Source organism: Marinobacter sp. UBA5687 (assembly GCF_002420325.1).
GTDB classification, from domain to species: Bacteria; Pseudomonadota; Gammaproteobacteria; order Pseudomonadales; family Oleiphilaceae; genus Marinobacter; species Marinobacter nauticus.
The window spans coordinates 6,310-47,778 of record NZ_DIHV01000162.1 but is presented as its reverse complement, the minus strand read 5'-3'; the positions used below and the strand labels follow the sequence as shown (position 1 = coordinate 47,778).

Here is a 41,469-nt window from a genome sequence, read left to right as displayed (position 1 = left end):
AATGTCAATTTCGTAACCCAGGCCGGAACATTCCACCAGCGCCTGCCCGGGAGACTTTTCAATCAGCATTCCTCGGATTCGACCAATCAAACGGGCTCTCCTGTCGCGGCAAACCGCCGCTTATGGTTGGCGTACGCGGCCGCTTCTGACCTTACCTCCGGTCCTGGCCATACGTAATACACTCTGGTTCATATGGGCATGGCAGAGGGCAATGGCCAGGGCATCGGCGGCATCCGCCTGTGGTTTTCGGGACAGCCCCAGAAGCGCCTGCACCATGTGCTGCACCTGGGATTTATCCGCTCCACCAGTACCCACCACCGCCTGCTTCACCTGTCGGGCAGAATACTCATGGACCGCCAGGCCGCTGTTGGCGGCACTGACGATTGCAGCTCCCCTCGCCTGACCGAGCTTCAGGGCCGAGTCCGGATTCCGCGCCATGAACACCTGCTCGATAGCGAACTCCTCCGGGCGATATTCGCCAATCAGCACGGCGAGACTGTGGAAAATGGTCTGCAGCCTCTCCGCCATTGGCTTTTCACCTACGCGAATGCAGCCACTGTCGAGGTACTCAAGAACCCGGCCTTCAGAACGAATAAGACCGTAACCAGTGATTCGGGAGCCGGGGTCTACCCCCAGGATGATTGCCATCCGTCTGCCCTCGGAAGTGGGAGAGTTTGGCCAGGCCGGAGGTGGCGCACCACCTCCGGCATTGTGCCCTTACTCTTTGTCTTCTGCCTTGTTGCCTTCAACGGCCTTGGCAGAGCGGCGCAGGCGAATGTGCAGTTCTTTCAGCTGCTTTTCATCAACCTCGCCCGGCGCCTGGGTCATCAGACAGGTGGCGCTCTGGGTTTTCGGGAAGGCGATGACATCGCGGATAGACGAAGAACCGGTCATCAGCATCACCAGGCGATCCAGGCCAAAGGCCAGGCCACCGTGCGGCGGGCAACCGAACTTCAGTGCATCCAGCAGGAAGCCGAACTTGGCGCGGGCTTCTTCCTCACCAATGCCGAGGATGCGGAATACGGCTTCCTGCATCTTGCCATCGTGGATACGGATGGAACCACCACCCAGCTCGGTACCGTTCAGAACCATGTCATAGGCACGGGACAAGGCGTTCGCCGGGTCTGCTGCCAGATCTTCCGGACTGCAGGACGGCGCCGTGAACGGGTGGTGAATGGCGGTCAGATTGCCATCCGGCAGCTCCTCGAACATCGGGAAGTCTACAACCCACATTGGTGCCCACTCGCAGGTAAGCATATTGAGGTCGTGTCCTACCTTGATACGCAGGGCGCCCAGGGCTTCATTCACGACGGTAGCCTTATCAGCGCCGAAGAAGACGATATCGCCATCTTCCGCACCTACGCGCTCCATGATGGCCAGCGCAACGTCGTCACCCAGGAATTTCACGATTGGCGACTGCAGGCCTTCGGCACCCTTGGCCAGTTCGTTTACCTTGATGTAGGCCAGGCCCTTGGCACCGTAGATACCAACAAACTTGGTGTAGTCATCAATCTGTTTACGGGTCAGCTCGGCACCCTTGGGCACGCGAAGGGCGGCGACACGGCCTTTCGGATCTTTGGCGGGACCAGCGAACACCTTGAAGTCCACGCTTTCCACCAGATCACCCACATCCTGAAGTTCCAGAGGGATACGAAGGTCCGGCTTGTCGCTGCCGTAACGCTGCATGGCTTCAGAATACGGCATGCGCGGAAACTCCGGCAGCTCAACATCCAGCACATCCTTGAACAGGGAACGAATCATTTCCTCGTTCAGGCCCATCAGGGTTTCTTCATCAATGAAAGAAGCCTCGATGTCCACCTGGGTAAACTCGGGCTGACGATCGGCACGCAGATCTTCATCGCGGAAACACTTGGCAATCTGGTAGTAGCGATCTACACCAGACACCATCAGCAACTGTTTGAACAGCTGCGGCGACTGTGGCAGAGCGAAGAAGGAACCTTCGTGGGTACGGCTCGGTACCAGGTAGTCACGGGCACCTTCCGGGGTGGCACGGGTCAGGATCGGGGTTTCCACATCCATGAATCCGCGGCTGTCCAGGAAGTTACGGATGTAGCTGGTCACACGGGAGCGGAACCGCAGACGGTTGATCATCTCCGGGCGACGCAGATCTACGAACCGGTAGCGCAGGCGAACATCCTCACCCACATCGACGTGCTCATCCAGCGGGAACGGCGGGGTGGCGGCTGCGTTCAGAATGACCAGCTCTTTGCCCAACAGCTCGACCTGGCCGGTGGGCATGTTGTTGTTCTCGGTACCCGCCGGACGACGACGAACGCGGCCGGTCACCTTGATAACAAATTCGCTGCGGACTTTCTCCGCCAGAGCAAAACTTTCAGGGGTGTCCGGATCGACCACAACCTGAGACATGCCATCCCGATCTCGCAGATCCAGAAAGATGACCCCACCGTGGTCACGGCGGCGGTGTACCCATCCGCAGAGTGTGACTTCCTGATCGATGTGAGATTCGTTAATCCCACCGCAATAATGGCTGCGCATATCGGTTCCCGTTCGTTCTGAATGTGTTCGCGTTGAATCAAAGAATTTGGGCGGCTATAGCCGAAAAGCCGCCCATTATAAACACAATGGCTTTGAAAATCAGGCGTCCGGAAACAGAATTGACACCGGATATCCGGCAGCGGGATGACTATCAAAAAACCGGGGGCTAGAATGCATGGTTTGACCGGACCATGGAGTAAGACGTTGGCCACCCGAGCGGAACAGAAACTGAAAACCCGTCGAGCACTGATGGACGCTGCCCTCGCCCAACTGAGCGCAGACCGGGGCTTTGGCAGCCTGAGTTTGCGGGAAGTCGCCCGGGAGGCCGGCATTGCCCCCACCTCCTTTTATCGGCACTTCGCCGAGCTGGACGAACTTGGCCTGGCCCTGGTGGACGAAGGCGGCGTGGCCCTGCGACAGCTGATGCGCCAGGCCCGTAAACGTATTGCCCGGGACGGCAGTGCGATTTCCACTTCGGTGGATACCTTCATGGAGTACCTGGGCAACAACGCCAACCTGTTCCGCCTGATGCTGCGGGAGCGCACCGGCGTATCCAAGCCGTTCCGGACGGCGGTGAAAGCAGAGATCGACCATTTCGTAACGGAGCTGGCCGACGACCTTGGCCGGTTTGCCGACGAACAGAACAAACCCCTTGCGGAAGCCAGGATTGTCGCCGAAGCCATGGTGACACTGGTCTTCAATCAGGGCGCTGAGGCGCTGGATGCAACCCCGAAAGAGCGTGAAGAACTCAAGCAGAAACTGAAAACCGAGCTGAGAATGATTCTGGTAGGTTCCCAGACCCTGGCCCAGTGGCAGCAGGGTCTGGATTGAGCTACTAAAGCTTAGGCAAGTTGCTCAAGTAGCGGCTGCAGCTTTGCTTTCACACTGGCTAGCTGCTCTTCTGTGTAAGGCACAGGAGGCTGCTTGCCCCATACCGGGCCGGGCCACGCGGCATCGCCCTCAAACCTCACAATATGATGCAGATGAAGCTGCGGCACCATATTGCCCAGCGCCGCCACATTCATTTTGTCGCCGCCAAACAGCTGCATCATCCCCTCACTCAATGCAGAGGACTCGAACAGCAGGCGTTGCTGCTGCTCGTTCGGCAACTCATAGATTTCCCGAATGCCTGATATGCGGGGTACCAGGATAACCCAGGGCCAGGTGTTGTCGTTCATCAGCAAGACATCACACAGACGGCTTTCCCCCAGCTTGTGGGTATCCGCCGCCAAACGCTCGTGAAGCTGGAACATCAACACCCCTCCCCGACCGTCAGACCGCTGAATGGAACTGGTTACGGCCGCGGCCAATGGCGTAGTAGATCAGGCCATGACGATCCAGCATTTCCGGCTCGTACAGATTGCGACCATCAAACACCACCGGCTCACTCAGGGTTGAGGCAATCACATCAAAGTCCGGTGACCGGAATTCTTTCCACTCGGTGCAGATCACCAATACGTCAGCCCCCTTCAACGCCTGTTCCTTGGTACCGCACAAAGTCAGTCCCTCGTGATCCCCGTAGATGCGCTGGGTTTCTTCCATGGCTTCCGGATCGAAAGCCTGCACCTTCGCACCGGCTTTCCAGAGATCTTCCATCAGGGTGCGGGACGACGCTTCGCGCATATCGTCGGTGTTGGGCTTGAACGCCAGCCCCCACAGCGCCACGGTCTTGCCCTTCAGGTCACCCTGGAAGTAATGCGAGACCTTGTCGAACAGCACGTGCTTCTGGGCATAGTTGACGGCTTCCACTGCATTCAGCAGCTTGGATTCGTAATCACAGTCGCGGGCGGTGCGGGCCAGGGCCTGCACATCTTTCGGGAAGCAGGAACCGCCGTAACCGCAACCCGGGTAGATAAAGTGGTAACCGATACGCGGATCTGAACCGATACCCCGGCGCACTTCTTCAATATCCGCACCCAGCCGCTCGGCCAGGTTTGCCACTTCGTTCATGAAGCTGATCTTGGTGGCCAGCATGGCGTTAGCGGCGTACTTGGTCAGCTCCGCAGAACGGATGTCCATGAAGATCATGCGATCGTGGTTGCGGTTGAACGGGTAGTACACTTCCCGCAACAGATCCGCCGCCTTTTCGCTCTCGGTGCCAACCACAATCCGGTCCGGCTTCATGAAATCGTTGATGGCAGCGCCTTCTTTCAGGAATTCCGGATTGGACACAACATCAAAATCCAGTTCCAGCCCCCGCTTGTCCAACTGGGCACGAACCGCCGCCTTGACCTTGTCGCCAGTCCCGACCGGTACGGTGGACTTGTCCACCACCACCTTGTAATCCTCCATGTGCTGGCCAATGGATTTCGCCACGGCCAGAACATACTGAAGATCCGCAGAACCATCTTCATCCGGTGGCGTGCCAACGGCAATAAACTGGAGAGTGCCGTGTTTGACCGCCTCTTCAGTGTCCGTGGTAAATGCCAGGCGACCAGCCTCAACGGTGTGCTTGACGATGTTGTCCAGGCCCGGCTCGTAAATAGGAATCTGGCCGTTCTTCAGTTTTTCGATCTTGCCCTGGTCAACGTCCATGCACAGCACGTGGTGCCCGACATCCGCCAGACAGGCGCCGGTCACAAGCCCGACATAACCGGTTCCAAAAATCGTAATCTTCATGCAACTCTTCCTGAAAATTTAGAATGAAAACTGTCAGTGGCCTGCTTTCTTTTGCTGCCAGATCTTTTCCCAGGCCAGCGCGGTCCGCACAATGGTATTCAGATCGTCGTAATCCGGCTGCCAGCCCAGCACGCTCTTGATCCGTGTATTATCGGCCATCAGCGCGGCCGGGTCGCCGGCTCGGCGTTCGGTTTCCTGTACCGGGAAATCAACGCCGGACTCGGCTTTCACCACATCGATCACTTCACGCACGGTGAAACCACGGCCATAACCGCAATTGAGTACCTGGGACTCGCCACCTTTGGCCATATAATCCAGCGCCATAACATGGGCCTTGGCCAGATCTTCCACGTGGATGTAGTCACGGATACAGGTACCGTCACGGGTCTCGTAGTCGGTGCCAAACACGCTCATACCATCTCTCTGCCCTGTCACGCACTCGCAGGCTACCTTGATCAGGTGCGTTGCCTCCGGCGTTGCCTGCCCCAACAAGCCGTCCGGATTGGCACCGGCCACGTTGAAATAGCGCAGGATCACGTAATTCAGACTGCTGGCGGCGGCGAGGTCCATCATCATGCGCTCGCTCATCATTTTCGAGGCACCGTAGGGGTTGATGGGCGCCAGCGGAAGGCCTTCCGTCAGTACGGTTTGTTCGGGCATGCCGTAAACCGCTGCGGTGGAGGAAAACACCATGTAGGGAACCTGATGGCGCTCAACCATCTTGAGAAGATTCAGGGTGTTACGGGTGTTATTGCTGTAATACTTAAGGGGGTTGGCAACCGATTCCGGCACCACAATATTGGCGGCAAAATGCAGCACCGCCTCGAATTTGTGTTCGGAGAACACCGCTTCAAGCGCCTGCTCATCGGCGAGATCACCCACCACCAACTCGCCGGCGGTCACGGCCCAGCGATAGCCGGTAGACAAATTATCAAAGACGACAATGTCGTGACCTGCGGCCGCCAGCTGACGCACAACGTGACTGCCAATGTACCCGGCACCGCCCGTTACCAGTACTTTCATGGAGCTTCGCTTCCCTTCCCTGAGTGTTGTTTGCGACGTTGCCGGATTTCACGGCGACGCCGGCTGAAAAATTCAGATATCACCTGGCCGCATTGCTCTGCCAACACCCCAGCGGAAACCTCTACCCGCCAGTTCAGGTGCGACTCTTCCAGGGTTCGCCTGGCTGATTCCACCGCTCCGGCCTTGGGCTCAAGGGCACCAAATACCAACCGGCTAACACGGCTGTGAACGATCGCACCGACACACATGGTGCAGGGCTCCAGGGTGACGTACAAGGTGGCACCGGCCAATCGATAATTGCCCACCCGGGCCGCCGCATCCCGTAACGCCCGGATTTCCGCATGGGCCGTGGGGTCACAGCCGGAAATCGGTGCATTGAAGCCCGCACCCACTTCCTTGCCGTCAAGCACAACCACGGCTCCTACCGGCACCTCACCGGCAGCATCCGCCTGGCTGGCCAGGGCCAGTGCCCGGGTCATCCAGAACTCATCCTCAGCAGCTGTCGTCACCGTCAAACAGCTCCCGGCCGCTTATTCCCACTCTATTATCAATAAGCCATTTTTGTCTTTTATTTTCAACGGCTTATTATACTGATAATCGGTAACACCATGATAAATACCATGCTCAGAAATTCCTTAAAAATAATTTCATTTTTTACTGGCAGCTCCTCTCAACAGGGTCAGAACCAGCCAAACCGGGTAAAAAGCCACCAACCCTGTGGAGACGCCCATCCCCGCTACTGTCAGAAAAAAGGTATAACGCTGACGCTAACCATTTTACCGTATCTCTCCCGACCCAACCTAAAGAGATTTCAGTCCCCCTCGAAGCCTGCCGAAATGCTCAGGGCAAGTGTCGGGAGTTCATTGCGCCCCAATGATACTATCGTGCCCTCGAAAAAACAGCGGGAACAGCCTTAAATGCGCGAACAATTGGAGCGATATCAAGTCTGGCTTTATCTCCTAGCCATCCTGGCCGGCATGACCATCGGCTGGATGTCATCAGAGCAGACCCGTCATTGGGAAGCGCTGCTTTGGCCCGCACTGGGCGTTCTCCTGTACACCACTTTCACTCAGGTACCACTGATACATCTCAGGTCGGCATTTCGTGATCGCCGCTTTCTGGCCGCTTTGCTGACGGGCAATTTTATTCTGATACCAGTGGTCGTTGGTCTTCTATTGTGGCTGTTACCGGATGATCCCGCTATTCGTCTCAGCGTGCTGCTGGTACTGCTGGTACCCTGTACGGACTGGTTTATCAGTTTTACCCATCTCGGTGGCGGGGACGGTGCCCGGGCCATCGCGGCCGCGCCGATCCTCCTGATTGTCCAGCTCATTTTGCTGCCCGTTTACATCTGGCTCTTCATGGGCAATATCGCCATTGAACTGGCGGTTGGCAGCCACTTGTTGCCAGCCTTCTTCGGACTGATTGTCACTCCGCTGATCCTGGCCTGGTTAACCGAACGGCTGACGGAAAAGCACCAGCGAGCGCAAACACTGGTGGACTGGCTTGGGTGTCTGCCCGTGCCATTGCTGGCGCTGGTGGTGTTTCTGATTGCCGGCTCCCAGGTCAGCCTGGTGATCGACAATGGCGCCCTGCTGTGGTCCGCGCTCCTAGTCTTTGTACTTTACCTGGTTGCCGCCGCCATTATCGGCAAGGGGCTCAGCGAACTATTCGGGTTCACACCCACTACCAGCTGCACCCTCACCTTCAGCTTTGGCACCCGAAACTCCTTCGTTATGCTGCCACTGGCCCTGTCACTGCCGGAACCCTGGCGGGCCGCTGTCGTTGTCATTGTTTTCCAATCCCTGGTCGAGTTGTTCGGTATGGTCGCGTATCTGCGCTGGCTGCCGCACCTGATCAGGCATTCCGACTGAGCCGGGAACGCAGCCTTACCCGGCACAACAGGACAATTGAGTCACGTCCTTGGTAAAAGTCTGGGCGCAGTGCTTGAGCCCTTCCACTGTGGTCCGGTAGGGAAACAGCTCTTCAGCCAATTTCTGCACGGTCATATTGGCCCGCATCGCCATGACCGCCGGCATGGCGCGAAGATCGAGCATAGCGTCGCCGCCGGCCATATTGATCCCGGCCCGGCTGCCCCCGGCGGCAGCCACATAGACGAACTGCGGTTGGTCGGTGCAATCGCCCGCCACTCAGGGCAGCGCACTACGGACACACGTAACGCCATGGGAGTCCAGTCCTTTCTATGTGGTTGCCTTTCTGCTAGGCTCACGATCAAATTCCGGGACCACTTGCATGATTAAACGCTGTTTCATAGTCGCAATGACGCTGTTGATTGCTTTGCAGTCAGTGGCATCTATTGCCTATGAAGCACAACCGCACAACCCCGCAATGCCACATTATGATGAGCATTCACACGAATCAGCGGATTTTTCCAGCGAAAATCAGGCAACCAAGTCGTCTCCCGACAGCCCCAGTCATTCAGCGGACCATGGCCATCACAGCCACAGCTGCTTTCACATGGTGTTGCTGGGAACCCTCACAGACATTTCCGGCTTGGCTGCGGGAATAGTACAGTCCGACTACCAAGCCAACTTCACCACCGGGGTTCAATCCTCCCTTTTCCGCCCTCCCGTTTCCTGACCCTGCGAATACCTTCCCCACCCGGGGAACAACTGTCATTTAGACTTTCGTAGGAGCAGCCTCATGCTTTTCAGAATGCCCATGAAAACTGGGCGGCGCGCAATGCCGTCCCACTCTATTATCCATGCCTTTTCCCTTCTAGCGCTGGCATTCGGTGCTGCCCTGGCACACGCCGGGGAGAAACCGCTCACTCTGTCCGAGGCCCTCTCGCGGACCATGGCGCAAAACCCCGGCCTCCAGGTCTTCGATTTTCGCCTTCAGGGCCTTGATGGCCGCCGCATTACGGCAGATCAAAATCCTGCCCTGGAGGCCGGCCTGGAAGTGGAAAACTTCCTCGGCAGCGACAATCTGCGAGGAGTTGACGGGGCAGAGTACACCCTATCCCTGTCATCGGTTCTCGAACTTGGCGGCAAGCGTCAGGCCCGCGTCAGCGTGGTTGACTCACGATACGGGCGCGTCGAGGCCGAGCGCCGGGCCGAGACCCTGGATGTGCTCGGACAGGTGACCCAGCGCTTTGTCGCCACCCTGGCCCTGCAGGAAAAACTCCAACTCGCCGCTGAAGCCGTGGCGCTGGCCGAGGCCACCCACGAGATCGTCACCCGTCGCGCCGACCGCGGCGCGGCGCCCCAGGCCGAAGTCCTGCGCGCCAGGGCCGCGCTCACCCAGAGTCGTATTGAGCAGTCCCATCTGCGAGCCGCCTACGAGAGCCGGAAAATGGCTCTGGCTTCCCTGTGGGGTGAGACCAGCCCGGACTTTCAAATGCTGGAAGGCGACCTGTTCCAGTTCGGTTCCTCCGACAACTTCGTTGCTCTGTACCAGCGGGTCAGCGACAGCCCGGCCATTCAAATCTACGCCAGCGAACAGCGTATCCGCGAAGCGGAAATTCAGCTGGCGCGCAGCCAGTCCGAGAGCGACATCCGTTGGCAGGTCGGCATCCGGCGCTTCGAAGAGACGGATGATACGGCCTTGACCGCTGGGCTCTCGGTACCGCTCTTTTCCGGACGGCGCAATCGCGGCGAGGTGCAGGCCGCCCTGGCGGCGCGGGATGAGGTCCGATTCCGCCGGGAGGATACCCTGCTGCGCCTCCATTCGCGCCTGTTCGACGCCTACCACTTGCGGCAACAAAGCATCGAGACTGTTGAGCAGATTCGCAGCCAAATGCTTCCCGACCTGACCGAGGCACTCACTCAGACCCGCGAAGCCTATGAAAACGGCCGCTACAGCTATGTGGAGTGGACCGCCGCACAGCGGGAGCTGCTCTCAGCACGGGAGGCACTGGTCGACGCCGCCACCACGGCGCTGCTCAACCAGGCGTTGATCGAACAACTTACGGCGCAGCCACTCGCGACTGTTCCGGGCGCCCCGACGCGCTAACCCACAAATTCAGGATTCACACCATGCAACTGATAAAACAACTCTGTCTGATTCTGGTGGCCACCTGCCTTGCCATCAGCCCCTTACAAGCTGCCGAGGAACAACACGACGAATCGCAGGCAGAGGCCAGGGGGCCTCACGGCGGCATACTGCTGCAACAGAACGACGCCACCGTCGAACTGCAGATCTTCGAGCAGGGGGTCCCACCGGAATACCGGGCCTGGGTCACCAGGGATGGCCGCGCCGTTACTGATGATATTGACCTCAATGTCCAGCTCACCCGCCTGGGTGGGCAAGTGGACACCTTCGACTTCGCCTACCAGGGGGACTACTGGCTGGGGGATGGCGTGGTGACCGAACCCCACTCCTTCGACGTAGAAGTGAGCCTCGCCATGGACGGCAAGAACTACCGCTGGCACTGGGAATCCCACGAAGGTCGCACCCGGATCGCCCCGGCTATCGCCCGAAAAGCGGGTATCACAACGGCCGCAGCCGGGCCGAGTGCCATCGAGCGCAGCCTCACCACCTACGGCAGCCTGACCACGGCACCGCAGCAGATTGCCCGGATCCGCGCCCGTTTCCCGGGCGTGGTCAGCCAGGTGAAGGTCAATCTGGGCGATCGGGTCGAGCGTGGTGACGTGCTCGCTCAAGTCGAGTCCAACGAAAGCCTGCAAACCTACGCACTGCGAGCGCCCATCGACGGGATCGTCATTGAGCGTCGGATCAGCAACGGAGAAATGACCGGGGAGCAACCCCTATTCGCCATTGCCGATTTGACCACTCTGTGGGCGGAATTCAAGGTCTTCCCCGGCCAACGGGCCGAGGTTGCCATTGGCCAGAAAGTCCGACTGAAGGCTGACGGCATTGACCGGGAAGGCACCATCCGCCACCTGCTGCCGGCACCCGGCAACGCGCCCTACACCCTGGCCCGGGTCGAAGTCGACAATGCCGAGGGACTGCTGACCCCCGGTTTGCTGGTGGCCGGGGATATCGTGGTGGAAACGGTGGAGGCCCCCTTGGTGGTTGACAACCGCGCCCTGCAATCCTTCCGGGACTGGACCGTGGTGTTTATTCAGGTGGATGACACCTACGAGATCCGCCCACTGGAGCTGGGCCGCAGCGACGGCAACCTGACTGAGGTGCTGGGCGGCCTGCAAGCAGGCGATCGCTATGTGGTGGAAAACAGTTATTTGATCAAGGCCGATATCGAAAAATCCGGCGCATCCCACGACCACTAACCCAGGAGGCTTTGATGATAAACGCCATCTTACGCTTCTCGGTAGAGCGGCGGTTTTTAACGTTATCCCTTATTCTGGTGCTGGTCGGCGTGGGCGTGTGGAGTTTTCAGCGCCTGCCCATCGACGCGGTGCCGGATATCACCAATGTCCAGGTACAGATCAACACCGAGGCACCGGGCTATTCGCCCCTGGAGGCAGAGCAACGCATCACCTTCCCGGTGGAAACGGCCTTGTACGGCCTGCCCAACCTGTCCTATACCCGGTCCCTGTCCCGCTACGGCCTGTCCCAGGTCACGGTGGTGTTCGAGGAAGGCACGGACATCTATTTCGCCCGCAACCTGATCAATGAGCGCTTGGGCGCCATCAAGAGCGCGCTGCCACCCGGGCTGGAGCCGGAGATGGGTCCCATCGCCACCGGTCTTGGCGAGATCTTCATGTACACCGTAGAAGCCCTGCCCGGTGCCACTCAAGCGGATGGCAGTCCGCTGGACGCTACGGCACTGCGTGAGATCCAGGACTGGATCATCAAACCCCAGTTGGCCCAGGTGCCCGGCGTGATCGAGGTCAACACCATTGGCGGCTACGACAAGCAGTACCACGTCACGCCGTCGCCCCAACGGTTGCTGGAGTTCGGCATCACGGTGGATGAACTGGTCAGCACCCTGCGGGCCAATAACACCAATCGCGGCGCCGGCTATATCGAACGCAACGGCCAACAGCTGTTGGTGCGCTCGCCCGGGCAGCTGGCCACCATTGGCGATATTGAACAGGTGGTGATTGCCAACCGGGATGGTGTGCCAGTCCGGGTAGCCGATGTAGCTGAAGTGGCCATTGGCAAGGAGCTGCGCACCGGCGCCGCCACCCGCGACGGCAAGGAAACGGTGATGGGCACCGCCATGATGCTGGTGGGGGAAAATTCCCGGGCGGTAGCACAGGCGGTGGCCGAAAAGCTGGAGGCCATTCAGCCCTCCCTGCCCGACGGCGTCAAGGTGGAGGCGGTATACGACCGCACAGCCCTGGTGGACAAGGCGATTGCCACGGTGGAGAAGAACCTGCTTGAAGGGGCACTGCTGGTGATCGTGGTGCTGTTTCTGTTGCTGGGCAACCTGCGCGCCGCCTTGATCACGGCAGCTGTCATTCCGCTTTCGATGCTCGCCACCATCACCGGTATGGTGCGGTCTGGCGTATCCGCCAATTTGATGAGTCTGGGGGCGCTGGATTTCGGCCTGATCGTCGACGGCGCGGTCATCATCGTCGAGAACTGTATCCGGCGCCTGTCCCAGGCCCAGCACCAGGGTCAGTTGGCCCTCAAGGAACGTCTGCAATTGGTGTTCGAGGCCACCAACGAAGTGATTCGTCCCAGCCTGTTTGGTGTCGCCATCATTACTGTGGTGTACCTGCCGATCTTTGCTCTCACCGGGGTCGAGGGCAAGATGTTCCACCCCATGGCGGCCACTGTCGTAATGGCACTGCTGGCGGCCATGGTGCTGTCACTGACCGTGGTGCCCGCCGCTGTTGCGGTCTTTATGGGGGGCAAGATCAGCGAAAAGGAAAGCCCGGTAATCAGCGGTGCTAAATCGCTCTACAGGCCTGCGCTGCGGGTGGCTATGAGGTTCCGCTGGCTGGTGTTGGGCGGCGCGACCACGCTGGTAGCGGTCTGTCTCTGGCTGGCGACCACCCTGGGGTCGGAATTTATTCCACAACTGGATGAAGGGGATATTGCACTCCATGCCCTGCGCATCCCGGGCACCGGGTTGGAGCAGTCCATCGAGATGCAATCGCAGCTGGAAGAACGGCTGAAGGCCTTTGGGGAGGTGGACAAGGTGTTCGCCAAGATCGGCACGCCGGAAGTGGCCACCGACCCCATGCCCCCCAGCGTAGCGGACAACTTTGTTATCTTGAAGCCCCGCAGCCAATGGCCGAACCCAGACAAAACCAAGGATGAACTGGTGGCGGAAATGGCAGCAGCGGTGGAAATGCTTCCCGGCAACAAGTATGAGTTCACCCAGCCCATAGAAATGCGCTTCAACGAACTGATCTCCGGCGTGCGCGCCGACCTCGGCATCAAGGTGTTCGGCGATGACCTGGATCAGCTGCTGGCATCGGCCAACGACGTCCTTGAGGTTGTGGAATCCATGGAGGGCGCCGCCGATGCCCGGGTCGAACAGGTGACCGGCCTGCCCATGCTGTCGGTACACCCCAAGCGCATGGCGCTATCCCGCTACGGGCTGACCGTGGATGATCTCCAGGATCTGGTGGCAGCCGGTGTCGGGGGCGAAAACGCCGGCCTGATTTACGAAGGCGACCGCCGCTTCCAGTTGGTGGTGCGTCTTCCCGAAGACATCCGCCGGGATGTGGACAGCCTCGCGGACCTACCTGTCCCCCTGCCGGACGGTGGCTATGTGCCCCTGTCGGAAGTGGCCGAGCTGGAGCTGGCTCCGGCGCCCAACCAGATCAGCCGGGAAAACGGCAAGCGTCGGGTGGTGGTCACCGCCAACGTGCGGGACCGCGACCTGGGCGGATTTGTCGAGGAAGCACAGGCGCGCATTGCGGACGACGTGGACCTACCCGCCGGATACTGGCTGGATTACGGCGGGACCTTCGAGCAACTGCAGTCCGCCAGTCAGCGGCTTGCCATCGTGGTGCCCGTGACCCTCGCCATCATCCTCGCACTCTTGGTGATGGCCTTCGGCTCCCTCAAAGATGCCTTGATCATCTTCACCGGCGTGCCACTGGCCCTCACCGGCGGGGTTCTGTCCCTGTGGCTGCGAGACATGCCCCTGTCGATCTCGGCGGGTGTTGGCTTTATCGCCCTCTCCGGGGTGGCGGTGTTAAACGGCTTGGTGATGATCGCCTTTATCCGCGATCTGTGGCACGAGCAGGGTGACCTGATGAAGGCCATTGTCGAAGGCGCCCTGATCCGCTTACGGCCGGTATTGATGACCGCCCTGGTAGCAAGCCTCGGCTTTGTACCCATGGCACTCAATACCGGCACCGGTGCCGAAGTACAGCGTCCTCTGGCGACCGTGGTGATCGGCGGGATTATCTCGTCCACCCTGTTGACGTTGTTTGTACTCCCTGTGCTCTATGCGCTGTTGCATGGCAGAAGTGCCAGTAACTCCACGCCCACAGGCGACATTAATCACGACACTGATAGTTAACCAACACTCCATCGTGGGGGGGGAATCTCCCCATGATTTTTTCAATGTTCTTTTATTGCGGTTTATATCCTGGAAAGACTATGAACGATCCACCCAAGCAACGAATAGATGACTTGAAAGAAGCCTCACCCTTTCGAACACATCGCATCCACGCCATCAACAGTGACTGGTATTTTTTAACCCGTGAAGGTCAAAATATCGGGCCATTCCCGAACAAAAAAGCGGCCGAAGACAGCCTTGCGGAACTCCTGAAAACTGTCAAAATGGATGAGTAGCCAATGGCCCAAAATCCACAAAGTCGCCAAGGTACAGGCGACCAGGCACAGAGTAAGCTGAATACAGCAGATGCCTCTTTATAAATAGCCACCAACTAGGTTAACCCAATGAGTCACGACCATGTGCATATACCCCCCGAGACCAAGGATAAACGCGTTGCCATCGCCATCTGGGCGAACGGGATCCTGACCCTGGCTCAGATTGGGGGAGGTATCTTTGCCGGCAGTCTCGCCCTTATCGCGGACGCCTTGCATAACTTCTCTGACATGGCCTCACTCGTCATCGCGTTCGCGGCGCAAAAAATTGCGCGCCGCCAGGCTGACGCAAGGATGACCTTTGGCTACGGACGCATTGAAATCGTTGCAGCTCTCATCAACTACACTACCTTGATCATTATCGGGATCTACCTGGTTTACGAAGGTGGCATGCGGATAATCGATCCTCCAGAGGTAAAGGGCTGGTGGGTCGTCTGGCTTGGTGGTATCGCTCTGGCTGTGGACGCCTTGACAGCGTTGCTCACCTATTCGATGCAGAAAGACAGCGTCAATATCCGTGCACTGTTTCTTCACAATCTGTCGGATGCACTCGCGTCGGTCGCCGTGGTCATTGGCGGGACTCTTATTTTGCTCTACGACATGCGCTGGGTTGATCCTGCCATCACCATCGGTATCGCGGGCTATATTCTCTACCTGGGCCTGACAGAAATCGGCGGCACCATCAGAACACTCATGCTGGGTAGCCCGGTGGACATCGATACCGATGCCGTCATTGTTGCCCTCTCCAACATCGAAGGCGTTATCGACCTTCACCATGTGCATTTTTGGCAGATGGGCGAACACGATGCCTCGCTGGAGGCCCATGTGATTATCGAGGAAAGTGCATGGGATCAGCTTGAGAATATCAAATACAGGATAAAACAGGCTCTGGCGCAGGAATTCAACATACGTCATTCAACACTGGAATTCGAGCACCCGGACCACATGCACAAGGATGCCCACACCTATGGGCACGGTTGACAGAAAATTCTCCATAAGCATCGGCGAGAGCGGCGACTATTTTAATAGGCCGCCCAGGCGCGGAATTTTGCCGGCATGAATCCGAGCAGCGAGAAAGAGCCAGAGACTAATAGCGCAGTTGCAGAATACGCCGGGCGCCATTCAGCACAATCAGCCCGATGATCAGACCAATGACCAGGTCGGGATGACGGGAGCCCGTCCAGGCGACCAATACACCGGCGACGATAACCCCCACATTGGCGATGACATCATTAGCCGAAAAGATCCAACTTGCTTTCATGTGTGCGCCGCCGTGCCGGTTTCTTGCGATAAGCACCAGACACCAGACGTTGGCCGCCAGGGCCACAAGACCAAAACCCATCATTAACGCGGATACAGGTTCGCTGCCGAAGACAAATCGCCGCCCGACTTCAGCCAGGACTCCCAGCGCCAGAATCAACTGAAGCCAACCGGAAAAATGCGCAGCGCGCAGCTTCATCCGTACACTGTGTCCAACGGCATACAGTGCCACGCCATAGACGGCGGCATCAGCAAACATGTCCAAAGAATCCGCGATCAAGCCAGTGGATTGCGCCAGCCAGCCTACTGTCAGTTCAACCACGAACATAACGCCGTTGATGGCCAGCAACCACTTCAGTATACCGGCTTCGACCTGGGCGGTTGCCTCTTCCTTCTCCCTGGCCAGGACTAGATCCCCTTCCCCCACCGGGGTGGTTTTTTCCAGCGTGGCACCCAGCCCCAGGGAGCGCATCCTCTCCTCGATGGCAGCCCCATTGTCGCCATGGAATACCCGCACCTTCCGATTCGGTGTATCGAACTCCAGTAAAACGCGGGGCTCAATACTGTCCAGAGCCATGCGGATCATCCCCTCTTCCGACGGGCAGTCCATTTTTGGTACCCGGTAGTCACTGACATAGCCATGCTGCAAAGCTACGTCAGTATTCGCTATCCCAGAGGTGGGGGCACTGGCAATCTTGTTGCTCTGACAGTTGTCATTGCACGGGTCAGACATCGAATAAAGCCCTTGTGGATGTACAGACAGCCACTATAAACTCTATAACAACTATAGAGTCAATCGGAATATTGAGAGATGATGAAAATCGGCGAACTGTCGAAAGTGACTGGCTGCTCCGTGCAAACCATCCGGCATTATGAAAAGGAACATTTGATTGCCTCTGTAGAACGCAGTGAAGGCAATTTTCGCCTGTACGATGAAGCTGCCGTTGAGCATTTGCTGTTCATCAAGCACTGCCGCAGCCTGGATCTCAGTTTGCCGGAGATCCGGCAGTTGTTGGCTTTAAACCGGTCACCCGGTGCGCAATGTGATGATGTGAATCGGATGATGGATAGGCATATCGAGCAGGTGGAGGCGCGTATCCAGGAACTAACCAAACTGAACGAGCAACTGAGAATGCTGCGCCGCAGCTGTTCAAACCGTCGGACAGTCGAGCAATGCGGCATATTGCGGAATTTGTCGGCTACTCCGGTTTCGAGCGGCTGACACCCGGTTCCAAAAACTCTCCTGAACGTTCTGTAACAGGGGCATTTTTCCAGCGTAGGCGCCGACCGCAATGGTGAGAGAAGAACTGCACAGCGGAAAACCGGTCAGTCTGTTGAATGACTGGTTTACCACCTATGACGGCTATTACCTGTATTACCCGAGTCGCCGTCAATCATCCCCGCTGTTTCGCTTGCTGGTGGATGCACTGAGGTTCAAATAGAAAAACCGGGTAATTCCAGGTAATTAATCAAAGTCCAAAAACAAACAACCCGGCAATGGCGCCGGGTTGAATGAACGCCTGTCATTGACAGACGGTTACCAGAGAGTGCCCGTCGTTGCCGGCTACTCCCACTCAATGGTTGCAGGCGGCTTGGAAGAGATGTCGTAGGTTACCCGCGAAACACCGGAGATTTCGTTGATAATCCGGTTTGACACGGTTTCGAGCAATTCATACGGCAGGCGCGCCCAGCGAGCCGTCATGAAGTCGACGGTTTCAACCGCGCGAATAGCGATGACATATTCATAGCGACGGGCATCACCCACTACACCCACTGATTTCACCGGCAGGAAGACGGCAAACGCCTGGCTGGTCTTGTGGTACAGATCAGCACGGTGCAACTCTTCCAGGAAGATCGCGTCGGCACGGCGGAGGATGTCCGCGTACTCTTTCTTGACCTCGCCGAGGATACGAACGCCCAGCCCCGGCCCCGGGAACGGATGGCGATACACCATGTCGTATGGCAGACCCAGCTCAAGGCCGATCCGGCGCACTTCGTCTTTAAACAGCTCGCGCAGCGGCTCTACCAGCTTCATCTTCATGGTTTCCGGCAAGCCACCCACATTATGGTGGGATTTGATGACGTGAGCTTTACCGGTTTTGGACGCCGCAGATTCGATTACGTCCGGGTAAATGGTGCCCTGGGCCAGCCAGTTCACATCTTTGATGTTGGCCGCTTCGTCGTCGAACACGTCAATGAAGGTGTTACCGATGATCTTGCGCTTCTGCTCCGGGTCGTTCACACCCTTGAGCTTGGACAGGAACAGATCTTCGGCGTCAACCCGGATAACCTTCACGCCCATGTTACTGGCAAACATGTCCATCACCTGATCGCCTTCGTGCAGACGCAGCAGGCCGTTGTCCACGAACACGCAGGTAAGCTGGTCACCGATGGCTTTATGCAACAAAGCCGCCGTAACCGAAGAATCCACCCCACCGGACAGGCCCAGCAACACTTTGTCGCTGCCGACCTGCTCCCGGATCTGCCGAACCGCGTCATCCACGATTTTCGCCGGCGTCCAGAGCGCTTCGCAGCCACAGATGGTCATCACGAAGTGTTCCAGAATTCGCTTGCCTTGCAGCGTATGCGTCACTTCCGGATGGAACTGGACACCGAACAAGCCGCGGCTCAGATCCTGCATGGCTGCAATCGGCGCACTTTCAGTGGAAGCCAGCAGTTCAAAACCTTCAGGCATGGCCACCACTTTGTCACCGTGGCTCATCCACACATCCAGCAGAGATTCACCGGCCGGCGTCAGATGGTCTGTAATGTCCGCAAGAAGTGGACCCTTGGCACGCACTTTCACCTGGGCGTAACCGAACTCCCGCTTCTCGGAACTGGCCACCCGACCACCGAGCTGCTCAGCCATGGTCTGCATGCCGTAGCAGATACCCAGGACCGGGATGCCCCGATCAAACAGACCTTCCGGCGCGCGCGGGCCACCCAGCTGGGTTACCGATTCGGGGCCGCCCGCCAGAATAATCCCCTTGGGATTGAACTCGTTGAGCTCGTCATCGGTGATATCGAATGCCTTGATCTCGCAGTAAACGCCGATTTCGCGAACGCGACGGGCGATCAACTGGGTGTACTGGGAACCGAAATCGAGAATCAGGATACGGTGGTCGTGAATGTTCTGGGCCATGGAGTCCTCGGGCTGTAAAGAAACAACGCGGCCCGGAAACCGGGCCGCGTCTGATCAGGCAAAGATTAACCGATTCGGTAGTTGGGCGCTTCTTTGGTGATGGTCACATCGTGAACGTGACTCTCACGCATACCGGCATTGGTAATGCGAACAAACTCGGGCTTGGTACGCATTTCGTCCATAGTGGCGCTACCGGTGTAGCCCATGGAGGCCCTGATACCGCCAACCAGTTGATGCACGATATTGCGCATCGGGCCTTTACAGGCCACACGGCCTTCAATGCCCTCCGGCACCAGTTTCTCGATGCCTTTGCTGGCATCCTGGAAATAACGGTCGCTGGAACCCTGGCCCATCGCGCCGATAGAGCCCATGCCACGGTACGCCTTGTAGCTGCGGCCCTGGAACAGTTCGACTTCACCCGGAGCCTCATCGGTGCCTGCCAGCAGGCTGCCGATCATGACGCAGTGAGCGCCAGCAGCAATGGCCTTGGCGATGTCTCCGGAGAAGCGGATACCGCCGTCTGCAATCAGTGGCACACCGCGGTCCTTCAGGGCAGCGGCGACATTGGAAACCGCAGAAATCTGGGGCACACCAATGCCGGCGACGATCCGGGTGGTACAGATGGAACCGGGGCCGATACCTACCTTCACAGCGTCAGCGCCAGCTTCGGCCAGCGCGATGGCAGCATCACTGGTGGCGATATTACCGCCAATGACCTGAACATCCGGGTAGTTTTGTTTCACCCAGCGAACCCGATCGATCACGCCCCTGGAATGGCCATGGGCGGTATCAACCACAATCACATCCACGCCGGCTTCTGCCAGTGCGGCAACGCGAGCTTCGGTGTCGCCGCCAGTGCTGACCGCGGCACCAACTCGCAGGCGCCCCTGCTCGTCTTTGCACGCTAGCGGGTAGTCCTTGGCTTTCTGGATGTCTTTTACCGTGATCAGGCCACGGAGCTGGAATTGGTCGTTTACCACCAGAACTTTCTCGATGCGGTGGCGATGCAGAAGCTCTTTTACCTCGTCCAGATCGGCGCCTTCCTTGACGGTAACGAGCTTGTCCTTGGGCGTCATGATGTCCCGCACCGGAGTATCCATGCGGCTTTCGAAACGGATATCACGGCCGGTCACGATACCGACAAGGTCATTGCCATCCACAACCGGGAGGCCTGAGATATTGTTGGCCATGGTGATATCGACCAGCTCGCGCACGGTGGTCTCGGGAGATACGGTGATCGGATCCTTGACCACACCACTTTCGAACTTCTTGACCTTGCGGACAGCAGCCGCCTGCTGCTCCACCGTCATGTTCTTGTGCATGATACCGATACCGCCTTCCTGGGCCATGGCAATGGCCAGCTCCGCCTCGGTTACCGTATCCATGGCCGCCGACACCAGCGGAATATTCAGGGTAATACCCTTGGTCAGCTGGGTTTTCAGGTCGACCTGGTGAGGGAGAACTTCAGAATATCCGGGCACGAGCAGAACGTCGTCAAACGTGAGGGCTTCTTCGGCAATACGCAGCATTGGGATCCGCCTTTTGAACATGCTAAGTTGGGAATTTCCGTGCCGCACCCGCGGCGGTGCGACAAAGCAAAATCCTTAATCGATCTATTATAAAGTGGTGCGTAAGGACAGTAAACCGCGCGGTTTTTGCCATTTGGTTGCATCTTTTTGAATTTCCGTTATTTTTGGCCATCTCTTTCGGCTATTGCTTATGAATAATCCTGGAGCCCGCCCTGTGAGCACCCCCTATCCGGACACCCGCCCACGAGCACTCACAGTCAGTGAGCTCAACCACCAGGCGCGCCACCTGCTGGAATCAAGCTTTATGCAGGTCTGGGTTGAGGGGGAACTCTCCGGCTTTTCCAGACCATCCTCCGGGCACTGGTATTTCTCGCTCAAAGATCAGAAATGCCAGATCCGGTGTGCCATGTTCCGTGGCGCCAACCAGCGGATCCGCACCCTGCCCCGGGAAGGAGACCAGATCCGGATTCGCGGCAAGGTGACCCTGTACGAGAACCGCGGGGATTTCCAGATCATCGTGGAACACCTCGAACCCGCCGGCCTGGGTGCGCTCCAGCAAGCTTTTGAGGCACTCAAAGCGAGACTCCAGAGTGAAGGCCTGTTTGATCCGGCCCGAAAGAAACCGATTCCCGCCACGCCCAGGCATATTGGTGTGATCACCTCACCAACTGGCGCCGCCATTCACGATATCCTGACGGTACTCAAGCGACGTTGCCCGGCTATTCCGATCACGCTCTATCCCACCGCCGTTCAGGGCCAGGCGGCCACCGCAGATATCGTCCAGGCCATTGACCGTGCTCAACGGCACGGTCTCGCTGACGTCCTGATCATCGGCCGTGGTGGCGGCTCCCTGGAAGACTTGTGGTGCTTCAACGAAGAAGCCGTCGCGCGGGCCATTGCCGCCTGCCCCATCCCGACCGTCAGCGCCGTTGGCCATGAGGTCGACGTCACTATTGCTGATTTTGTCGCGGACTTGAGAGCCCCCACGCCGTCGGCCGCCGCTGAGAAGATCTCACCCGACCAGCAGGACTGGCTCCGTCGACTGACCGAACAGCAGGGACGTCTTGGCCAGTCTGCACGCCGCTTATTGCAAAGGCTGGATAACCAGTTGGGGCACCTGTCTGCCCGGCTCCGGGATCCTCGACGGGAACTACTGGAAAAGGCGCAACGCATGGATGAGCTTGAGCTGCGACTGAACAAGGCCATCCGTAACAGACTGGACCAGCAGAAGCAGAAAACCGATTACCTGCTTCAAAGGATGAGCGCGCAATCCCCACGCCGAACCCTGAAAACCGCAAGTGAACAGACCCAACAGCTCGAGGAACGCCTGACACTCGCGGCCCGGCACCTGCTGCGCCAAAAAGACGAGCGATTGCAGCACATTGCACAAACCCTTCATGTGGTCAGCCCCCTGGCCACCCTCGGAAGAGGCTACGCCATCGTCAGGGACGACCAGGGCCGTATTGTTCGCAAGGCCGGCGACCTGGAAACCGGCGATCAGATTACCGCAAGACTTGGACGCGGCTCGGTGTCAGCCCAGGTGACGGAGATCAATTCTTCGTCGGAATAGTGCCGCAGAGCCTGGCAACTACGCCTATGGTCTACTAGCCCCGGATTTCAAAGCTCCTAAAGTTGTCAATAACAACGATAAAACAACAACACGCACAACTGAGGTGGAGCACAATGAGCTACAACTCCGAATTTCGCCGGTCCATTGACCAGCGGGATGATTTCTGGCGCGAGCAGGCGCAGCACATCGACTGGATCAAAGCACCGAATACGATCTGGCGCGCCCTCGACAATGGCCACGGCGAGTGGTTTCCAGACGGGGAACTGAACACCAGCGACGTTGCTCTGGATGCCAATATCCGTGCCGGCCGTGGCGACCAGAAAGCCCTGATTTACGACTCCCCGGTCACCAATACCAAGCAGTCATTTACCTACAACGAACTGCGTGATGAAGTCGCTCTGTTTGCCGGCGCCCTGCGCGCCCGCGGAGTCGAAAAAGGTGACCGCGTCATCATCTACATGCCGATGATTCCTCAGGCAGCCATCGCCATGCTGGCCTGCGCCCGGCTCGGCGCTATCCATTCGGTGGTCTTCGGCGGGTTTGCCGCACACGAACTGGCCGTTCGCATTGAAGATGCCAAGCCCAAGGCCCTGATTACCGCCTCCTGCGGCATCGAAGTTACCAAAGTGATCGAATACAAACCGCTGGTAGACAAGGCCATTGAGCAATCAAGCCACAAACCGGAAGCCTGCGTGGTATTCCAGCGGCCGCAGGTCAAGGCAACCATGCAGGAAGGCCGAGACTTTGACTGGAACGAGATCGTGGCCAACGCCACCCCGGCTGATCCGGTACCCGTCAAGGCCAACGACCCGCTTTATATTCTCTACACCTCCGGTACCACTGGAAAACCCAAAGGTGTTGTCCGTGACAACGGGGGCCATGCCGTTGCTCTCACGTACAGCATGAAGCTGGTTTACGATGCCAAACCCGGCGACGTTTACTGGGCGGCCTCAGATGTTGGCTGGGTGGTGGGCCACAGCTACATTGTTTATGCACCGCTCTTTACCGGCTGCACCACCATTTTTTACGAAGGCAAACCGGTAAAAACCCCGGATGCCGGCGCATTCTGGCGTGTGGTTCAGGATCACAAAGTCAACATGCTGTTTACCGCGCCCACCGCATTCCGTGCAGTGCGCAAGGAAGACCCGGAAGCAGATCAGCTGAGCCGCTACGATGTCTCCTCTCTCAAACGCATCTTCCTGGCCGGCGAGCGCCTGGATCCCCCGACCTACGAATGGCTGAAAGAGCACACCGGGCTGCCCATCCTCGATCACTGGTGGCAGACCGAAACCGGCTGGGCCATTTGCTGCAACCCGGTTGGCATTGAAATGATGACTACCAAACCCGGTTCTGCAACCGTCCCCTCACCCGGCTTCAACGTTCAGGTGGTGGACATGGAAGGCAGCCAGGTGCCGGCGGGCGAACAGGGTCAGATGGCGGTGAAACTGCCGCTGCCCCCAGGCTGCCTGATGACCGTATGGGGCGACGACAAGCGCTTTCAGAACAGCTACCTGAAGCCGATTCCTGGCTTCTACAGCTCAGGCGACGGTGGCTTTATCGATGATGACGGCTACGTCTTCATCATGGGTCGGACGGATGATGTGATCAACGTCGCCGGGCACCGGCTCTCTACCGGCGAGATGGAAGAAGTCGTTGCGTCCCATCCGGCCATCGCGGAATGCTGTGTGGTGGGCGCCCATGACGACATGAAGGGACAGATTCCGGTTGGCCTGGTGCTGATCAAAGATGGCGCCACTATCGACCAGGACGAACTGGAGGAGGAGCTGGTAGAGATGGTTCGCGAGAAGATCGGGGCCATTGCCTGCTTCCGCCGAGCCATCGTCGTTGACCGGTTGCCCAAGACCCGCTCCGGCAAGATCCTGCGCCGGATCATTCGCCAGATTGCCGATGGTGAGGAGTACACGGTACCCAGCACCATCGACGACCCGGCCATACTGGAAGAAATCAGCGAGAAATTCGGTCGCTGATCAAACCTCCATCCGCTGAGCCACACAACACCCGGGGCGCTCTTGATCAAGAGCAGCCCCGGGTTTCACTTTCATTACAACTTATTGTTTTTTATCAATTAAAAAACGCTTGCTGATCATAAAAAAAACAATTGACGCCGTTCAAAGTCGGTCTATACTGAAAATTGCTGTGTACTTCTGCAGCGTTATTTGGCGAATGCGTTACAACGTCCTGCCCTTGGCTTTTCGTTGCCCCTTCCTCAGTGCGCTCCGGATGTCCCAGCTCGAAAGAAGGTCCCGTGAGGGAAAATTATCAGTAAGACAGGAAAGATCGATGTCCGATACCAAAACCGGCCACGTGAAGTGGTTCAACGAATCCAAGGGCTTTGGCTTCATCGCCCAGGAAGGCGGCAGTGACGTTTTCGTTCACTACAGTGCAATCAATGCAAACGGGTTCCGTACGCTGGCCGAAGGTCAGCAGGTACAGTTCACCGTAACCCAGGGCCCCAAAGGCCCGCAGGCCGAAAACGTAACGCCGCTCTAAGCCGTTATGTTAACGTCCTGATGCCCCTCACGGGCAGAAACAAGAAAGGCCGGTAATCCTTGGATTACCGGCCTTTCTGTTTGTTTCAGGGATTATCCGTTCAGGCAGTCTCGGCTGCTTCTGCAGAAACAGACTCGGACCGCCTATCATCGAGCACCTGAGCGACAGCCGAGAACAGGGCCTGCAACGTTGCCGAGGTGGTATCCTCCGCCAGGGCTGCCGCACTGCAGTGCCTGCCATTAGCTGTCAGCCGGATACACGCCAGAGCATTGGCATTGGTACCTTCTCCCAGCGCGTACTCATCATAGGCTTCAACCGCCACCGAGACCCCAAACTGCCTGGACAGCGCGTCGGAAACGGCCTCAACGGCTCCCAGCCCTCGGCCTTCCAGGGTAGCCGGAGCAGCATCACCACCGACAACTACCTCGGCCCGCACACCATTATCATCCCGATGCAGGTCGTAGGAGCGAAGAGCCCAGTCGCTGTGCACTTTCAGATAACGCTCTTCAAACAGACGGTGGATAGTATGTGAATCGATCTCTCCACCATTGGTTTCAGCTTCGTGCTGGACCACCTTGCTGAATTCGATCTGCAGCCACCGCGGCAGGGTAATATCGTAGTCCCGCTCGAGTACGTAAGCGACGCCGCCTTTGCCGGACTGACTGTTGATACGAACCACTTCCTCGTACCGGCGGCCGACATCGAACGGATCGATGGGCAAATAGGCCACGTTCCAGGCATCGCCCTCTTTCCGACGAGAGAGACATTTGCGAATGGCGTCCTGGTGGCTGCCGGAGAAAGCGGTAAAGACCAGCTCACCGGCATAGGGATGACGCGGATGAGTGGAAATTTCGGTGCACGCCTCCACCACTTCGGTGATTTCGGCCATGCCGGACAGATCCAGAGCAGGGTCAATCCCCTGGGAATACAGGTTCATGGCCATGGTGACCAGGTCCATGTTACCGGTGCGCTCGCCGTTGCCCATCAAGGTACCTTCCACCCGATCTGCCCCGGCCATCACGCCGAGTTCGGCAGCGGCCACCGCGCAGCCCCGGTCATTGTGGGTATGTAGACTGATGCTGATGTGCTCCCGGTAGCGAATGTTGTCACAGATCCACTCCACCTGATCTGCGAAGACATTGGGCGTTGCCATTTCAACAGTCGCCGGCAGGTTAATGATAACCGGTTGCCCCTGGTCCGGGCGCCAGACATCGTTGACGGCATCAATCACACTGGCCGCAAAGTCCAGCTCCGTACCGGTAAAACTCTCTGGCGAATACTGGAAGGTCCACTCCGTGTCCGGATAGCGGGCGGCGATATCCCGCACGATGGTGGCGCCGTGGACCGCGATATCGCGGATACCGTCCCGGTCCAGACCGAACACCTGCTCCCTCTGCACGGTCGAGGTGGAATTGTAAACGTGAACAATCGCCCGTTTGGCGCCCTCAAGGGCCTGATAAGTCCGCTCGATCAATTCAGGGCGAGCCTGGGTCAGCACCTGGATCTTTACATCATCCGGAATCCGGTTTTCTTCGATCAGCTTGCGACAGAAATCAAAGTCTGGCTGGCTGGCTGCCGGGAAACCGATTTCGATCTCTTTGAAACCCAGCTTGACCAGCAAATCGAATAAGCGCTGCTTCTGGGCAACAGACATGGGTTTGACCAGGGCCTGGTTGCCGTCCCGAAGATCTACAGCGCACCAGGCCGGGGCTTTCTGGATAACCTGATCGGGCCAGCGACGGTCTTTCTTGGCGACCGGCTGGAAAGCAACGTATTTGCGATGGTCAAAAGCCATGATGAAAATTCCTTCCGATATCAAACAGTGATTGGAACACACACAGTGTAAAGGCTGGAGCGAGCTATTTGGTTGCCATTTTCTGGCCGCACGACCAGATAATGCCATATAATTTCATAAATTCTTAAATAAGAGACAGAAAATGCCCGATACCGAGAAAACGCTTGTCAAAATTGACAAGCTGGACCGAAAAATCCTCGAACAATTGCAAAAAGACGGCTCACTGACCAATCAGCAACTGGCCGAGAAAGTCGGGCTATCCCCTTCCCCCTGCCTTCGGCGAGTTCGCGCCCTCGAGGAGGCGGGCATTATCGTGCGAACGGTCACCATTCTGGATCACAAAAAACTGGGGCTGTCGCTCACCGCCATTATTCTCATTGGCATGGACCGGCATACACCAGAGCGATTTGCCGCGTTTGAGGAACAGGTGGGGGAATACCCGGAGGTTCAGGAGTGTTATCTGATCACTGGTCAGAGTGCGGATTACATGCTCAAAGTGGTCGTGCCGGATATGGACCACTACCACCACTTCCTGTTAAACAGGATAACCCGTATTCCCGGCGTTAGCGGTGTTCACTCCAGCTTTGTTCTCCGGCGCGTCATCGACAGCACCGCGCTGCCGCTGGGCTATTTGTCCTGAGCCACCAGGTAGTCCAGATAAGCGCGGGCCATGGTTTTCATTTCCTGTACCAACAATACGCCCTGCTCATCCGGCAGGGTGGCCGCCAGCCGAAGAATCGTGCCGGCAGAACGGGGTAACAGCAAACTGGCTGTCCAGCGACGATCTGCCGGCAAATCGGGATACTCCTCCTGCAGACGGGCATCCAGGTCCCGGGCGTTGCTGTAGAGTTCGCGAAGATCCAGCTGCCTCAGTTCCGGCATGGCTTCCACACCGCTCCAGATCGCGGAATAGGCGGGCTCGGTGCGGTAGAAGTCGTAAAACAGATCAATCAGGACATCCACCGCGTCGCTCAGGCTCAGCTGCGGGAGCTTGGCCCTCAGCGCCTGCTCCATCTTCTCAACATGTCGCTCCGCAATAGCATTGACAATCGCCGCTTTATTCGGGAAATAGCGGTAAAGCGATGCCAGAGACATGCCGGACTGCCGGGCGATGGCCGACATACTGGTGCTGTCGACGCCCTGCTCGTGAAAGATTCCGGCAGCATGCTGCAGTATGGTGTTCACCCGTTCCCGGCTGCGGGCCTGAACCGGTCGCCGGCGGGGTGACACATCGATGGATTCGTCAGTCATTATCTGTACCTTGTGATGCAGGCTCCGTACAATAACGCCCACTCTACGACAATGAAAGGCTGTGGCGGGCATCCCGCCTTGCCAATTAGTCTGACTCCCACTTTTCTGATGACAGCGGAAGACACGATGCGAGCGAGCCGTTACCTGATAGCTACCCAGAAAGAGACCCCTTCCGACGCCGAAATTATCAGCCATCAGCTGATGCTGCGGGCGGGCATGATCCGTAAACTGGCCGCCGGCCTTTACACCTGGTTGCCGTTAGGGTTGCGCACCCTGCGTAAGGTGGAGCGAATCGTCCGTGAAGAAATGGACAAGAGCGGCGCCCAGGAAGTTCTGATGCCGGCGGTACAACCCGCCGAACTGTGGCAGGAATCTGGCCGCTGGGAACAGTACGGTGGAGAACTGCTGCGCCTGAACGACCGCCATGGCCGCGATTTCTGCTTCGGCCCCACTCATGAAGAAGTTATCACCGATCTGATCCGGAACGAACTGAAAAGCTACAAAGAGCTGCCGGCCAACTTCTACCAGATCCAGACCAAGTTCCGCGATGAGCGCCGCCCGCGGTTTGGCGTGATGCGCGCCCGCGAGTTCATCATGAAGGATGCCTACTCGTTCCATCTGAACGCGGAATCCCTGGATGAAACCTATAAGGTGATGCACCAGACCTACTGCAACATTTTCGACCGGCTGGGGCTCGACTACCGCCCGGTACAGGCGGACTCCGGTTCCATTGGTGGCAGCTCATCCCATGAATTCCACGTGCTAGCCTCCTCTGGCGAAGACGCCATCGTATTCAGTACCAGCGGTGACTACGCCGCCAACATCGAAAAAGCCGAAGCGGTAGCACCTGCCGGCGAGCGCCCTGCCCCCAGCGAGGAACTGAAAGAGGTTCATACCCCGGGTCAACGAACCATCGACGCTGTTTCCGAGTTCCTGGGCATGCCGGCTGAGCGCAGTGTGAAAACACTGCTGGTAAAGGCAGAGGCGGATGAGAATGGTGAATCCGGCCTGGTGGCCCTGATTCTGCGCGGCGATCACACCCTGAATGAGATCAAGGCTGAGAACCTTCCCGGCATTGCCGAGCCGCTGACCATGGCAACCGACGAGGAAATCGAAAAAGCCATCGGCTGCAAGCCAGGCTCCATCGGCCCGGTCAAGCTGCCGGTGCCGGTTATCGTGGATCGCAGCGCAGCACACCTGGCAGATTTTGTCTGCGGCGCCAACAAGGATGATTATCACCTGACTGGCGTAAACTGGGAACGCGATGCCGAAATCAGCCGGGTGGAAGATCTTCGTAATGTGGTCGAGGGCGATGCCAGCCCGGATGGTAACGGCACACTGGAGATCCGTCGCGGTATTGAAGTTGGCCACATTTTCAAGCTGGGCAACAAGTACAGCAAGGCCATGAACGCCTCGGTTCTGGATGAACACGGCAAGACGTCGATTATGGAAATGGGCTGCTATGGTATTGGCGTTTCCCGCATCGTCGCGGCGTCCATCGAGCAGAACCACGACGAGAAGGGCATCATCTGGCCAGATGCCATCGCACCGTTCGAGGTAGCCATTGTGACCCTGAATGGTCACAAATCTCCGGTGGTGGCCGAGGCTGGCGACAAACTGTACGAACAGCTTCGCCAGGCTGGCTACGATGTCCTGCTGGACGACCGCAACGAACGCCCGGGGGTGAAATTCGCAGATATGGAGCTGATTGGCATCCCTCACCGATTCGTGGTCTCAGAACGTGGCCTGAGCGCCGGAACCCTGGAATACAAGGGTCGGCGGGACGAGGAAAAACAGGATATTCCCGTTGATGAGGCTCTGTCGTTCCTGGTGAAGGCGTCGCCCAAAGGCGGCTTGTAACCCTGAGCCAAACTCACCGGAAGGCTGCCTTCAGTCTCCCGGTGAGTTAACGACGTCTCCGCATATCAGGCGTTGCCCACGATCCCCGGCTCCATCTCCAGCTCAACGCCGAATTTCTCAAGCACAGACTGGCGCACGTCGTCAGCCAGGGATAGTACATCCTGGCCAGTTCCACCGGAATGATTGATCAGCACCAGCGCCTGGCGGTTGTGAACCCCGACCCGACTGTTGCGAAACCCTTTCCATCCGGCCTGATCAATAAGCCAGGCTGCCGCCAGTTTGATCTGACTATCAGCAGGATAGAACACAACGTCCGGAAACCGGGCCTGAAGCTCCCGGAACTGAGGCAATCCGATTACCGGGTTCTTGAAGAAACTGCCCACATTCGGCAATACCGCAGGATCCGGCAGTTTGCGATGACGGACAGCCATCACGCCCTCGGCCACCGCCAGGGGTGTTAACTCAGCCTCGTTAACGTCGCCAAAGTAATCCTCAAGATCCCGATAACCAATCTTCAAAGGCGCATTACGGGACAACCGGAGCCGGATTTCAAGGATGATGTAGAGGCCCGGCCGGTGCTTGAACAGGCTGTCGCGATAACCGAATTCGCAGGCGCTTGCAGGCAGGGTTTCAACCTTCAGAGTCTGGCGGTTCAGTACCGTGACACTGTCAAGACAGTCACCCAACTCGGTGCCATAAGCCCCGATGTTCTGTACCGGGGCGGCACCGGCGGTGCCCGGGATCAACGCCAGGTTCTCGATCCCGCGATAACCGGAACGGGCGGCGTAAAGCACAGCCTCGTGCCAGTTCTCACCGGCTTTCAACACCAGTACCGCGCCGTGATCGTCTACCTGCTCCCAGCTTCGGCCACGCAGTGCCATCCGGATGACCAGGCCGGGATAATCGCCGGCAAACACCAGATTACTGCCACCGCCCAGTACCAGAATGGACTGTTCGTGGTTACAGGCCCAGGAAAGCGCCTGTTTGAGCTGATCCGGATTTTCGACTTCCACCAGGTATCGGGCCGTTACCGGCACAGCCAGGGTATTCAATCCCTGAAGGCTGGCCCACTCCTGAATCTGCAGATCCTGACTCAAGCCAGCCGCCCCCGGATTTCATCCAGGAGACCGGCACTGGCGTCATGAATCAGATCAAGCACGTGCTCAAATCCATCCTCTCCGCCGTAGTAAGGGTCCGGCACCTCGGCCAACCGCGAGTCACCGAAATCCAGAAACAAGCGAGGCTCCGTGCCTCCATTCTGGTGCCAGACCTCACGAACATCCGCAAGATTAGCCCGATCCATCACCAGCACATAATCAAACTGATCCAGATCTTCCGCACGGAACTGGCGGGCACGAAGGTCGCTGATGTCGATACCACGGCGCGCCGCGGCGGCAGTTGCCCGCTCGTCCGGAGATTTACCGATATGCCAGTTGCCGGTGCCGCAGGAATCAATACGCAGTCTGTCGAACAGGCCTTGTTCCCGGGCGAGGTGGCGAAAAACTCCCTCAGCACTGGGAGAACGACAGATATTGCCCAGGCAGACAAACAAGACACTTACGCGATCAGCCATGGGAACCCCCTTTTTCCATCAGCGCCCGCAGACGGGCCAGATCCTCTTCGGTATCTACCCCCGGAGCCGGTGGCCGGTCCGCCACATCCACATGAATAAGAGCGCCATTATAGAGTGCTCGCAACTGTTCCAGGGATTCCACCCGTTCGGTGGGGGCCGGCAGCCAGGTAACAAACTCACTGAGCACACTGGCACGATAACCATAAATGCCAATGTGCCTGAAATAGCCTATGCCATCCGGAAGGTCCACATCCTGGGTGGCCGCCCCCGCGGGCCAGAAGTCCCTGGCCCAGGGAATCGGAGCCCGACTGAAATAATGAGCCATGCCCCGGGCATCGAACACCACTTTTACGACATTGGGGTTGAACACCTGGCGGGCATCGTGAATCCGCTCGCACAGTGTTGCGATGGCGGCCTCCTGGTACTGTTCAAGGTTATCGGCAACCTGATTAATCAATTCAGGCGGTATCAGAGGCTCGTCCCCCTGAACGTTGACCACGCGATGATCCGGATCCAGCTGCAGCTTCCTTGCCACTTCCTCAAGGCGGTCTGTGCCACTGGCATGATGGGGCGAGGTCATGATGACTTCGGCACCAAAACCAAGACACGCCTCCTCGATACGGGCATCGTCGGTCGCGACCACCACGCGGCTGGCGCGGCTCTCATTCGCCCGCTCGCAGACATGCTGGATCATCGGCTTGCCGGCAATCATGGCCAGAGGTTTGCCGGGCAAACGGCTGGAAGCGTATCGGGCGGGAATGACAACGGTAAATGACATGGTTGCGTCCTGCGGGTGACTCAGTGTTTGTCGAGGCGCTCGTCTGTGCTGAGGGTGCGGGCTTCAACCGCCAGCATAACCGGAATCCCCTCACGAATGGGGAACGCCATGGCATCCTGGTAGCAAATCAACTCGGTGCGGGCATCGTTGAGCTTGAGCTCGCCCTTACACACCGGGCAGGCCAACATGGCCAGCAATTTCTTATCCATGGTTCGTTTCCTCGCTGATATCAGGTTGCAACTGGCCAGAGCAGGCTCTGAGCCGTTCCAGAAAATGCTGTTCAAAAGGTTCCGACAACCGGGCCTGAACCGTCAAGACCCAGGCGTTATCCGGGGCAAAGCCTTGGCACTTCACCGCATCTTTGGCCGTCATTACCAACCATTCGAGAGCACCGGATGCCAGGTCTTCGGGGCGAAAATGATGATGGTCGGGAAAGGGAACTTCATTGACGTGAGCGCCAAGTGTCCGGAGGGTTTCGAAAAATCGACCGGGATTACCGATACCCGCCACCGCCCGTACCGGTTTACCTTCAAGCTGCTTCGGCGACAGGGTCTCACCAGAATTCAGATTCACCAGAGCCGAGGGCACCAGCTCCATGGCATGAATTTCCGGATGATCAACGCCGGCAAAGCTCTCGATGGCCTCGCCAGTCTCCGGAAACTCCGCTCCGTTAAGAACGACAAAGTCGACACCGTTCAACCGCTCAACCGGCTCACGCAGCGGACCGACCGGAATGATCGCACCATTTCCAGTGCCGCGCCGAGCATCAAATACTGCCAGTTCAATATCTCTGGGCAAACGGTAGTGCTGCAGGCCATCGTCACAGATCAACACATCGCCCAGGCCATTCTCCAGCGCCCAGCGAGCCCCACGACAGCGATCCGGGTCAACCACCACCGGGCATCCGGTGGCCCGTGCCAGCATCAGGGGTTCATCACCACAGATACCCGCCGGAGTCCCGTCAGCGACCAATAAGGGGTACTGAGAGCTTTTACCACCGTAGCCACGGCTGAGAATCACCGGTTTCCAGCCATGTTGGTTCATGCACTGAACCAGGCTGGCAGTAAGAGGTGACTTGCCGGTGCCGCCAGCGGTGATATTGCCCACCACCACAACCGGGACCGGCAGCAATTCGTTTCGCGCATGCCAGGCCTTTCGGCGCCTGGACTCAGACACCGCCCGATATAACCAGGCCACTGGTGTGAGCAGTGCAAGAGGCCTGCCCTGCCCGTACCAAAGCCGGTCAACCAGGCTGGTGCTCATGCGTGCTCGCTGAACTGAATCTGATGCAGCTGGGCATATGCGCCACCCGCAGCCAACAGCTCACCATGACTTCCGGATTCAACAATGCGGCCATTGTCCATGACCAGAATCCGGTCGGCCTTCTCAATGGTGGATAGCCTGTGTGCGATCACCAGAGTGGTACGGCCCTGCATAACCGTTTCCAGCGCTTCCTGAATATGGCGTTCGGATTCCGTATCCAGCGCCGATGTCGCCTCATCCAGAATGAGAATTGGGGCGTCTTTGAGGATGGCCCGCGCAATCGCAAGACGCTGGCGCTGGCCACCGGAAAGCATCACACCATTGTCGCCAATCATGGTGTCGAGCCCTTCCGGCATACGGTTGATAAACTCGAGCGCGTGGGCCTTTTCAGCCGCTTCCATAATTTCTTCCCGGCTGCAGTCGCGCAGGGAACCGTAGGCAATGTTGGCGGCGATGGTATCGTTGAACAGCACCACGTTCTGGTTCACCAGAGCAATCTGGGCACGCAGGGACTGAAGCGAAAACTCCTTCAGTTCATGGTCATCAATGCGGATAGCTCCCCCGGTGTACTCGTAGAAACGGGGTAACAGGCTAACCATGGTTGACTTACCACTGCCTGACCGGCCCACCAGTGCAACGCTCTGGCCGGCTGGAATATCGATGGTTATCCCTTCAAGCACATTGTCGAGCTGATCCCGGTATCGGAAGGACACCTGGTCAAATGTGATGTCGCCTTTGACCCGCTGCGGGTTGTAGGAGCCTGGGTCCTCTTCCGGCTTTTCATCCATGGTCTCGAACACATCAAATGCAGCCGCCACACCCTTCTGAATCTTGGCGTGCACGGAAGTGACCTGGCGAATGGGCTTGGCCATCGTCGTCGCCGCGGTGATGAACGCAATCAGCTGACCAGTCGACATCTCACCCCGAATCTCCGGCGCAAGCATGGTCCACACCAGCGCGGCGATAGCAAAAGCCACCAGCACCTGAATGACCGGGACACTGATCGCCTGAGTAGAAGCCATTTTCAGGCTCTGTTTCAGGTTACGGGCACTGACCTCACGAAACCGCTCCCGTTCATAATCTTCGCCTCCGAAGGTACGCACCACCCGGTATCCGGTGATCGACTCGGAGGCCACATGGGTGATATCGCCCATGGAACCCTGAATACGCTTACTGATTCGACGAAACCGTTTGCTGGCATAATTCACGACCAGACCAATGACCGGACCGGCAGTAAGAAAAATCAGGGTCAACTTCCAGTTGGTGTACAGCATGAAGCCGAGCAGACCCAGTATGGTCAGCCCTTCGCGAAGGGTGATAGTCACCGCATTGGTCGCAGCATCCGCGACCTGCTCGACGTTAAAGGTGAGCTTTGAGACCAGACGCCCGGATGCGTTTTCATCGTAGTACCGGGACGGTAAAGACATCAGTCGATCAAACACATCGTTGCGTAAGGCGTTGATCACGTTACGCCCAACGTAGCTGATAAAATACTGGCTGAAAAACGTACCAACGCCTCTGAAGGCAAATACACCCACGATCAGCCCGGTCAGCAACATCCGGTTCTGGTCGGACGGATTCTCGATCGCCGTGATCACATATTCCATCGCCGCGGCCATCCCGGTGGATGCAGCGGCGTAAATGATGTTTCCGAACACGGCGAGGGAGAACGCAAACCAGAAGGGCTTGACGTACTTGAGCAGGCGTTTGTAGGTGGTCCAGCTACCGGCAGGTGGCGTCTTGAGCGGCTCCGGCCTTGTCTGCATCACTGGCTTTCAGCCTCCCGCTCTGTGGTTATGCTCAGCTTGGCAAACCCCAGGCGACCGGCAACATCCATGGCCCGCACCACAAATTCATGGGGGGTTCGGGCGTCTGCAGTGATGATGAACGGCAGGCTGTTATCGCCTTCGGCCAGCTCACTGACGCCACGCTCGAGGGTTTCCCGGCGATTGTTAACCAGTGGTCGGTCGTTCAGAAAGTACTGGCCCTCGGCATTGATCACCACATCAATCTGCCGGACCTCAGACGGAGCTGCCGGCTCTGCACTGGCTTCCGGAAGCTCCACCTGCAGATGACTCTCCCGGGTAAAGGTGGTCGACACCATGAAGAAAATCAGCAGCAGAAACACCACATCAATCAGTGGCGTCAGATCTACCCCGACTTCCTGGCTTCGTTGGCGCTTGAACTTCACGGCGTTCAGGCTCCTTCAACGTCAATTTCGCGGTCTCCGTGGACCACTTCCACCAGTTTGATGGCTTCCTGCTCCATGTTGACCACCAATTCGTCTACGCGACGGATGAAATAGCGGTGACAGATCAGAGCAGGAATGGCGACACTCAGGCCAGCCGCAGTGGTGATCAATGCCTCGGAAATGCCACCGGCCAGGTTGCCGGCATTGCCGACGCCGGCCAACTGGATTTCGGCAAACACTTTGATCATGCCGATAACGGTACCCAAAAGGCCCAACAGTGGCGTGATTGTGGCGATAGTGCCCAGGGGATTCAGAAAACGCTCCAGCTCGTGGATAACCTGGCTGGCCTCGTGTTCGATGCTTTCTTTCATGATCTCGCGACCATGTTTGGCGTTGATCAGGCCGCCGGCGAGAATCCGGCCAAGTGGCGAAGATGCCTGCAAGGCTTTCAGCTTGCGACCGTTAAGCTCTTTTTTCTTGATCCAGCGCCAGAGTTCGTTAATAGACTGCGGGGGCGCGACCCGAGAGGCCCGCAAGGTCCAGATTCGTTCCAGAATGATGGCAAGTGCCAGGATGGAACAGGCAACAATGGGCACCATCAGGATGCCACCGGCTTTCAACAGCTCGAACACGCTTGATCTCCCTGATTAGTTACAAGCCGCGCTACTTTAGCATAGCTGCCGGTGCAGGCCACACCCGGATTGTCACGGTATTTTACATTCACTCCTGGCAAGCCCCGGAGACGCTATCCAGAAAGGCTGTGTCTGCCAGAGTTCACTTATAAGCAGGCCTGAATCTGCGAACCTGAGTGTGATCTGGCCGGAGCAGGCCGTGTTCAACGGCACGGCGCCACTGGCGCGGTACCGACCGCCTACTTCCGGATGCGGATGCCCGAAATGGTGCCGGTAGCCCGCCGTATAGATCACCTGATCCGGCGCCACAGCCTGTATCCAGCGTGTTGAAGATGAGGTTTTACTGCCGTGGTGTGGCGCCAGCACCACCCGGTGCACAACGCGATTCTCTATCCAGTCTGGTCCACCGGCACCCAGCATGAGCTCTTCAACCTTCCGACTGATATCCCCGGTCAATACGACGTCACTGTTGCCTGGTTGATGGTACAGGCGTATCACGCACGAAGCGTCATTTCCGTCCGCAGGCAACGGATTTTGCCACAGAGACATCACCAGACCCGGCCACCGAATATTTCCCGGGCGACAGGTTTCCACCGGTACCGGCACACGCTCATTAATCAGAGCCGGCTCACCGGAAACCACTCTTTTGATCGCGAAGTGCTCAGATAACGTCTCGAGACCGCCGGAATGGTCATTGTCGGCATGACTCAGAACCAGCAGATCAATAACCTCGACGCCCATCGCCCGGAGATTCGGAACCAACACCGAATCCACAGCCGAGTAGACGCCCGCAACTTCCGGCCCGGTGTCGTATACCATCACTTTGCCACCGGCGCGGACCACAACCGACAGTCCTTGCCCCACATCCAGCACACGCACTTCAGGCGACTGTGCGACGGGATTGCCCCCTCCTGCACTTGGCCAGGGAACACTGAGCAGCAGAAAGGCACACCCCAGCAACGCCCGCCATCGCCAGTCGCTCCAGCGAATTGCCCAAAGCGCCAGCAACGCCAAAGCTACTGCCAATGGTGCGGGCAAGGGCTGCATCTGTCCTGCCGGGAACCAGGCCACCAATTCCAGCCACCACCAAAGCGCTCCCAGGACCAGGTCAAACCCGGCCGATACCCAGGGCAGGAGCCACCCTCCGGAAAGGAGCGCGATGATAGCCCCCAGGAACAGCACCGGCATGACGGCAAACGACACCCAGGGCACCGCCAACAGGTTGGCCGCGAAGCCTGCAAGGGGCTGGCCCTGATGCACCAGCATCAACATTGGCCACAACCCGACAAAGACCGCCAACTGGGCTATCAACAAAGCCGATAACCAACCCGACGAACCCAGACGCCCTGAAAATACCGCCAGCAGCACCCCGACAGCGCCAAAAGACAACCAGAAACCCTGGTCCAGAGGCGCAAACGGATCCATCAGAAGCACCACTGCCAGAGCCAGCACAAAGGGCCGCCAGCCGCTCTGTTGTCTTGCCTTCAGCAGATACCAGCCGCCGGCAACCACCATCACCAGGGCCCGCCGGGTTGGTACGGTAAAACCGGCCAACAGCGAATAGACAAGGCAGCTGAGCACAACCACCAGAAAAACCAGAGAACGCCGGCCCTGCTCACTCAGACAACCAACCGGCAGCAACAGCAAGCCCCAGCGCGCCAACAGACCAACTCCGACCGCCACCAGACCCAGATGCAAACCAGAAATAGCCACCAGATGAATGGTGCCGGTCGACTTGAGTACCTGCCAGTGATGATCTTCCAGAGAACCCCGGTTACCCATTAGCAGAGACGCAATCAGGGGGTAGTATTCCGCTTCACCAAACCAATGCTGCAACTTCTTTGATGCTCGCCAGTGCCAGGCGTGGTACTGACATTGCAGTGCGCATACCAGCTCCGGTGCAGCAGATACCCGTTTGACGGAACCGGTCGCCCGATAACCGTGGCGGAACAACCAGTCTTCGTAGCGAAACCCTACTGGATTGAGGTTACCGTGAGGTCGCTTGAGAGAGACCTCCAGTGTCAGGCGATGGTCGGGTAGCCTGCGCCCCTCCCTGCCGTACCAGGATAGTCGGAGGACGCGGGGCAAGTTGTCATCTACCGACACGCCAGGTGTCTGCCAGTTCAAGACACAGAATCCGAATCTCAGACTGTCAAAGCTTCCCGGCATCGGCAAATCACAGAGATAGCCGGAAACCACAATGCGCTTGGCTTCCCACTCCGAAGGCAGGCGTTCGGCCAGTCTCATATCGGCATTCCAGCCGGCCCAGACCAGCCCCAGCATCGCAGCAACCACCACGGGGCCGAGCCTCTGTATGCACTGGCATCGACAGGCCATAGCCAGCAACATTAACCCAACGAGCACAAACAGCCATGGATATGGTGGCAAGGTTGCGAGCCGATACAGTAAGATAACGCCGCAAGAGAAGGCGAGAATGCTGGCGAGTCCAACACCGAGCCTGCGGACCCGGTTGGAAACTGGGTTTTCGGACAATCCTTGTCCTCCGATTTTCGATAGCGCTGGCAGCCTCTGGGTGCCAGTGATTACTCAAAGCCAGGAAACAGGCCGAACTTCCTATGCCGAAGAAGTTCATGAAACGGTATTTGCCCACCCCTGAAAAGGTGCAGTCGATGCAATCGCTGCGTTTTCTGGGCGATATCCTCCATGAACCCAACCTGTGGCACATCAACCGGCACTGTGTTGCCAGGGCCTTCCTGGTGGGCGTCTGGTTCTGTTTTATTCCGATGCCTTTCCAGATGCTGGCAGCCGCATTCTGCGCCATCTGGTTTAACGCCAACCTGCCTTTATCCGTGGTTCTGGTCTGGATCAGCAATCCGCTGACCATGCCCCCGATGTTCTACTTCAATTACAAGGTGGGGGCCTGGATACTCAATCGGCCCGTTCTGGCGTTCGAATTCGAGCTTTCCTGGGACTGGATCAGCCACCGGTTGATCGATATCGGCGTGCCGTTGTACCTGGGTTCTCTGGTTCTGGCCACGGTGACCGCCTGCGTCGCTTACCTGATCATCCAGTATCTATGGCGCCGCAAGATCCGCACTGAATGGCAATTACGGCGTCGCCAGCGCAACAAGCGAACGCCCGCGAGCAATCAGGCCTCCTGAACCAATCGCCCCTGCTCCAGTCGCAGCACCCTTCCCAGGCTCCGGGCCATGGTCATGTCGTGGGTAACCATGATGAATGACGTCCCGGAATTATCACGCAGGTCGCCGATCAGGGCACGGATACCCTCCCCTGTGTGCTCATCCAGATTGCCGGTAGGCTCATCCATTAACACACACTCCGGGCTGTTAACCAGCGCTCTGGCTATCGCTACCCGCTGACGCTCACCACCGGACAACTCGCCGGGTTTGTGCCTGAGCCGCTCACCCAGCCCCACCCGTTGCAGCAGTTGCTCCGCCTTCGGGCGGGCCTGCCTGGGTGCCATGCCACCCAGCGCGCAGGGCAACATGACGTTCTCAAGTGCGGTAAATTCCGGCAGCAGATGATGGAACTGATACACAAACCCCAGGTGCTGATTCCGGAACCGCGCCCGGCCTGCTTCCGATAGCTGATGAATATCCTTGCCACAAATCCGGATATGCCCGGAGGAAGGGCGATCCAGGCCACCCAGCAGGTTCAGCAAGGTGGTTTTCCCTGCCCCGCTACTGCCCACAATGGCAACCGTCTCGCCGGCCTTAACCTGAAGTGAGATGTCCGAGAAAATCGTCAGTGTTTCCGGCCCTTCACTGTAGGTGCGGGTAACCTTCTGACAATCAATCACCAGAGATGTCGTCTGCCCGTCACTCATAACGCAATGCCTCCGCCGGTTCGACCCGCGACGCACGCCAGGCCGGATAAATAGTTGCCAGCAGGCTCATGGCAAGGCCCGCACCGCTGATAATCAGTACATCCTGCAACTGGAGCTGCGACGGCAGGTAGCTGATGAAATAAACATCAGCGCTGAGAAACTGATGTCCCAGTGCGGATTCGAGCCAGGAAATGAAGCCGCTGATGTTCAGGGCGCCAAAGATCCCCAATGCAGTACCTGTGAGCGTGCCAAACACACCAATCACGGCACCCTGGATAATAAAGATCCTCATAATGCGCCCGGGCGTGGCGCCCATGGTTCGCAGGATGGCGATATCCGCAGTCTTGTCGGTCACCACCATGACCAGCGTTGACACAATATTGAAGGCCGCCACAGCCACAATGAACATCAACAGCAACCCGATCATGGTTTTTTCCATGCGAATTGCCTGAAACAGGTTGCCGTGGGTGCGGGTCCAGTCCGATACGTAATAGCGGCCTCCCAGGGTCCGGGCAACCTCATTGACAACTTTGGGCGCCGCAAACAGGTCATCCATTAAAAGCCGGATACCCTCCGCGCGGCCACCGGTACGCATCAAACGCGCCGCATCATCCATATGAATCAGCGCGTAGTTCCCATCAAGCTCAGCACCAACGCTGAAAATACCCTTGACGGTAAAGCGCTTGAGCCTGGGTAACACGCCGGCCGGCGTTACCGAAGCTTCCGGCAATACCACCGTGAGTTTATCGCCTACCCCCAGTCGAAGGCTGTTAGCCATCAACCGGCCAATGATGATTCCGAATTCCCCGGACCGAAGTTCCTCAAGGCTGCCTTCGATGAAATGGTTCTCGATAATAGAAACGCTGGCCTCCTGCTCCGGCAGGACACCGTTGAGCATCACGCCCCGGACGTTACCACCACCGGTTACCATGCCCTGCCCCTGGATAAAGGGAGCGGCCGCCAGCACCCGCGGGTAGGCTTCGACCCTCTGGTCAATCTCCTGCCAGTTCTCCAAGGGACCGGAAGCCCCCTGAATCGTGGCATGAGGCACCATCCCAAGAATGCGCTGCTTGAGTTCGCGATCGAACCCGTTCATGACCGATAGCACGATGATCAGTACCGCAACGCCCAGCATCAGGCCAATCATTGAGGTCAGGGAGATAAAGGAGATGAAGTGATTGCGTCGTTTGGCGGCGGTATATCGCAGGCCAATATAAAACGATAAGGGTCTGAACATGTAGGGGTGCCTGTCGCTACCTTGCGGTCCGTCGATTATTGAATCCCCGCTGGCCTTTATCATTACCTGGCCCGGAGATTTGCCAGGCCTCTTACCAGCCGTCGGGAAACTGCTAAACTGTTCTATAATCAATAAAAACCCGTCCGGAGACAGGATGCCAAGCCAGAATAAAACGCCACCGAGCGGAGACTGCCAGCGGGAGCGCCGGGAGTTCTTCCGGATAGA

39 protein-coding genes and 1 pseudogene are annotated in these 41,469 nt (G+C 57.9%); 16 read left to right on the top strand and 24 right to left on the bottom strand.

Annotation, left to right across the window (positions count from 1 at the left end):
- The 3 genes from B3Y70_RS17520 to aspS form a co-directional block, all read right to left on the bottom strand.
- On the bottom strand, nt 1-90 hold a 90-nt coding region (locus B3Y70_RS17520), incomplete at its 3' end, for an OB-fold domain-containing protein (protein ID WP_288590238.1).
- A 30-nt stretch (nt 91-120) separates the two neighbouring features.
- Complete coding sequence (ruvC, locus tag B3Y70_RS17515; protein WP_286714340.1) at nt 121-648, bottom strand: crossover junction endodeoxyribonuclease RuvC; 528 nt, start codon at nt 646-648, stop codon at nt 121-123.
- A 69-nt stretch (nt 649-717) separates the two neighbouring features.
- Nucleotides 718-2,517 carry an aspartate--tRNA ligase gene (gene aspS / locus B3Y70_RS17510; protein WP_286714339.1) on the bottom strand — a complete coding sequence of 600 codons (1,800 nt, stop codon included), beginning with the start codon at nt 2,515-2,517 and terminating at the stop codon, nt 718-720.
- A gap of 204 nt (nt 2,518-2,721) precedes the next feature.
- On the opposite strand from aspS, the gene fabR reads away from it, so the two are divergent.
- Nucleotides 2,722-3,348, top strand: a complete 627-nt coding sequence (gene fabR / locus B3Y70_RS17505) for an HTH-type transcriptional repressor FabR (RefSeq protein WP_014421258.1) — start codon at nt 2,722-2,724, stop codon at nt 3,346-3,348.
- 11 nt (nt 3,349-3,359) lie between these two features.
- On the opposite strand, the gene B3Y70_RS17500 is transcribed toward fabR, so the two are convergent.
- Genes B3Y70_RS17500 through tadA form a run of 4 tightly spaced genes read right to left on the bottom strand, consistent with a single transcriptional unit; the run spans nt 3,360 to nt 6,668 of the window.
- A complete protein-coding gene (locus B3Y70_RS17500; RefSeq protein WP_153740016.1) occupies nt 3,360-3,770 on the bottom strand; it encodes an HIT domain-containing protein in 411 nt (136 codons plus the stop codon).
- A 19-nt stretch (nt 3,771-3,789) separates the two neighbouring features.
- Nucleotides 3,790-5,136 carry a UDP-glucose dehydrogenase family protein gene (locus B3Y70_RS17495; protein ID WP_022991079.1) on the bottom strand — a complete coding sequence of 449 codons (1,347 nt, stop codon included), beginning with the start codon at nt 5,134-5,136 and terminating at the stop codon, nt 3,790-3,792.
- Between the two features lie 33 nt (nt 5,137-5,169).
- Nucleotides 5,170-6,159, bottom strand: a complete 990-nt coding sequence (galE, locus tag B3Y70_RS17490; RefSeq protein ID WP_288590234.1) for a UDP-glucose 4-epimerase GalE — start codon at nt 6,157-6,159, stop codon at nt 5,170-5,172.
- Entirely contained in the window at nt 6,156-6,668 is a 513-nt protein-coding gene (gene tadA / locus B3Y70_RS17485; protein ID WP_286714336.1) for a tRNA adenosine(34) deaminase TadA, read from the bottom strand. Before tadA ends, galE begins: the two co-directional genes overlap by 4 nt.
- A gap of 408 nt (nt 6,669-7,076) precedes the next feature.
- On the opposite strand from tadA, the gene B3Y70_RS17480 reads away from it, so the two are divergent.
- Complete coding sequence (locus tag B3Y70_RS17480) at nt 7,077-8,033, top strand: arsenic resistance protein (RefSeq protein WP_153740019.1); 957 nt, start codon at nt 7,077-7,079, stop codon at nt 8,031-8,033.
- A 15-nt stretch (nt 8,034-8,048) separates the two neighbouring features.
- On the opposite strand, the pseudogene B3Y70_RS17475 reads toward B3Y70_RS17480, so the two are convergent.
- Nucleotides 8,049-8,306: pseudogene (locus B3Y70_RS17475) on the bottom strand (mercuric reductase); the annotation flags it as partial.
- A 106-nt stretch (nt 8,307-8,412) separates the two neighbouring features.
- Here B3Y70_RS17475 and B3Y70_RS17470 point away from each other — a divergent pair.
- The 6 genes from B3Y70_RS17470 (at nt 8,413) to B3Y70_RS17445 (ending at nt 15,825) form a co-directional block, all read left to right on the top strand.
- On the top strand, nt 8,413-8,760 hold the full coding sequence (locus B3Y70_RS17470) for a hypothetical protein (RefSeq protein ID WP_153740020.1): 348 nt from the start codon (nt 8,413-8,415) through the stop codon (nt 8,758-8,760).
- A gap of 102 nt (nt 8,761-8,862) precedes the next feature.
- Nucleotides 8,863-10,134 carry a TolC family protein gene (locus tag B3Y70_RS17465; protein ID WP_288590231.1) on the top strand — a complete coding sequence of 424 codons (1,272 nt, stop codon included), beginning with the start codon at nt 8,863-8,865 and terminating at the stop codon, nt 10,132-10,134.
- A gap of 23 nt (nt 10,135-10,157) precedes the next feature.
- A complete protein-coding gene (locus B3Y70_RS17460; protein WP_009575228.1) occupies nt 10,158-11,372 on the top strand; it encodes an efflux RND transporter periplasmic adaptor subunit in 1,215 nt (404 codons plus the stop codon).
- A gap of 14 nt (nt 11,373-11,386) precedes the next feature.
- A complete protein-coding gene (locus tag B3Y70_RS17455) occupies nt 11,387-14,533 on the top strand; it encodes an efflux RND transporter permease subunit (RefSeq protein WP_044629832.1) in 3,147 nt (1,048 codons plus the stop codon).
- Between the two features lie 80 nt (nt 14,534-14,613).
- Nucleotides 14,614-14,808 (top strand): DUF6316 family protein, encoded by a 195-nt coding sequence (locus B3Y70_RS17450; RefSeq protein WP_044629833.1) that lies wholly within the window; start codon nt 14,614-14,616, stop codon nt 14,806-14,808.
- A gap of 108 nt (nt 14,809-14,916) precedes the next feature.
- Nucleotides 14,917-15,825 carry a cation diffusion facilitator family transporter gene (locus B3Y70_RS17445; protein WP_042924023.1) on the top strand — a complete coding sequence of 303 codons (909 nt, stop codon included), beginning with the start codon at nt 14,917-14,919 and terminating at the stop codon, nt 15,823-15,825.
- Between the two features lie 106 nt (nt 15,826-15,931).
- Here the strand turns inward: B3Y70_RS17445 and B3Y70_RS17440 are convergent, their stop codons facing one another.
- On the bottom strand, nt 15,932-16,837 hold the full coding sequence (locus B3Y70_RS17440; RefSeq protein ID WP_153740021.1) for a cation transporter: 906 nt from the start codon (nt 16,835-16,837) through the stop codon (nt 15,932-15,934).
- An 81-nt stretch (nt 16,838-16,918) separates the two neighbouring features.
- On the opposite strand from B3Y70_RS17440, the gene cadR reads away from it, so the two are divergent.
- Nucleotides 16,919-17,326, top strand: a complete 408-nt coding sequence (gene cadR, locus B3Y70_RS17435; protein WP_063142036.1) for a Cd(II)/Pb(II)-responsive transcriptional regulator — start codon at nt 16,919-16,921, stop codon at nt 17,324-17,326.
- A gap of 70 nt (nt 17,327-17,396) precedes the next feature.
- Complete coding sequence (locus tag B3Y70_RS17430; protein ID WP_080530605.1) at nt 17,397-17,546, top strand: hypothetical protein; 150 nt, start codon at nt 17,397-17,399, stop codon at nt 17,544-17,546.
- Between the two features lie 122 nt (nt 17,547-17,668).
- Here the strand turns inward: B3Y70_RS17430 and guaA are convergent, their stop codons facing one another.
- Nucleotides 17,669-19,246 carry a glutamine-hydrolyzing GMP synthase gene (gene guaA / locus B3Y70_RS17425; protein ID WP_014421253.1) on the bottom strand — a complete coding sequence of 526 codons (1,578 nt, stop codon included), beginning with the start codon at nt 19,244-19,246 and terminating at the stop codon, nt 17,669-17,671.
- Nucleotides 19,247-19,311: 65 nt separating this feature from the next.
- The gene (gene guaB, locus B3Y70_RS17420) at nt 19,312-20,775 is read right to left on the bottom strand and encodes an IMP dehydrogenase (RefSeq protein ID WP_199453938.1); all 1,464 of its coding nucleotides are present in this window, start codon (nt 20,773-20,775) and stop codon (nt 19,312-19,314) included.
- A 190-nt stretch (nt 20,776-20,965) separates the two neighbouring features.
- Between guaB and xseA the strand changes: the two genes are divergently transcribed.
- From xseA to B3Y70_RS17405, 3 genes are all read left to right on the top strand, one after another.
- A complete protein-coding gene (xseA, locus tag B3Y70_RS17415) occupies nt 20,966-22,345 on the top strand; it encodes an exodeoxyribonuclease VII large subunit (protein ID WP_206769661.1) in 1,380 nt (459 codons plus the stop codon).
- 62 nt (nt 22,346-22,407) lie between these two features.
- Nucleotides 22,408-24,333 (top strand): propionyl-CoA synthetase, encoded by a 1,926-nt coding sequence (locus B3Y70_RS17410; protein ID WP_273030149.1) that lies wholly within the window; start codon nt 22,408-22,410, stop codon nt 24,331-24,333.
- 313 nt (nt 24,334-24,646) lie between these two features.
- On the top strand, nt 24,647-24,856 hold the full coding sequence (locus B3Y70_RS17405; RefSeq protein WP_011785214.1) for a cold-shock protein: 210 nt from the start codon (nt 24,647-24,649) through the stop codon (nt 24,854-24,856).
- Between the two features lie 100 nt (nt 24,857-24,956).
- Here the strand turns inward: B3Y70_RS17405 and leuA are convergent, their stop codons facing one another.
- Complete coding sequence (gene leuA, locus B3Y70_RS17400) at nt 24,957-26,651, bottom strand: 2-isopropylmalate synthase (protein WP_288590224.1); 1,695 nt, start codon at nt 26,649-26,651, stop codon at nt 24,957-24,959.
- Between the two features lie 142 nt (nt 26,652-26,793).
- On the opposite strand from leuA, the gene B3Y70_RS17395 reads away from it, so the two are divergent.
- Complete coding sequence (locus B3Y70_RS17395; RefSeq protein WP_011785216.1) at nt 26,794-27,291, top strand: Lrp/AsnC family transcriptional regulator; 498 nt, start codon at nt 26,794-26,796, stop codon at nt 27,289-27,291.
- On the opposite strand, the gene B3Y70_RS17390 is transcribed toward B3Y70_RS17395, so the two are convergent.
- Nucleotides 27,279-27,902 carry a TetR/AcrR family transcriptional regulator gene (locus B3Y70_RS17390; RefSeq protein WP_153740024.1) on the bottom strand — a complete coding sequence of 208 codons (624 nt, stop codon included), beginning with the start codon at nt 27,900-27,902 and terminating at the stop codon, nt 27,279-27,281. The genes B3Y70_RS17395 and B3Y70_RS17390 overlap by 13 nt on opposite strands.
- A 126-nt stretch (nt 27,903-28,028) precedes the next feature.
- Between B3Y70_RS17390 and B3Y70_RS17385 the strand changes: the two genes are divergently transcribed.
- Nucleotides 28,029-29,762: a proline--tRNA ligase gene (locus B3Y70_RS17385; protein ID WP_113879058.1), complete on the top strand. Its 1,734-nt coding sequence runs from the start codon at nt 28,029-28,031 to the stop codon at nt 29,760-29,762.
- Between the two features lie 65 nt (nt 29,763-29,827).
- Here B3Y70_RS17385 and murB read toward each other — a convergent pair whose 3' ends face one another.
- From murB to B3Y70_RS17340, 9 genes are all read right to left on the bottom strand, one after another.
- Nucleotides 29,828-30,859 (bottom strand): UDP-N-acetylmuramate dehydrogenase, encoded by a 1,032-nt coding sequence (gene murB / locus B3Y70_RS17380; RefSeq protein ID WP_153740026.1) that lies wholly within the window; start codon nt 30,857-30,859, stop codon nt 29,828-29,830.
- Nucleotides 30,856-31,335: a low molecular weight protein-tyrosine-phosphatase gene (locus tag B3Y70_RS17375; RefSeq protein ID WP_286894025.1), complete on the bottom strand. Its 480-nt coding sequence runs from the start codon at nt 31,333-31,335 to the stop codon at nt 30,856-30,858. The genes murB and B3Y70_RS17375 overlap by 4 nt, the downstream gene beginning before the upstream one ends.
- Nucleotides 31,328-32,113 (bottom strand): 3-deoxy-manno-octulosonate cytidylyltransferase, encoded by a 786-nt coding sequence (gene kdsB / locus B3Y70_RS17370; RefSeq protein ID WP_023010438.1) that lies wholly within the window; start codon nt 32,111-32,113, stop codon nt 31,328-31,330. The genes B3Y70_RS17375 and kdsB overlap by 8 nt, the downstream gene beginning before the upstream one ends.
- Before the next feature lie 20 nt (nt 32,114-32,133).
- On the bottom strand, nt 32,134-32,322 hold the full coding sequence (locus B3Y70_RS17365; RefSeq protein ID WP_011785222.1) for a Trm112 family protein: 189 nt from the start codon (nt 32,320-32,322) through the stop codon (nt 32,134-32,136).
- Nucleotides 32,315-33,376, bottom strand: a complete 1,062-nt coding sequence (lpxK, locus tag B3Y70_RS17360) for a tetraacyldisaccharide 4'-kinase (RefSeq protein ID WP_286894028.1) — start codon at nt 33,374-33,376, stop codon at nt 32,315-32,317. Before lpxK ends, B3Y70_RS17365 begins: the two co-directional genes overlap by 8 nt.
- The gene (gene msbA / locus B3Y70_RS17355) at nt 33,373-35,142 is read right to left on the bottom strand and encodes a lipid A export permease/ATP-binding protein MsbA (RefSeq protein ID WP_121206735.1); all 1,770 of its coding nucleotides are present in this window, start codon (nt 35,140-35,142) and stop codon (nt 33,373-33,375) included. The genes lpxK and msbA overlap by 4 nt, the downstream gene beginning before the upstream one ends.
- Nucleotides 35,142-35,567, bottom strand: coding sequence for an ExbD/TolR family protein (locus tag B3Y70_RS17350; RefSeq protein WP_206851784.1), 426 nt, complete (start codon nt 35,565-35,567; stop codon nt 35,142-35,144). The genes msbA and B3Y70_RS17350 overlap by 1 nt, the downstream gene beginning before the upstream one ends.
- Nucleotides 35,568-35,572: 5 nt before the next feature.
- Nucleotides 35,573-36,199 carry a MotA/TolQ/ExbB proton channel family protein gene (locus tag B3Y70_RS17345; RefSeq protein WP_014421239.1) on the bottom strand — a complete coding sequence of 209 codons (627 nt, stop codon included), beginning with the start codon at nt 36,197-36,199 and terminating at the stop codon, nt 35,573-35,575.
- 72 nt (nt 36,200-36,271) lie between these two features.
- Nucleotides 36,272-38,692 carry a DNA internalization-related competence protein ComEC/Rec2 gene (locus B3Y70_RS17340; protein WP_288590217.1) on the bottom strand — a complete coding sequence of 807 codons (2,421 nt, stop codon included), beginning with the start codon at nt 38,690-38,692 and terminating at the stop codon, nt 36,272-36,274.
- 83 nt (nt 38,693-38,775) lie between these two features.
- Here B3Y70_RS17340 and B3Y70_RS17335 point away from each other — a divergent pair, with 83 nt between their 5' ends.
- Nucleotides 38,776-39,321 (top strand): DUF2062 domain-containing protein, encoded by a 546-nt coding sequence (locus B3Y70_RS17335; protein WP_022991069.1) that lies wholly within the window; start codon nt 38,776-38,778, stop codon nt 39,319-39,321.
- Here B3Y70_RS17335 and B3Y70_RS17330 read toward each other — a convergent pair.
- Together B3Y70_RS17330 and B3Y70_RS17325 are read right to left on the bottom strand one after the other, a co-directional pair.
- Nucleotides 39,309-40,007, bottom strand: coding sequence for an ABC transporter ATP-binding protein (locus tag B3Y70_RS17330; RefSeq protein WP_023010004.1), 699 nt, complete (start codon nt 40,005-40,007; stop codon nt 39,309-39,311). The genes B3Y70_RS17335 and B3Y70_RS17330 overlap by 13 nt on opposite strands.
- Nucleotides 40,000-41,244, bottom strand: a complete 1,245-nt coding sequence (locus B3Y70_RS17325) for a lipoprotein-releasing ABC transporter permease subunit (RefSeq protein ID WP_153740031.1) — start codon at nt 41,242-41,244, stop codon at nt 40,000-40,002. Before B3Y70_RS17325 ends, B3Y70_RS17330 begins: the two co-directional genes overlap by 8 nt.
- Nucleotides 41,245-41,469: the final 225 nt, after the last annotated feature.

Excerpts from the sequence above, each read along its gene's own strand:
- B3Y70_RS17395 (WP_011785216.1), top strand. The coding sequence starts at position 26,794 with ATGCCCGATACCGAGAAAACGCTTGTCAAAATTGACAAGCTGGACCGA.
- B3Y70_RS17460 (WP_009575228.1), top strand. The coding sequence starts at position 10,158 with ATGCAACTGATAAAACAACTCTGTCTGATTCTGGTGGCCACCTGCCTT.
- B3Y70_RS17450 (WP_044629833.1), top strand. The coding sequence starts at position 14,614 with ATGAACGATCCACCCAAGCAACGAATAGATGACTTGAAAGAAGCCTCA.
- guaA (WP_014421253.1), bottom strand. The coding sequence starts at position 19,246 with ATGGCCCAGAACATTCACGACCACCGTATCCTGATTCTCGATTTCGGT.
- ruvC (WP_286714340.1), bottom strand. The coding sequence starts at position 648 with ATGGCAATCATCCTGGGGGTAGACCCCGGCTCCCGAATCACTGGTTAC.
- B3Y70_RS17465 (WP_288590231.1), top strand. The coding sequence starts at position 8,863 with ATGCCGTCCCACTCTATTATCCATGCCTTTTCCCTTCTAGCGCTGGCA.
- B3Y70_RS17430 (WP_080530605.1), top strand. The coding sequence starts at position 17,397 with ATGGTGAGAGAAGAACTGCACAGCGGAAAACCGGTCAGTCTGTTGAAT.
- B3Y70_RS17335 (WP_022991069.1), top strand. The coding sequence starts at position 38,776 with ATGCCGAAGAAGTTCATGAAACGGTATTTGCCCACCCCTGAAAAGGTG.
- B3Y70_RS17405 (WP_011785214.1), top strand. The coding sequence starts at position 24,647 with ATGTCCGATACCAAAACCGGCCACGTGAAGTGGTTCAACGAATCCAAG.
- B3Y70_RS17375 (WP_286894025.1), bottom strand. The coding sequence starts at position 31,335 with ATGGCTGATCGCGTAAGTGTCTTGTTTGTCTGCCTGGGCAATATCTGT.
- cadR (WP_063142036.1), top strand. The coding sequence starts at position 16,919 with ATGAAAATCGGCGAACTGTCGAAAGTGACTGGCTGCTCCGTGCAAACC.
- B3Y70_RS17470 (WP_153740020.1), top strand. The coding sequence starts at position 8,413 with ATGATTAAACGCTGTTTCATAGTCGCAATGACGCTGTTGATTGCTTTG.
- B3Y70_RS17325 (WP_153740031.1), bottom strand. The coding sequence starts at position 41,244 with ATGTTCAGACCCTTATCGTTTTATATTGGCCTGCGATATACCGCCGCC.
- xseA (WP_206769661.1), top strand. The coding sequence starts at position 20,966 with ATGAATAATCCTGGAGCCCGCCCTGTGAGCACCCCCTATCCGGACACC.
- B3Y70_RS17445 (WP_042924023.1), top strand. The coding sequence starts at position 14,917 with ATGAGTCACGACCATGTGCATATACCCCCCGAGACCAAGGATAAACGC.
- B3Y70_RS17330 (WP_023010004.1), bottom strand. The coding sequence starts at position 40,007 with ATGAGTGACGGGCAGACGACATCTCTGGTGATTGATTGTCAGAAGGTT.
- guaB (WP_199453938.1), bottom strand. The coding sequence starts at position 20,775 with ATGCTGCGTATTGCCGAAGAAGCCCTCACGTTTGACGACGTTCTGCTC.
- B3Y70_RS17385 (WP_113879058.1), top strand. The coding sequence starts at position 28,029 with ATGCGAGCGAGCCGTTACCTGATAGCTACCCAGAAAGAGACCCCTTCC.
- leuA (WP_288590224.1), bottom strand. The coding sequence starts at position 26,651 with ATGGCTTTTGACCATCGCAAATACGTTGCTTTCCAGCCGGTCGCCAAG.
- B3Y70_RS17365 (WP_011785222.1), bottom strand. The coding sequence starts at position 32,322 with ATGGATAAGAAATTGCTGGCCATGTTGGCCTGCCCGGTGTGTAAGGGC.
- B3Y70_RS17390 (WP_153740024.1), bottom strand. The coding sequence starts at position 27,902 with ATGACTGACGAATCCATCGATGTGTCACCCCGCCGGCGACCGGTTCAG.
- aspS (WP_286714339.1), bottom strand. The coding sequence starts at position 2,517 with ATGCGCAGCCATTATTGCGGTGGGATTAACGAATCTCACATCGATCAG.
- kdsB (WP_023010438.1), bottom strand. The coding sequence starts at position 32,113 with ATGTCATTTACCGTTGTCATTCCCGCCCGATACGCTTCCAGCCGTTTG.
- galE (WP_288590234.1), bottom strand. The coding sequence starts at position 6,159 with ATGAAAGTACTGGTAACGGGCGGTGCCGGGTACATTGGCAGTCACGTT.
- B3Y70_RS17480 (WP_153740019.1), top strand. The coding sequence starts at position 7,077 with ATGCGCGAACAATTGGAGCGATATCAAGTCTGGCTTTATCTCCTAGCC.
- B3Y70_RS17500 (WP_153740016.1), bottom strand. The coding sequence starts at position 3,770 with ATGTTCCAGCTTCACGAGCGTTTGGCGGCGGATACCCACAAGCTGGGG.
- msbA (WP_121206735.1), bottom strand. The coding sequence starts at position 35,142 with ATGCAGACAAGGCCGGAGCCGCTCAAGACGCCACCTGCCGGTAGCTGG.
- lpxK (WP_286894028.1), bottom strand. The coding sequence starts at position 33,376 with ATGAGCACCAGCCTGGTTGACCGGCTTTGGTACGGGCAGGGCAGGCCT.
- B3Y70_RS17455 (WP_044629832.1), top strand. The coding sequence starts at position 11,387 with ATGATAAACGCCATCTTACGCTTCTCGGTAGAGCGGCGGTTTTTAACG.
- B3Y70_RS17495 (WP_022991079.1), bottom strand. The coding sequence starts at position 5,136 with ATGAAGATTACGATTTTTGGAACCGGTTATGTCGGGCTTGTGACCGGC.
- B3Y70_RS17440 (WP_153740021.1), bottom strand. The coding sequence starts at position 16,837 with ATGTCTGACCCGTGCAATGACAACTGTCAGAGCAACAAGATTGCCAGT.